At 72.1% G+C, this 55,620-nt stretch carries 53 protein-coding genes, 1 tRNA gene, 1 pseudogene and 1 riboswitch (2 of these 56 running past the window's edge); of the genes and pseudogenes, 24 read left to right on the top strand and 31 right to left on the bottom strand.

Going from position 1 to position 55,620, the window contains the following annotated elements; genetic code table 11:
* A protein-coding gene (locus ACFC51_RS26185; protein WP_376368847.1) for a DinB family protein crosses the window boundary here: on the bottom strand, window positions 1-348 show its 5' portion. The gene continues 162 nt to the left of window position 1, outside the view; only the first 348 of its 510 coding nucleotides appear in the window; the start codon lies at window positions 346-348; its stop codon lies off the left edge, out of view.
* Between the two features lie 174 nt (window positions 349-522).
* On the opposite strand from ACFC51_RS26185, the gene ACFC51_RS26180 reads away from it, so the two are divergent.
* Window positions 523-939, top strand: coding sequence for a hypothetical protein (locus tag ACFC51_RS26180; RefSeq protein ID WP_376531104.1), 417 nt, complete (start codon window positions 523-525; stop codon window positions 937-939).
* A 100-nt stretch (window positions 940-1,039) separates the two neighbouring features.
* Here ACFC51_RS26180 and groL read toward each other — a convergent pair whose 3' ends face one another.
* The 4 genes from groL to thrC form a co-directional block, all read right to left on the bottom strand.
* Window positions 1,040-2,662 carry a chaperonin GroEL gene (gene groL / locus ACFC51_RS26175; RefSeq protein ID WP_359465595.1) on the bottom strand — a complete coding sequence of 541 codons (1,623 nt, stop codon included), beginning with the start codon at window positions 2,660-2,662 and terminating at the stop codon, window positions 1,040-1,042.
* A 360-nt stretch (window positions 2,663-3,022) separates the two neighbouring features.
* On the bottom strand, window positions 3,023-3,229 hold the full coding sequence (locus tag ACFC51_RS26170; RefSeq protein WP_003967346.1) for a cold-shock protein: 207 nt from the start codon (window positions 3,227-3,229) through the stop codon (window positions 3,023-3,025).
* A 450-nt stretch (window positions 3,230-3,679) separates the two neighbouring features.
* Window positions 3,680-3,955 (bottom strand): MoaD/ThiS family protein, encoded by a 276-nt coding sequence (locus ACFC51_RS26165; protein WP_376368846.1) that lies wholly within the window; start codon window positions 3,953-3,955, stop codon window positions 3,680-3,682.
* A 28-nt stretch (window positions 3,956-3,983) separates the two neighbouring features.
* On the bottom strand, window positions 3,984-5,282 hold the full coding sequence (gene thrC, locus ACFC51_RS26160; RefSeq protein ID WP_376368845.1) for a threonine synthase: 1,299 nt from the start codon (window positions 5,280-5,282) through the stop codon (window positions 3,984-3,986).
* Between the two features lie 18 nt (window positions 5,283-5,300).
* Window positions 5,301-5,428: riboswitch (SAM riboswitch) on the bottom strand.
* 153 nt (window positions 5,429-5,581) lie between these two features.
* On the opposite strand from thrC, the gene ACFC51_RS26155 reads away from it, so the two are divergent.
* Together ACFC51_RS26155 and ACFC51_RS26150 are read left to right on the top strand one after the other, a co-directional pair.
* Complete coding sequence (locus tag ACFC51_RS26155; protein ID WP_376368859.1) at window positions 5,582-6,532, top strand: glucosyl-3-phosphoglycerate synthase; 951 nt, start codon at window positions 5,582-5,584, stop codon at window positions 6,530-6,532.
* A 72-nt stretch (window positions 6,533-6,604) separates the two neighbouring features.
* Window positions 6,605-7,981 (top strand): trehalose-6-phosphate synthase, encoded by a 1,377-nt coding sequence (locus ACFC51_RS26150; RefSeq protein ID WP_376368844.1) that lies wholly within the window; start codon window positions 6,605-6,607, stop codon window positions 7,979-7,981.
* Here the strand turns inward: ACFC51_RS26150 and otsB are convergent.
* From otsB to ACFC51_RS26135, 3 genes are all read right to left on the bottom strand, one after another.
* Complete coding sequence (gene otsB / locus ACFC51_RS26145) at window positions 7,978-8,835, bottom strand: trehalose-phosphatase (RefSeq protein WP_376368843.1); 858 nt, start codon at window positions 8,833-8,835, stop codon at window positions 7,978-7,980. The two genes, ACFC51_RS26150 and otsB, sit on opposite strands and share 4 nt — an antisense overlap.
* Before the next feature lie 109 nt (window positions 8,836-8,944).
* Window positions 8,945-9,205: a DUF3263 domain-containing protein gene (locus ACFC51_RS26140; RefSeq protein WP_376368842.1), complete on the bottom strand. Its 261-nt coding sequence runs from the start codon at window positions 9,203-9,205 to the stop codon at window positions 8,945-8,947.
* Window positions 9,206-9,219: 14 nt separating this feature from the next.
* Window positions 9,220-10,497, bottom strand: coding sequence for an ABC transporter substrate-binding protein (locus tag ACFC51_RS26135; protein WP_376531102.1), 1,278 nt, complete (start codon window positions 10,495-10,497; stop codon window positions 9,220-9,222).
* Between the two features lie 228 nt (window positions 10,498-10,725).
* Between ACFC51_RS26135 and ACFC51_RS26130 the strand changes: the two genes are divergently transcribed.
* The 3 genes from ACFC51_RS26130 (at window position 10,726) to ACFC51_RS26120 (ending at window position 13,856) form a co-directional block, all read left to right on the top strand.
* Window positions 10,726-11,619, top strand: coding sequence for an ROK family protein (locus ACFC51_RS26130; RefSeq protein WP_376368858.1), 894 nt, complete (start codon window positions 10,726-10,728; stop codon window positions 11,617-11,619).
* The gene (gene nagA, locus ACFC51_RS26125) at window positions 11,619-12,791 is read left to right on the top strand and encodes an N-acetylglucosamine-6-phosphate deacetylase (protein ID WP_376368840.1); all 1,173 of its coding nucleotides are present in this window, start codon (window positions 11,619-11,621) and stop codon (window positions 12,789-12,791) included. Before ACFC51_RS26130 ends, nagA begins: the two co-directional genes overlap by 1 nt.
* Window positions 12,792-12,923: 132 nt before the next feature.
* A complete protein-coding gene (locus ACFC51_RS26120) occupies window positions 12,924-13,856 on the top strand; it encodes a 1-phosphofructokinase family hexose kinase (protein ID WP_376368839.1) in 933 nt (310 codons plus the stop codon).
* A gap of 84 nt (window positions 13,857-13,940) precedes the next feature.
* Here the strand turns inward: ACFC51_RS26120 and ACFC51_RS26115 are convergent, their stop codons facing one another.
* Window positions 13,941-14,912, bottom strand: coding sequence for a carbohydrate-binding protein (locus ACFC51_RS26115; protein ID WP_376531100.1), 972 nt, complete (start codon window positions 14,910-14,912; stop codon window positions 13,941-13,943).
* Between the two features lie 132 nt (window positions 14,913-15,044).
* Complete coding sequence (gene cdgB / locus ACFC51_RS26110; protein ID WP_376368837.1) at window positions 15,045-16,697, bottom strand: diguanylate cyclase CdgB; 1,653 nt, start codon at window positions 16,695-16,697, stop codon at window positions 15,045-15,047.
* Between the two features lie 347 nt (window positions 16,698-17,044).
* On the opposite strand from cdgB, the gene ACFC51_RS26105 reads away from it, so the two are divergent.
* Complete coding sequence (locus tag ACFC51_RS26105) at window positions 17,045-17,551, top strand: flavin reductase family protein (protein ID WP_376368836.1); 507 nt, start codon at window positions 17,045-17,047, stop codon at window positions 17,549-17,551.
* Window positions 17,552-17,716: 165 nt separating this feature from the next.
* On the opposite strand, the gene arfB is transcribed toward ACFC51_RS26105, so the two are convergent.
* Window positions 17,717-18,151, bottom strand: a complete 435-nt coding sequence (gene arfB / locus ACFC51_RS26100; protein WP_073743675.1) for an alternative ribosome rescue aminoacyl-tRNA hydrolase ArfB — start codon at window positions 18,149-18,151, stop codon at window positions 17,717-17,719.
* Between the two features lie 172 nt (window positions 18,152-18,323).
* Here arfB and ACFC51_RS26095 point away from each other — a divergent pair, with 172 nt between their 5' ends.
* From ACFC51_RS26095 to ACFC51_RS26085, 3 genes are all read left to right on the top strand, one after another.
* Window positions 18,324-18,899 (top strand): TerD family protein, encoded by a 576-nt coding sequence (locus ACFC51_RS26095; protein WP_376368835.1) that lies wholly within the window; start codon window positions 18,324-18,326, stop codon window positions 18,897-18,899.
* A 177-nt stretch (window positions 18,900-19,076) separates the two neighbouring features.
* On the top strand, window positions 19,077-20,573 hold the full coding sequence (locus tag ACFC51_RS26090; protein ID WP_376531098.1) for a hypothetical protein: 1,497 nt from the start codon (window positions 19,077-19,079) through the stop codon (window positions 20,571-20,573).
* 210 nt (window positions 20,574-20,783) lie between these two features.
* On the top strand, window positions 20,784-22,373 hold the full coding sequence (locus ACFC51_RS26085; protein ID WP_376531096.1) for a M4 family metallopeptidase: 1,590 nt from the start codon (window positions 20,784-20,786) through the stop codon (window positions 22,371-22,373).
* Window positions 22,374-22,536: 163 nt separating this feature from the next.
* On the opposite strand, the pseudogene ACFC51_RS26080 reads toward ACFC51_RS26085, so the two are convergent.
* Window positions 22,537-23,959 (bottom strand): annotated as a pseudogene (locus tag ACFC51_RS26080) (M1 family metallopeptidase).
* 84 nt (window positions 23,960-24,043) lie between these two features.
* Entirely contained in the window at window positions 24,044-24,601 is a 558-nt protein-coding gene (locus ACFC51_RS26075) for a heme-binding protein (protein ID WP_376368831.1), read from the bottom strand.
* 443 nt (window positions 24,602-25,044) lie between these two features.
* On the opposite strand from ACFC51_RS26075, the gene ACFC51_RS26070 reads away from it, so the two are divergent.
* The 3 genes from ACFC51_RS26070 to ACFC51_RS26060 all read left to right on the top strand — a co-directional run bounded on the left by ACFC51_RS26070 (window position 25,045) and on the right by ACFC51_RS26060 (window position 27,527).
* Window positions 25,045-26,298, top strand: a complete 1,254-nt coding sequence (locus ACFC51_RS26070) for a sensor histidine kinase (RefSeq protein ID WP_376531202.1) — start codon at window positions 25,045-25,047, stop codon at window positions 26,296-26,298.
* Complete coding sequence (locus ACFC51_RS26065; protein WP_376368829.1) at window positions 26,295-26,927, top strand: response regulator; 633 nt, start codon at window positions 26,295-26,297, stop codon at window positions 26,925-26,927. Before ACFC51_RS26070 ends, ACFC51_RS26065 begins: the two co-directional genes overlap by 4 nt.
* 102 nt (window positions 26,928-27,029) lie before the next feature.
* On the top strand, window positions 27,030-27,527 hold the full coding sequence (locus tag ACFC51_RS26060; RefSeq protein ID WP_376368828.1) for a hypothetical protein: 498 nt from the start codon (window positions 27,030-27,032) through the stop codon (window positions 27,525-27,527).
* 50 nt (window positions 27,528-27,577) lie between these two features.
* Here the strand turns inward: ACFC51_RS26060 and ACFC51_RS26055 are convergent, their stop codons facing one another.
* Window positions 27,578-28,276, bottom strand: coding sequence for a pentapeptide repeat-containing protein (locus ACFC51_RS26055; RefSeq protein ID WP_376531094.1), 699 nt, complete (start codon window positions 28,274-28,276; stop codon window positions 27,578-27,580).
* A 107-nt stretch (window positions 28,277-28,383) separates the two neighbouring features.
* Between ACFC51_RS26055 and ACFC51_RS26050 the strand changes: the two genes are divergently transcribed.
* Both ACFC51_RS26050 and ACFC51_RS26045 read left to right on the top strand, forming a co-directional pair.
* On the top strand, window positions 28,384-29,580 hold the full coding sequence (locus ACFC51_RS26050; protein ID WP_376531092.1) for an FAD-dependent oxidoreductase: 1,197 nt from the start codon (window positions 28,384-28,386) through the stop codon (window positions 29,578-29,580).
* A 78-nt stretch (window positions 29,581-29,658) separates the two neighbouring features.
* Complete coding sequence (locus tag ACFC51_RS26045) at window positions 29,659-30,648, top strand: zinc-binding dehydrogenase (protein WP_376531090.1); 990 nt, start codon at window positions 29,659-29,661, stop codon at window positions 30,646-30,648.
* Window positions 30,649-30,858: 210 nt separating this feature from the next.
* Here ACFC51_RS26045 and ACFC51_RS26040 read toward each other — a convergent pair whose 3' ends face one another.
* Together ACFC51_RS26040 and ACFC51_RS26035 are read right to left on the bottom strand one after the other, a co-directional pair.
* Complete coding sequence (locus ACFC51_RS26040; RefSeq protein WP_376368824.1) at window positions 30,859-31,335, bottom strand: GNAT family N-acetyltransferase; 477 nt, start codon at window positions 31,333-31,335, stop codon at window positions 30,859-30,861.
* A gap of 37 nt (window positions 31,336-31,372) precedes the next feature.
* Window positions 31,373-32,281 (bottom strand): aminoglycoside phosphotransferase family protein, encoded by a 909-nt coding sequence (locus ACFC51_RS26035; RefSeq protein ID WP_376531087.1) that lies wholly within the window; start codon window positions 32,279-32,281, stop codon window positions 31,373-31,375.
* Window positions 32,282-32,344: 63 nt separating this feature from the next.
* Between ACFC51_RS26035 and ACFC51_RS26030 the strand changes: the two genes are divergently transcribed.
* The 3 genes from ACFC51_RS26030 (at window position 32,345) to ACFC51_RS26020 (ending at window position 35,094) form a co-directional block, all read left to right on the top strand.
* Window positions 32,345-33,736, top strand: a complete 1,392-nt coding sequence (locus ACFC51_RS26030) for an NAD(P)/FAD-dependent oxidoreductase (RefSeq protein WP_376368822.1) — start codon at window positions 32,345-32,347, stop codon at window positions 33,734-33,736.
* 221 nt (window positions 33,737-33,957) lie between these two features.
* Window positions 33,958-34,653: a TNT domain-containing protein gene (locus ACFC51_RS26025; protein WP_376368821.1), complete on the top strand. Its 696-nt coding sequence runs from the start codon at window positions 33,958-33,960 to the stop codon at window positions 34,651-34,653.
* 75 nt (window positions 34,654-34,728) lie between these two features.
* Window positions 34,729-35,094: a hypothetical protein gene (locus tag ACFC51_RS26020; RefSeq protein ID WP_376531085.1), complete on the top strand. Its 366-nt coding sequence runs from the start codon at window positions 34,729-34,731 to the stop codon at window positions 35,092-35,094.
* Window positions 35,095-35,464: 370 nt separating this feature from the next.
* On the opposite strand, the gene ACFC51_RS26015 is transcribed toward ACFC51_RS26020, so the two are convergent.
* Both ACFC51_RS26015 and ACFC51_RS26010 read right to left on the bottom strand, forming a co-directional pair.
* Window positions 35,465-35,722: a hypothetical protein gene (locus ACFC51_RS26015; RefSeq protein ID WP_376531083.1), complete on the bottom strand. Its 258-nt coding sequence runs from the start codon at window positions 35,720-35,722 to the stop codon at window positions 35,465-35,467.
* Window positions 35,723-35,784: 62 nt separating this feature from the next.
* A tRNA-Thr gene (locus ACFC51_RS26010) sits at window positions 35,785-35,859 on the bottom strand.
* A 177-nt stretch (window positions 35,860-36,036) separates the two neighbouring features.
* Between ACFC51_RS26010 and ACFC51_RS26005 the strand changes: the two genes are divergently transcribed.
* From ACFC51_RS26005 to ACFC51_RS25995, 3 genes are all read left to right on the top strand, one after another.
* Window positions 36,037-37,173 (top strand): ABC transporter ATP-binding protein, encoded by a 1,137-nt coding sequence (locus ACFC51_RS26005; RefSeq protein WP_099174120.1) that lies wholly within the window; start codon window positions 36,037-36,039, stop codon window positions 37,171-37,173.
* A 252-nt stretch (window positions 37,174-37,425) separates the two neighbouring features.
* The gene (locus ACFC51_RS26000; RefSeq protein WP_376368818.1) at window positions 37,426-37,839 is read left to right on the top strand and encodes a hypothetical protein; all 414 of its coding nucleotides are present in this window, start codon (window positions 37,426-37,428) and stop codon (window positions 37,837-37,839) included.
* A gap of 36 nt (window positions 37,840-37,875) precedes the next feature.
* Window positions 37,876-38,595, top strand: coding sequence for an NDP-sugar synthase (locus ACFC51_RS25995; RefSeq protein WP_376368817.1), 720 nt, complete (start codon window positions 37,876-37,878; stop codon window positions 38,593-38,595).
* Between the two features lie 127 nt (window positions 38,596-38,722).
* Here the strand turns inward: ACFC51_RS25995 and ACFC51_RS25990 are convergent, their stop codons facing one another.
* From ACFC51_RS25990 to ACFC51_RS25945, 10 genes are all read right to left on the bottom strand, one after another.
* A complete protein-coding gene (locus tag ACFC51_RS25990) occupies window positions 38,723-40,363 on the bottom strand; it encodes a DoxX family protein (RefSeq protein ID WP_376368816.1) in 1,641 nt (546 codons plus the stop codon).
* Window positions 40,364-41,062: 699 nt separating this feature from the next.
* Window positions 41,063-42,019, bottom strand: coding sequence for a 23S rRNA (guanosine(2251)-2'-O)-methyltransferase RlmB (rlmB, locus tag ACFC51_RS25985; RefSeq protein ID WP_376368815.1), 957 nt, complete (start codon window positions 42,017-42,019; stop codon window positions 41,063-41,065).
* A gap of 105 nt (window positions 42,020-42,124) precedes the next feature.
* Complete coding sequence (gene cysS / locus ACFC51_RS25980; RefSeq protein ID WP_376368814.1) at window positions 42,125-43,525, bottom strand: cysteine--tRNA ligase; 1,401 nt, start codon at window positions 43,523-43,525, stop codon at window positions 42,125-42,127.
* Between the two features lie 60 nt (window positions 43,526-43,585).
* A complete protein-coding gene (locus ACFC51_RS25975; protein WP_376531081.1) occupies window positions 43,586-44,842 on the bottom strand; it encodes an MFS transporter in 1,257 nt (418 codons plus the stop codon).
* Window positions 44,839-46,551 carry an ABC transporter permease subunit gene (locus ACFC51_RS25970; protein ID WP_376531079.1) on the bottom strand — a complete coding sequence of 571 codons (1,713 nt, stop codon included), beginning with the start codon at window positions 46,549-46,551 and terminating at the stop codon, window positions 44,839-44,841. The genes ACFC51_RS25975 and ACFC51_RS25970 overlap by 4 nt, the downstream gene beginning before the upstream one ends.
* Window positions 46,552-46,555: 4 nt before the next feature.
* Window positions 46,556-48,073: an ABC transporter substrate-binding protein gene (locus tag ACFC51_RS25965; protein WP_376368811.1), complete on the bottom strand. Its 1,518-nt coding sequence runs from the start codon at window positions 48,071-48,073 to the stop codon at window positions 46,556-46,558.
* Between the two features lie 26 nt (window positions 48,074-48,099).
* Window positions 48,100-48,684: a GNAT family N-acetyltransferase gene (locus ACFC51_RS25960; RefSeq protein ID WP_376531200.1), complete on the bottom strand. Its 585-nt coding sequence runs from the start codon at window positions 48,682-48,684 to the stop codon at window positions 48,100-48,102.
* A gap of 178 nt (window positions 48,685-48,862) precedes the next feature.
* Window positions 48,863-49,378 (bottom strand): 2-C-methyl-D-erythritol 2,4-cyclodiphosphate synthase, encoded by a 516-nt coding sequence (gene ispF, locus ACFC51_RS25955; RefSeq protein ID WP_376531077.1) that lies wholly within the window; start codon window positions 49,376-49,378, stop codon window positions 48,863-48,865.
* A complete protein-coding gene (gene ispD / locus ACFC51_RS25950; RefSeq protein WP_376531074.1) occupies window positions 49,368-50,132 on the bottom strand; it encodes a 2-C-methyl-D-erythritol 4-phosphate cytidylyltransferase in 765 nt (254 codons plus the stop codon). The genes ispF and ispD overlap by 11 nt, the downstream gene beginning before the upstream one ends.
* A 351-nt stretch (window positions 50,133-50,483) precedes the next feature.
* Window positions 50,484-50,966, bottom strand: a complete 483-nt coding sequence (locus tag ACFC51_RS25945; protein WP_006380568.1) for a CarD family transcriptional regulator — start codon at window positions 50,964-50,966, stop codon at window positions 50,484-50,486.
* 667 nt (window positions 50,967-51,633) lie between these two features.
* Between ACFC51_RS25945 and ACFC51_RS25940 the strand changes: the two genes are divergently transcribed.
* On the top strand, window positions 51,634-52,293 hold the full coding sequence (locus ACFC51_RS25940; RefSeq protein WP_376531071.1) for a DUF461 domain-containing protein: 660 nt from the start codon (window positions 51,634-51,636) through the stop codon (window positions 52,291-52,293).
* A gap of 61 nt (window positions 52,294-52,354) precedes the next feature.
* On the opposite strand, the gene ACFC51_RS25935 is transcribed toward ACFC51_RS25940, so the two are convergent.
* Entirely contained in the window at window positions 52,355-53,035 is a 681-nt protein-coding gene (locus ACFC51_RS25935) for a response regulator transcription factor (RefSeq protein WP_014047499.1), read from the bottom strand.
* Entirely contained in the window at window positions 53,032-54,300 is a 1,269-nt protein-coding gene (locus ACFC51_RS25930) for a sensor histidine kinase (RefSeq protein WP_376368807.1), read from the bottom strand. The genes ACFC51_RS25935 and ACFC51_RS25930 overlap by 4 nt, the downstream gene beginning before the upstream one ends.
* Before the next feature lie 198 nt (window positions 54,301-54,498).
* Between ACFC51_RS25930 and phoU the strand changes: the two genes are divergently transcribed.
* Together phoU and ACFC51_RS25920 are read left to right on the top strand one after the other, a co-directional pair.
* Window positions 54,499-55,176 (top strand): phosphate signaling complex protein PhoU, encoded by a 678-nt coding sequence (gene phoU / locus ACFC51_RS25925; RefSeq protein ID WP_329231298.1) that lies wholly within the window; start codon window positions 54,499-54,501, stop codon window positions 55,174-55,176.
* Window positions 55,177-55,359: 183 nt separating this feature from the next.
* Window positions 55,360-55,500 (top strand): hypothetical protein, encoded by a 141-nt coding sequence (locus ACFC51_RS25920; protein ID WP_376368806.1) that lies wholly within the window; start codon window positions 55,360-55,362, stop codon window positions 55,498-55,500.
* Between the two features lie 108 nt (window positions 55,501-55,608).
* Here the strand turns inward: ACFC51_RS25920 and ACFC51_RS25915 are convergent, their stop codons facing one another.
* A protein-coding gene (locus ACFC51_RS25915; RefSeq protein WP_376368805.1) for an MDR family MFS transporter crosses the window boundary here: on the bottom strand, window positions 55,609-55,620 show its final stretch. 1,266 nt of this gene lie beyond the right edge of the window; the window shows 12 of its 1,278 coding nt (coding positions 1,267-1,278); its start codon lies off the right edge, out of view; its stop codon occupies window positions 55,609-55,611.

Raw genomic sequence — 55,620 nt, 5'->3', positions numbered from 1 at the left:
CAGGCGGCGCGAGTGCTCCACCTCCGCCTCCCAGGCGCCGAACGCCTCGGACCGGGTCGACGTACGCGCGTCGTACGCGGCCTGGAAGTCGATGCGGTCGGACCAGACCATCGGGGCCTCGTTGTCGTCGAAGACCCGCCGGAACCAGGCCCGTTCCACCTCCGCCATGTGCCGCACCAGACCGAGCAGCGACAGCGTCGAGGGCGGCATCGACCGCTGACGGAGCTGCTCGTCGTCGAGACCCTCGCACTTCATGGCGAGGGTGGCCCGGTGGTAGTCGAGGAAGGCCCGCAGGGTCTCTCGCTCGTCACCCGCGGTGGGCGGTGCCGTACGGCGGTCGGTGGTCATGGTGGCGCTCCTTCGGGACATGGCCGGGGCGTGGCCGGGACGTCCAGTGTCCGCTCACCCCGGTGCGGGCGGAGGGAGCACCCCCCGGACGACCGGAGCTGCGCACCCTGCTCTACGCTCCTGCCGGCACGGACCGCCCGCGCCCGTGTCTCGCGCAAGGTCCCGAGGTGCCGTATGTCGCGTTCCCGTCGGTCATCGCTGGTGCTCGTCCCACTCGTGTTCGCTCTCGCGGGCTGCGGGAGGCTCTTCCCCCCACCGGTGCCCGAAGGCGAGCCGCTCGAACTGTCCATGCCCCAGGCCGCCGTGACATGGACCGACAAGTGGGGCGGCACACTGGAGCTCGAACCGGACGGAACGTACACCGCCGACCGCGCCTGCGGCGGCGACGGCCGGGAGTCGGGATCAGGAACCTGGGACCGGGGCCGGCCGAGCGGGGTGGACGAAGCGGACGGGAACGAGATCTCCGTGGAATACGAAAGCGATGCCACCACCTACGAGGCCCTGCGCAACGGCCGGACGCTCAAGCTCTGGTCGTACGTCGGCGACCCTGACAACGGCGATCTCTGCATCCTGACCGCGCCCGCGTGGTGAGACGCCCGCAGCGCGCACGACGCCGGCCCCCGGGAACGAATCCCGGGGGCCGGCGTCGCACGGATACTGCGGGTACTGCCTGGAGCTGCTGATCCGAGGATCAGAAGTCCATGTCACCGCCCGGCATGCCGCCCGGAGCGGCCGCGGAGGCCTTCTCCGGCTTGTCGGCGATGACGGCCTCGGTGGTGAGGAAGAGCGCGGCGATGGACGCGGCGTTCTGCAGGGCGGAGCGCGTGACCTTCGCCGGGTCGATGATGCCCTCGGCGATCATGTCGACGTACTCGCCGGTCGCGGCGTTGAGGCCGTGACCGATCGGCAGGTTGCGCACCTTCTCGACGATGACGCCGCCCTCGAGACCACCGTTGACGGCGATCTGCTTGAGCGGGGCCTCCAGCGCGAGCTTCACGGCGTTGGCGCCCGTGGCCTCGTCACCGGTCAGGTCGAGCTTCTCGAAGACGGCCGAGGCCTGGAGCAGAGCCACGCCACCACCGGCGACGATGCCCTCCTCGACGGCGGCCTTGGCGTTGCGCACCGCGTCCTCGATGCGGTGCTTGCGCTCCTTGAGCTCCACCTCGGTGGCGGCGCCGGCCTTGATGACGGCCACGCCGCCGGCCAGCTTCGCGAGGCGCTCCTGGAGCTTCTCGCGGTCGTAGTCCGAGTCGGAGTTCTCGATCTCGGCGCGGATCTGCTTGACGCGACCCTGGACCTGGTCGCTGTCGCCGCCGCCGTCGACGATCGTCGTCTCGTCCTTGGTGATGACGACCTTGCGGGCGGTGCCGAGCAGGTCCAGGCCGGCGTTCTCCAGCTTGAGACCGACCTCCTCGGAGATGACGGTGCCACCGGTGAGGATGGCGATGTCGCCGAGCATGGCCTTGCGGCGGTCACCGAAGCCCGGGGCCTTGACGGCGACGGACTTGAAGGTGCCACGGATCTTGTTGACGACCAGCGTCGACAGAGCCTCGCCCTCGACGTCCTCCGCGATGATCAGCAGGGGCTTGCCCGACTGCATGACCTTCTCGAGCAGCGGAAGGAGGTCCTTCACGTTGCTGATCTTGGAGTTGACGATCAGGATGTACGGGTCGTCGAACGACGACTCCATGCGCTCCATGTCGGTGGCGAAGTACGCCGAGATGTAGCCCTTGTCGAAGCGCATACCCTCGGTGAGCTCGAGCTCCAGACCGAAGGTCTGGGACTCCTCGACGGTGATGACGCCTTCCTTGCCGACCTTGTCCATCGCCTCGGCGATCTTGGCGCCGATCTCGGTGTCGGCGGCGGAGATGGAGGCCGTCGAAGCGATCTGCTCCTTGGTCTCCACGTCCTTCGCCTGCTCCAGCAGAGCGGCGGAGACGGCCTCGACGGCCTTCTCGATGCCACGCTTGAGAGCCATCGGGTTGGCACCCGCGGCGACGTTGCGCAGGCCCTCGCGGACGAGCGCCTGGGCGAGAACGGTGGCGGTGGTCGTACCGTCGCCGGCGACGTCGTCCGTCTTCTTGGCGACCTCCTTGACCAGCTCCGCACCGATCTTCTCGTACGGGTCCTCGAGCTCGATCTCCTTGGCGATGGAAACACCATCGTTGGTGATCGTGGGCGCGCCCCACTTCTTCTCGAGGACGACGTTACGGCCCTTGGGGCCGAGGGTGACCTTGACGGCGTCGGCGAGCTGGTTCATCCCGCGCTCGAGACCGCGCCGTGCCTCCTCGTCGAACGCGATGATCTTGGCCATGTGAAGTGGTCCTCCCGGACAGGGGTGGATTTCTCCGGACCGAGAGGCGCCCGCGACGGACGGCCAGCGTGCTCAGTGGTTCCTTGCCCCACTGGGCCTGCGGGCCTCACCGGCCCGGTCCAAGTTTCTGTCACTCTCACCTGGAGAGTGCTAACGCCAATGATTAGCACTCGACCCCTGCGAGTGCAAGCGTCCCCCTCGGGATGTGGACAACCGGGAGGGCTGCGGGTGGGGCGCGGGCACCCGCTCCGACATGCGTACGAGCGGCGGACCCGACAGAGACGCACGCGGGGCCCGTACCTCTCATGGAGGTACGGGCCCCGCGTGCGTGAGTAGTGTCGTTGGCCGACCGCGCCGAACTCAGCCGACGGCGAGCTTGACCATGTCCGCCTGCGGCCCCTTCTGGCCCTGCGAGATCTCGAATTCAACTCGCTGACCCTCTTCGAGGGTGCGGTACCCGTCCATCTGGATCGCGCTGTAGTGGACGAAAACATCCGCACCACCGTCGACCGCGATGAAGCCGTACCCCTTCTCCGCGTTGAACCACTTGACGGTGCCCTGAGCCATGCCTAACTCCCCTATTACTGGCCCTTGCACGAGCACCGCACTTCGCGGGCCCGGGTCAGAACTCACCCTCCGACAGGAGAGGGTGGCGTGCGCCGGAACGCGTCGACCGCGGCCGAATGTATCTGCCCAACTGCCCTCTGCAACAGGTCAATCGGACGAGAATTCTGGGCGCACGCGACCACACGGATAGGCGGAATTCATGGGATTCCAGGGCAAGTCGGGCCTGACAAAGGCCACTTATGCCTCAAGGGGTTCACGTACTTTGGCTGCTTCTTGTCGCGGCCAGGCGCATTCTCATATGCGGGCGGCGCGGGCAGCTGCGGGGACTTCCCCAACTGTACCGCGCTCAACCATGCAGAATGCCCCCCTCCGCTTCTCTCGCGGAGGGGGGCATTCTGCTCACTCTGTGGAATCGGGCGGCCGAGCCGGCCCGTGTCGCGCCTGCGGCGGTCAGCCTCCGGCGACGGCCGGGATGATGGAGACGCCGGCGCCGTCCGGGGTGGCGGCGTCCAGGCCGCCCTCGAAGCGCACGTCGTCGTCGTTGACGTACACGTTGACGAAGCGGCGCAGCTTGCCCTGGTCGTCGAGGACGCGGGCGCCGATGCCCGGGTGGTTCTGCTCCAGGGACGCGATGACCTCGGAGAGGACCGCGCCCTCCGCCGAGACCTCGGCCTGACCGTCCGTGTAGGTGCGGAGGATGGTGGGGATACGGACCTTGACGCTCATGTGGGTGCCTTCCTTCGGTCTCGGGTGGTCAGTTGGCGGCGGCGAGGCCCGCGTCGCGGAACGCGTCCAGGCTGGGCCGGATCGTCGCAGACAGGCCGGTCGTGGGGGCGACCGCGTCGAGCGTCTTGAGGCCGTCGCCGGTGTTCAGGACGACGGTGGTCAGGGACGGGTCGAGCAGGCCGGCGTCGATCAGCTTCTTCGTCACGCCGACCGTCACCCCGCCCGCGGTCTCCGCGAAGATGCCCTCGGTGCGGGCCAGCAGCTTGATCGCGTCGACGACCTGCTCGTCGTCGACGTCCTCGACGGCACCGCCGGTGCGCCGGGCGATGTCCAGGACGTACGGGCCGTCGGCCGGGTTGCCGATCGCCAGGGACTTGGCGATGGTGTTCGGCTTCTGGGGGCGCACGACGTCGTGACCGGCCTTGAAGGCGGTGGAGACCGGGGAGCAGCCCTCGGCCTGGGCGCCGAAGATCTTGTACGGCTTGTCCTCGACGAGGCCGAGCTTGATCAGCTCCTGCAGGCCCTTGTCGATCTTCGTGAGCTGCGAGCCGGACGCGATCGGGATGACGAGCTGGTCGGGCAGCTCCCAGCCGAGCTGCTCGCAGATCTCGTACGCCAGGGTCTTGGAGCCCTCGCCGTAGTACGGCCGCAGGTTGACGTTGACGAAGCCCCAGCCCTCGCCGAGCGGGTCGCCGATGAGCTCCGAGCAGAAGCGGTTGACGTCGTCGTAATTGCCCTCGATGCCGACCAGCTCACCGCCGTACACCGCGGCCATGACGACCTTGCCCTGCTCCAGGTCGTGCGGGATGAACACGCAGGAGCGGAAGCCGGCGCGGGCGGCGGCGGCACCCACGGCACCGGCGAGGTTGCCGGTGGAGGAGCAGGAGAGCGTGGTGAATCCGAAGGCGCGGGCGGCCTCGACGGCGATGGCGACGACACGGTCCTTGAAGGAGTGCGTCGGGTTCCCGGAGTCGTCCTTGACGTACAGGCCACCGGTCACGCCCAGCTCGCGGGCGAGGTTGTCGGCCTTGACCAGCTTCGTGAAGCCGGGGTTGATGTTGGGCTTGTCCGCGACGTCGGCGGGGACCGGCAGCAGCGGCGCGTAGCGCCAGATGTTGTTCGGACCCTCGGCGATGCGCTTCTTCAGCTCTTCGGGGGAGCCGCTCGGCAGGTCGTACGCCACTTCGAGCGGCCCGAAACAGGACGCACAGGCGAAAATGGGACCGAGCTCGAAACGCTCGCCGCATTCGCGGCAGGAAAGCGCCGCGGCGGGACCGAGGTCCACGGCGGAAGAATTGGTGTTCGCTGCAACTGTCTGCACGGCCATGATGGCGGAGGCCCTTTCTCCTCATCTTCCTTGCGACGTATTTCGCCACAAGACGGAATTGGCACCTTCCCCACCGTGACCTCGCGGTCGGCAGGAGGGTTGCCGGGACTTCAACGGGCCGTTCCCTCAGTCCCTCTGGATGAGCGCTGTGGCACCGGACCATGGATCCGGGCGTTTATTCGCCGACCGACCCCGACATGCGAGGGTCATCCGCGTTGTTCAAGACTGTAACCGAAGCACCGGACGGTTGAGATAGTCGTCCGAACCGCGAGATGGATCACATACAGGGAGTATCGACCGTGCTGGAAGAGGTGGAACGCTGGCTGACCAGGCGTTCCTGGTCGGCTGCCGACCGCCCGCTGGACCGCCTGACGGCCGCGCGGGCGAGGGATCCGCACCGTGCGCGGGTGAGCGTCGTCCTGCCCGCGCTCAACGAGGAGGCGACGGTCGGCGCGATCGTCGCGGAGATCCGGCGCGAGCTGATGGAGAAGGTCCTGCTCGTCGACGAACTGGTGGTGATCGACTCCGGATCCACCGACGCCACCGCCGAGGAGGCCCGCCGGGCGGGCGCCCGGGTCGTCCACCGGGACGCGATACTCCCCCGCATCCCCGCCCTGCCCGGCAAGGGCGAGGTCCTGTGGCGCTCGCTGCTGGTGACCAGCGGCGAGATCGTCTGCTTCGTCGACGCGGACCTCGAGGACTTCTCCGCGGACTTCGTCTCCGGGATCGTCGGACCGCTGCTGACCGACCCCTCGGTGCACTTCGTCAAGGCCATGTACGACCGGCCGCTCGACGGAGTGGCAGGCCAGGGCGGCCGGGTGACCGAGCTGGTGGCCCGCCCGCTGCTCAACCTGCACTGGCCGCCGCTGGCCGGCTTCGTACAGCCGCTGGGCGGCGAGTACGCGGTGCGGCGCTCCCTGCTGGAGCAGCTCCCCTTCCCCGTCGGTTACGGGGTGGAGCTCGGCCTGCTCGTCGACGCGCTGCACACGGTCGGCCTGGACGCGCTGGCCCAGGTCGACGTCGGCGTACGCAAGCACCGCCACCAGGACGGCCAGGCCCTCGGCCGGATGGCGGCGGCGATCTACCGCACGGCACAGCAGCGGCTGTCCCGCGGACCGCTCGTACGGCCCGAGCTCGTGCAGTTCGAGCGGGGGCCCGGCGGTTTCGTCCCGCGCACCCACGCGGTGGACACCGAGGAGCGGCCGCCGATGCGGGACATCGCCGAGTACGCGTCCCGCGACGCGGCGTGACGCCCCGCCTCCCGCCCGGCTCCACCCCCGCTTCACGTTTGGCGGCTTCCCGAACGGGCTAGGTTCGGGTACATGGTCTCCGAGCACGCTGCCCAGGTCCTCGTCGCGTCCAACCGCGGCCCGGTGTCGTACGCACGGCGGGAGGACGGCACGCTCGACTCGAAGCGGGGCGGCGGCGGGCTCGTCTCCGGCCTCAGCGCCGTCGACGACAAGCTGTGGGTGTGCGCCGCGCTCAGCGACGGCGACCGTGAGGCGGTCCGGCGCGGGGTGTCCGAGCCCGGCGTCCGGATGCTCGACATCGACGCCGGGGTCCACGCCGACGCGTACAACGGCATCGCGAACTCGGTGCTCTGGTTCGTGCACCACATGATCTACCAGACGCCGGTGGAGCCCGTCTTCGACGCGGAGTTCCGCCGGCAGTGGGCCTCCTACGAGACCTACAACCGGGCCTTCGCCGAGGCGCTCGCCGAGGAGGCCGCCGAGGGCGCCGCCGTCCTCGTGCAGGACTACCACCTCTCCCTGGTCCCCGGCATACTGCGCGAGCTCCGCCCCGACCTGCGCATCGGGCACTTCTCACACACCCCCTGGGCGCCCGTCGACTACTTCCGGCTGCTGCCCGACGACATCGGCGAGCAGCTGCTCAAGGGCATCCTGGGCGCCGACCGCGCCGCGTTCCTGACCCGCCGCTGGGCGGACGCCTTCATCGGCTGCTGCACGGAGATCTTCGGCGGCACCGGCCACACGCGGATCGGGGTGCACGGCCTGGGCGCCGACGCGGACTTCCTGCGCCGCCGCTCCCGCGAGGACGACGTGGACGAGCGCATGGAGATCCTCCGGGACCAGGTCGGCGCGGACCGTCGCACGATCGTGCGGGTGGACCGCACCGAGCTCTCCAAGAACATCGTCCGCGGCCTGCACGCCTACCGGGCCCTCCTGGAGGAGCGCCCCGAGTGGCGCGAGCGGGTGGTCCACGTGGCCTTCGCCTACCCCTCGCGGCAGGACCTCGCGGTCTACCGCGACTACACGGCCGAGGTCCAGCGGGTCGCCGACGGCATCAACGCGGAGTACGGCACGGAGGGCTGGACCCCGGTCCTGCTCCACGTCGACGACGACTTCGCCCGCTCCCTGGCGGCGTACCGGCTGGCGGACGTGGCGCTGGTCAACCCGATCCGCGACGGCATGAACCTCGTCGCCAAGGAGGTCCCGGTCGTCTCCGACCACGGCTGCGCGCTGGTGCTCTCCCGGGAGGCGGGCGCCTACGAGGAGCTGGGCGAGGACGCGATCGTGGTCAACCCGTACGACGTGTCGGCCACGGCGGCGGCGCTGCACGAGGCACTGACCATGGACGCCGACGAGCGGGGAGCCCGCACGAAGCGCCTGGCCGCCGCCGCGACGGCGCTCCCGCCCCAGCAGTGGTTCCTGGACCAGCTGGACGCGCTGCGGGGTTAGGGCCGCGCAGGTGCGGCCTGCTGGGCGAGAGCCGCGAGCAGGTCCGCCACCGCTGCCGGACCCGGCAGCACCAGGTCGGCGCGCTCGGTCAGTTCGGGGACCTCGGTGCCGCTGCAGACCAGCAGGCCGGCGACGCCCTCGGTGCGGAGCTTGGCGACGGCGGCGTACGCGGCGAGGTCGCCGAGGTCGTCGCCGGCGTACAGCACGGTCTCGGCGCCGACCGCCTTCACGTACTCCTCCAGCGCCACGCCCTTGTCCATGCCCGGCGGTCGCAACTCCAGGACCAGGCGGCCCGGTTCGACGATCAGGCCGTGGCGCGCGGCCAGTCCGGCGAGCGGGGTGCGCAGGGCCTCGAAGACGGCCTGGGGGTCGGCGGCGCGGCGGGTGTGGACGGCGACCGCCCGGCCGCCCTTCTCCTCGATCCAGGTGCCGTCGTCGGCGCCGGCCTCCGCCAGGACGGCGGGGAGCTCCGCCCGCACGGCCTCGACCCCGGGGTCCGGGTCCGGGGCGCGGACGGTGGCGGTGGCGGCGTCCCAGCGTTCGGCGCCGTAGTGCCCGAGGACGACGAGGTGGTCCAGGCCGGGTGCTCCGGCGAAGCCCCCGTACCGGACGGCGGTGCCGGCCGGGCGGCCGGTGATCACGGCGACGGCGGCGACCCGGGGCGCGAGCGCGGAGAGGGCCGGGACCACGCGGGGGTGGGCGCGGGACCGCTCCGGGTCCGGGACGATGTCGGCCAGCGTGCCGTCGAAGTCCAGTGCGACCACCGCGCGGTCGGGGCGGGCGAGGAGTGCGGCGAGGCCTTCGCGGCCGGCCTGGGTGGACGGGGTCGGGAGGGGGTGTGCCGGGTTGCCCATGCGGGTGAGCGTAGCGGGCGGGCCGCCCCGCCGCGCGGCTTCCCGCCCCGGGGCCCAGGCCCGCCACCACCCGGCTTCCGTTCCCGGGGAGCCGGCCGCGGACACGGCCTCAGCGGCGGCCGCGCCTCGCCTCGCGGACCCGGCGCAGGCGGTTGACCGTGACCGGGTCCTCCTCCAGCGCGCGGCGGTCGTCCAGGAGCGCGTTGAGCAGCTGGTAGTAGCGGACCGGTGAGATGCCCAGCTCCTCCCGGATCGCCCGCTCCTTGGCACCGGGGCCCGCCCAGGAGCGCCGCTCCAGGGCCAGGACCGCACGGGCCTGGCCGGAGAGCGGGGCGGCGGGGTCAGCGGGGTCGGGAGCGCCGGCGGTCATGCCGACCAACCTACCTATTCCGCGCTCTCCGCCTGCCGGGCCATGGCCGCGATCTCCACGAGCACGCTCTCCGGGTTGGCGCCGGGCTCGACCGCGGAGCCGATCTTCTCCTTGACCGTCTCGCTGACCTGCGCCCACGACGTCTTGCCGAAGGGGGGCAGCTGCGAGTTCGGCAGCGCCGACAGGAACGCGTGGAGCGACTTGTGCTTGCTGTCGGCCTCCATCGCGGCGGAGGCGCTGCTGGTGACGGGGAGCAGGTCGTACTGGTCGGCGAAGGCCATCACGTTGTCGTCGTCGTAGGCGAAGTCGAGGAACTTGCCGATCTGCGTCCGGTGGCCGTTCTGCTTGAAGCCCATCATCCAGTCGGCCACGCCCATGGAGCCCTTGGTCGGCCCCTCGATCCCGGGCAGCGGGACCATGCCCACGTCGACGCCCTTCTTCTCGGCCTCCTGCATGAGCGTCGGGTGGCCGTTGAGCATGCCCACCTCGCCCTTGGTGAAGGCGTCGAAGGCCTTCGCCCGGTCGAGCTTCCCGGGGGCGACGGGGCCGGTGAGGCCCTTGCCGACGAGGTTGTCCGTCAGCCAGCGGAAGGTCGCGATGTTGGCCGGGGAGTCGATGTCGTAGTTGCCGACCTCGTCCGTGTAGCCGCCGCCCCCGCTGAGCAGCCACATCAGGGTCTCGGCCTGGGACTCCTCCGGGCCGAGCGGCAGGGCGAAGGGGTACGTGACGCCGCGCTGCTTCAGCGCGGTGGCGTCCTCCTGGATGTCGTCCCAGGTCTGCGGGGCGCCGAGGCCCGCCTTGGCGAAGAGGCCCTTGTTGTAGAAGAGGAGCCGGGTGCTGGCCACGAACGGCAGGCCGTACAGATTGCCGTCGACCTGGCCCGCGTCGGTGAGGGAGGGAAGGAAGTTGGACCCGGTGCGGATGGCTATCATCTCGTCGGCCGTGTAGAGCTTGCCCGCCTCGGCGTAGTCGGCGTACGCCCCGATCTGCGCGATGTCGGGGGCGTTGCCGGCCTTCACCATCTCGGCGACCTTGCGGTCGACGTCCTTCCAGGAGTAGACGCTGACCTCGACCGTGATCCCGGGGTTGTCCTTCTCGAACTTCCCTGCGACGTCGTCCCAGTACTTCTGGGAGCTGTTCTCCGCACCGGTGCCGTAGTCGGCCGCGACCATGCGCAGGGTGACGTCGCCGGAACCGGTGTCCGAACCACACCCCGACAAGGCCGCCGTCATACCGAGTGCGGCCACCACCGCGGTCAGACCCACAAAGCGCCGCTGCACAGCCCTGTCCATCCCTACATTGTCCGACGTGGATGTCACCGCTCCGGCGATGAACCCGCGATCCTGCCTCACGTCCGCACGGAGGTCTACACCACCCGGTGTATCGATTCGGCAATCTAGCAGGACCGTTTTGTATGGGTGCTCAACAAACCTCGATAGTGGACTAGACCTTTTAGGGGTCGTCGGGCGAAACTGTCTCCCGTGAGACACGTCATCGCCCTCGATGTGGGCGGCACAGGAATGAAGGCCGCTCTGGTCGGGGCCGACGGCACCCTGCTCCACGAGGCGCGCCGGGCCACCGGCAGGGAACGCGGACCCGAGGCCGTCGTGGAGACGATCCTGGGCTTCGCCGCGGATCTGCACGCCTACGGCGAGGAGCACCTCGGCGAGGGCGCCGTGGCCGCCGGTGTCGCCGTGCCCGGCATCATCGACGCGGAACGCGGGATCGCCGTCTACGCCGCCAACCTGGGGTGGAGCGACGTGCCCCTGCGGAAGCTGCTCGGCGAGCGGCTCGGCGGCATCCCCGTCGCGCTCGGCCACGACGTCAGGACCGGCGGGCTCGCCGAGGGACGGATCGGGGCCGGCCGGGGCGCGGACCGCTTCCTCTTCGTGCCGCTGGGCACCGGGATCGCCGGCGCCATAGGCATCGGGGGCACCATCGAGGCCGGCGCCCACGGCTACGCGGGCGAGATCGGCCACGTCGTGGTGCGGCCCGACGGCCCCGAGTGCGGCTGCGGGCAGCGCGGCTGCCTGGAGACCCTCGCCTCGGCCTCCGCCGTCTCCCGGGCCTGGGCCGCCGCATCCGGCGACCCCGACGCGGACGCCGCGGACTGCGCGAAGGCCGTCGCCTCGGGCGATCCGGCCGCCCTGCGCGTCTGGGAGGACGCCGTCGACGCGCTCGCCGCCGGACTCGTCACCGCCCTCACTCTGCTGGACCCCCGCACGCTCATCATCGGTGGCGGTCTGGCCGAGGCAGGGGAAACCTTGTTCACACCACTGCGTGCGGCCGTCGAGGAACGGGTCACGTTCCAGAAGCTGCCTCACATCGTCCCGGCGGCCCTCGGGGACACCGCCGGATGCCTGGGCGCAGGGCTGCTCGCCTGGGATCTACTCTCCACGGAGGTATCCGCCTGATGGCCGGACGCGCAGACAGCACGGTTCTCGCAGGTGCCCGGGTGGTGCTTCCCACCGGGACCGTGGAGAACGGCCGGGTGATCGTCGAGGGCACCCGGATCGCCGGCAGCACGTCGGAGGACGCCCGGACCGTCGACCTCTCCGGCCACTGGGTGGTCCCGGGATTCGTGGACATCCACAACCACGGCGGCGGTGGCGCGTCCTTCGCCACCGGCACCGCCGAGGACGTCCTGGCCGGAGCACGGGCGCACCGCGAGCACGGCACGACGACCGTCGTCGCCTCCACCGTCACCGGCGAGATGGACTTCCTGGCCAGGCAGGCCGGACTCCTCTCCGAGCTGGTCGAACAGGGTGAGCTCGCCGGAATCCACTTCGAAGGCCCCTTCATCTCCCCGTGCCGCAAGGGCGCCCACAGCGAGGGCCTGCTCCGCGACCCCGACCCCTCCGAGGTCCGCAAGCTGCTCGACGCGGCGCGCGGCAGCGCCAGGATGGTCACCCTCGCCACCGAACTCCCGGGCGGCATCGAGTCCGTACGGCTGCTCGCCGAGCACGGCGTGATCGCCGCCGTCGGGCACACGGACGCGACGTACGAGCAGACCGTCGAGGCGATCGACGCGGGCGCCACCGTCGCCACGCACCTCTTCAACGCGATGCCCGCCCTCGGCCATCGCTCTCCGGGCCCGATCGCGGCGCTCCTGGAGGACGAACGCGTCACCGTCGAGCTGATCAACGACGGCACACACCTGCACCCCGCCGCGCTGGAGCTCGCCTACCACCGCGCGGGTGCCGACCGGGTCGCGCTGATCACCGACGCCATGGACGCGGCCGGTGCGGGCGACGGCCGCTACGAGCTCGGACCGCTCGCGGTCGAGGTCAAGGACGGCGTCGCGCGCCTGGTCGAGGGCGGCTCGATCGCCGGCTCCACCCTCACCCTGGACACCGCGTTCCGCAGGGCCGTGACGGTCGACAGGATCCCCGTCGACGACGTCGTACGGTCCATCTCCGCCAACCCGGCCCGGCTCCTCGGCCTGTACGACAGGGTCGGTTCGCTCGACCCGGGCAAGGACGCCGACCTGGTCGTCCTGGACGCGGACTTCGCGCTCAAGGGCGTCATGCGCCGGGGCGAGTGGATCGTGAAGCCCGCTGCCGTCCGACCGGTGGCGCGCGCGTGAACACGTAACGAAGAGACGGCGGTTGTCCCGGGCACCTGGGACGGCCGCCGCCTCTTTGGCATGATCACCGGGGACGGCGCCGCAGGGAGACGGCGCGGGAGCGGACTACGAAGGAACCGGGGGCCGGTACAGGTGATACTGACCGTCACACTGAACACGGCACTCGACCTGACCTATGCCGTACCCGCCCTCGTCCCGCACCGCAGCCACCGCGTCGACGAGGTGACCGAACGCCCCGGCGGCAAGGGCGTCAACGTGGCCCGGGTGCTCTCCGCGCTCGGCCACGACACCGTGGTCACCGGCTTCGCCGGCGGATCCAACGGGGCCGTCCTGCGCGAACTCCTCGGCGCACTCCCCCACCGCCCCACCGACGCCCTGGTGACCGTCGCGGGGAACACCCGCCGCACCCTCGCCGTCGTCGACCGCTCCACCGGCGACACCACCCAGCTCAACGAACCGGGTCCGCACATAGGCAAGGACGAATGGGCGGCCTTCCTCGGGACGTTCGGCGAACTGCTCCCCGGCGCCGCGGCCGTCGCCCTCTGCGGCAGCCTGCCGCCCGGCATCCACGTCGGCGCGTACGCGGAACTGGTCCGCCTCGCCCGTTCCGCGGGCGTGCCCGTGCTCCTGGACACCGCCGGCGAACCCCTGCGCCGCGGCATCGCCGCCCGCCCCGACCTCGTCAAGCCGAACGCCGACGAACTCGCCCGGCTCACCGGGGCCCGCGAACCCCTGCGCGCCACCCGCGACGCGCGCCGCCGGGGCGCCCGCAGCGTCGTCGCGTCGCTCGGCGCCGACGGCCTCCTCGCCGTCACGCCCGACGGCACCTGGCGGGCCGCTCCGCCCACTCCCGTGCGCGGCAACCCGACGGGAGCGGGCGACTCCGCCGTGGCGGGGCTGCTCTCCGCCCTGGCCGAGGGACTGGACTGGCACGACCGGCTCACGCGGGCCGTGGCCCTGTCGACGGCGACCGTACTGGCCGCGGCAGCCGGGGAGTTCGACCGCGCAGCCTACGAGGACCTGCTGGGACGCGTCACCGTCGAGGAGCACGCACCGGCCGCATGAGCCGCCGGAACGTCCGGAGAAACACCGCGTCCCGGGCCTCCGTGCGGAGGACCGGGACGACGGTGGTGGACCACTGGGCGCGGACTAGCCCTTGACGTGCCCCGACTTCAGCGACAGCTGGTCGAGGTTGGCGTCGCACGAGTCGCCCTCGTTGCACGAGAGCATCAGCGTGTTCGACCCCTTCTTCAGCTGGACCCAGGCGTACGTCTTCGTCCAGCCCTTCTCCAGGTCACCCTCCGCCGCCTGCGCGAAGTTCTTCATGTTGATGGACCGGGGGGCCTCGTCGTTGACCGTCAGGGACGTCTTCGCGTCCTTGCCCGGCACGCCGTAGGTCACGAACAGCGTGTACTCGCCGTCCTCGGGCACATCGACCGTCCAGGTGGCCGACCGGCCGACCTCGTTGAGGCTGATGTACTGGCCGTTGGCGCTCTTGGCACCCTTGACCGTGTTGTCCAGCGAGGCCGTACCGCCGAGCGTCAGCGTCGCCGCGTCCTGCTCGGGCAGATCGACGGGCTCCTGGGACGCCTTGCCGGACTTCTCCGGCTTCGGGGACTCCTTGACCTCGTCGGCAGGACCCGCCGACGAACCGGCCTCGTCCTTCTTGCCGTCGCTGTCGTCACCCGTCATCAGGGCGGCGCCGATGCCGATGAGCACGACCGCGACCACGGCGACCGCCGCGATCAGCAGCGCCTTGGTGTTGGGTCCGCCACGGCCGGGACCACCGTTCCGGCCGCCACCACCCGCCACCGACCCGTGCTGCGCGGTCACCGCACCGCCGGGGTAGGTCTCCGGCGCCGCGTACTGCGGGTTCGGCTGGCCGTACTGCTGGGCCTGCTGGCCGTAGGCCTGCTGCGGGACCTGCCCGTACTGACGCTCGCCGACCGTCCGCACCTGGTTGTACGACGTTCTGGGCACGCCGGGCTGCGCGGCCGGACCGGGGTAGCCGTAGCCGCCCTGCCCGGGAGGCTGTGCGCCTGCCGCCTGCCCGTCCGCGTACAGATAGCCGAACGGATCGTCGTCCTCGGGCTTGCTCGCGCCGTTGTTTCCGGCCGTCATCCCTGGGTCACTCCTCACCATGTCGCCAGCCGTCGCCGACCGGCCGAGCCTACCCCGAACGGAGCACGCGTCGAATTGCCCTCGGTCCCCCGGAAAACCGGGCGGTGCACGGGAACAGCCAGGGCGTGAACGTCAGCCGGCTCTGCGGTGAACCTTCGACCGGGACCGCTTTTCCACGTACATCCGCTGGTCGGCGGAGTGCAGGACCTCTTCCTCGGTCATGCCGCACTCGGCCCAGCCGATACCGAAACTCGCCCCGACCCTGACTGCCCGGCCGTCCACCCGGATGGGCGGAATGATGGCGTTACGCAAGCGTACGGCCAGATCCGCGGCATCTGCCGCCCCGAGGCCGTCCGCGAGGACGACGAATTCGTCACCCCCGAGCCGCGCGACCGTGTCACCGTCCCGTACGCAGGTCGTGAGCCGCCTGGCGACCTCGATGAGAACTGCGTCACCCGCGTGGTGCCCGAAGCGGTCGTTGATGGACTTGAAGCCGTCGAGGTCGCAGAAGAGCACCGCGAGCCCCTTCGTCCCGTCGTCGCGGTCCGGGTCGGGCGCCACGATGTGCACGTGGTGGTCGTAGGGGCCGACACCCGGCGCGACCTCGCCCTCGTAGCCGTCCGCCCGGTAGCCGTGCGCCGCGCTCTCGACGTCCCCGTAGGCAGCGTCCAGCGCCTCGATCGCCGAGGAGGTGACGGAGTGAGGCCTCTCACACAGCCGCGCGCCGAGCCGGGAGCGCAGCTCGGCGCTGTTGGGCAGACCGGTGAGCGCGTCGTGCGAGGCGCGGTGCGCGAGATTCAGCTCGTTGCGCTTGCGCTCCTCGATGTCCTCGACGTGGGTGAGCAGGAAGCGGGGGCCGTCGGTGGTGTCGGCGACGACGGAGTTGCGCAGCGAGACCCAGAGGTAGGTGCCGTCCCGGCGCCCGAGCCGCAGCTCCGCGCGTCCCCCCTCGGCGGAGGTGCGGAGCAGGGTGCCGATGTCCTCGGGGTGGACGAGGTCGGCGAAGGAGTAGCGGCGCAGGACGGAGGCGGGGCGCCCCAGGAGCCGGCAGAGCGCGTCGTTGGTGCGCAGCAGCCTGCCGTGCTGGTCGCCGCCCATCTCGGCGATGGCCATGCCGCTGGGGGCGTACTCGAACGCCTGGCGGAAGGATTCCTCACTGGCCCGCAGCGCCTGCTGTTCGCGCTCCAGCCTGACCAGTGCGCGCTGCATGTTTGCTCGGAGACGAGCGTTACTGATCGCAATGGCCGCCTGGGAGGCGTACATCTGGAGGGCCTCACGGCCCCAGGCGCCGGGGCGGCGGCCGTTGCGGGGCCTGTCGACCGATATGACCCCCAGGAGGTCCAGACCTCCTCCGGAGGCGTACATGGGGGCGTAGAGGCGGTCCAGAGGGTGCCATTCGTCCTCGAAGCGGGGCTCCGGGCCCTCGGTGTGCCACTGGGGGACGTCGTCGTCGAGGAGCACCCAGCCCTCGGTGTGGGGTATGAACCGGAGCTCGTCCCAGGCCTCGCCCATCGAGAGCCTGCGCTCCCAGGACCCCCGGGAGCCGATACGACCCGTGATCAGGGATTCCGCGGCGCTGTTGCCGGCGAAGGCGGCGACGACGAGATCGCCGTCGGGACGGACGATGTTGACGCAGCCCAGCTCGTAACCGAGGCCGGTGACGATGCCGTCGGCCACGGACTGCAGCGTGTCCGCCAGGCTCCGTGCCGTGTTGAGATCAGCGACGGCCTGGTGCAGCTGCCGCATGGTCGCAAGGCGGACGTACGGCTCCGACTCGGCCTCCATTGCTCGCACTCCCTGAGACCTCGACAGCAACTCCAGGTTTCATATCGACGTACTTGTTGCAGTGTCACCGCCACTGAATCACAGTGAGCTGTGCACCCGGTACACAGGGTCAACAAATATTGCTCTCTGTGACTCAAGTCACAACAGATGGTAAAGACATCCAGGGAGGCCTCCAGGGGCTGCCGTGGTTTGCCGAACGCAAACCGGGACGCCTGGTTCCCGGGTCCTAGGACCCGGCTGGTCCCCTGGCCCGATGCGACGGCCCGTCCCGCGGCACTAGCGTGCCCGGTGTGCTGCAGAAGACTCCCTCCACCCCGCGCCCCGATGCCGTCCCCCATGCTGAAGGGGTGAGCAACGACGAATTCCGCGCCGCCCTGTCCCGCCTGGCCGCGGGCGTGGTGCTGATCACCGCCCAGGAGCCTCCGCTCGACGAGCACGGGCGGGGCGAGGACGTCGGGATGACGGCGACCGCCTTCATGTCGGTCTCGCTGGACCCGCCGCTCGTCATGGTGAGCCTGCGCAACGACTCCCGGATGGACGACCTGCTGGCCGAGCAGCCGCTGTGGGCGGTCTCGGTGCTGACGGAGAGTCAGCGTCAGATCGCCGGACGGTTCGCCATGAAGGGCCGGATCAGCGACCGGCTGCTGTTCGAGGACATTCCGTACATACGGGGCGAGATGACCGGAGCGCCCCTGGTGGGCGGCGCGCTGACCACGCTGGAGTGCCGGACCGAGCAGCGCGTCCAGGCCGGCGACCACACGCTGGTGATCGGCCGGGTTCTGACGGCGACGCTGCCCAGTGCGGACGGCGAGCCGCTGACGTACTTCAAGGGGCGCTACCGGCAGCTGGGCTGACCTGGAGGCAGCCTGCGCACCGACGCGGGTCACCGCCGGCGGGCGGCCTCACCCGGCGCCGGGGCATCACCCCGTGCCCCGCGCGGGGGCCTCACCTCGCGCCCCGGGTGGGCCTGACCTGTACCGAGGAGGGTGCCTGGCCCTGTGGCCGGGCGGGGCGCTCCGCTACCAGTCGCGGCCCGAGCGCCCGCGCTTCGTGTCGCCGCGCTGCTTCTTCTCCCGCAGGCGCCGCTCGTTGATCCCGCGCGGAATCTTCTTCTTCAGGCGCGGCTTGGGCGGCGGCGCCGTGGCCTCAGCCAGCAGTGCGGCGAGCCGCACGGCGGCCGTCTCGCGGTTGCGCCACTGCGAGCGGTGCTCCGACGCGCGCACGGACACCACCCCGCCGACCAGCCGGCCCGCCAGCCGTTCGAGGGCCCTGGCCTTCCACACCTCGGGCAGGGAGTCGGTCGCCGCGAGGTCGAAGCGGAGCTCCACCTGGGAGTCGCTCGTGTTGACGTGCTGCCCGCCGGGCCCGGAGGACCGCGAGAAACGCCACATGAGCTCGGCCTCCGGCAGGGAGACCGAACCGCGGATGACATAGGGCCCGGACATGACACCCATGTTCCCTGCCGTACGACCGGTTCGTCACCTTGTTTTGAGAGCGTTCGCCCAGAAGTTCGGCAAAGAAAGTAAAGCGGGCAGGAACCTCGTGGTCTCTTGTCTGCGTTAGGACGGGTGACGGTAGCTTTCGTGATGGCACGAAGCCCGCACACGACGAGGAAAGGGACTTCCCATGGCTGTAAGCCTGTCCAAGGGCGGCAACGTCTCGCTCACCAAGGAGGCCCCGGGCCTGACCGCCGTCACGGTCGGCCTCGGCTGGGACGTCCGCACCACCACCGGCACCGACTTCGACCTCGACGCCTCGGCGATCGCGGTCAACAACGCCGGCAAGGTCTACTCCGACGGCCACTTCGTCTTCTTCAACAACAAGGCGACGCCGGACCAGTCCATCGTCCACACCGGTGACAACGTCACCGGCCAGGGCGAGGGCGACGACGAGCAGATCAACGTCAACCTCGCGGCGCTCCCGGCGGACATCGACAAGATCGTCTTCCCGGTCTCCATCTACGACGCCGAGGCCCGCAGCCAGAACTTCGGCCAGGTGCGGAACGCCTTCATCCGCATCATCAACCAGGCCGGCGGCACGGAGATCGCCCGCTACGACCTGAGCGAGGACGCCGCCACCGAGACCGCCATGGTCTTCGGCGAGCTCTACCGCAACGGCGCCGAGTGGAAGTTCCGCGCGGTCGGCCAGGGCTACGCCTCGGGCCTGCGCGGCATCGCCCAGGACTTCGGCGTCAACCTCTGACGTCAGGTTTTCCCACGGGAGCCCCCGTCCGACACCGGTCGGGCGGGGGCTCCCGCGCGTCCGCTCCACCCGCGCAGCCCACTCCACGGCCGGGCCGGGTCCGCGGAAGGACGAGGCCGATAAGGTCATGGCCCGGCCGGCCCGAGGGGGCCGGCCGACACACAGGGGATGTGACCCATGCCTACGCCTGAAGACATCTGGGCGGACGCCGATCTGCCCACGCGTCGCCTCGCCGGCCTGGCCCTGAATCCGTCCGTGTCCGAGGACGTCCTGCTGCGGCTGCTCGCCGAGGGGCCGCCGGCGGTGCGGATGGTGCTGTGCCGGGACCGGATCCTTCCCGACGCCGTCGTCGAGGCCGTGCTCGAGCACCCCGACACCCGGACCCGCTCGTTCTTCGCCCGCAACCCCCACGTCGACCCCGCACAACGGGCGCGGCTGGTGGACGATCCGGAATGGTTCGTCCGCGCGCATCTCGCCGAGGCTCCCCGGCTGCCCTTCGGCGGTGCGCACCGGCCGCTGCCCGACGAGACCGTCGTCCACATGATCAGTACGTACGACGACGACACCCTCAGCGAGAGCCTCTACCGGCAGATCTCCCCGGCGTTGCGCCGGGCCATGCCCACTCATCCGGTCGCGAAGGTCCGCGCCCTGGGGGTCGGCGAGTGGAGTCTGCTGACCGCCGGAACACGGGCCGCACTGCTGGCGGATCCCGACGACGGGGTCAGGGGCCGTGCGGAGAGGCACGCACGACTCGAGGACCCGGCGTGGGTGGAGCGCGAACTGCCCGACCGGTCGTGCCACGCGCGCTGGGACCTGTTGATGCACCGAGCCCTCAGCAGAACCGTCGTGGACGGCGTCCTCACCGCTCCGGTCGCCGAGGAGGAGCGGGCGGCGATCGCCGGCAACCCCAGCCTGCCGGCCGACGTGGTGGTCCTCCTGGCCACCGACCCGGACCCGAAGGTGCGCGCGACTGTCGCCCACCGCGCGGACCTCGGACCCGCCGAGCGGCGCACGCTCGCCGCGGACCCCGACCCGGGGGTCCGGCTGGCCCTGTCCGTGCACCCCGGGCTGACCGACGAGGAACGGGCCGGGATCGACTACACGATCCCGCCGGACGACTGCTTCGACGCGCTGCCCGGGCGCCCCTCCGTGCCCCGGGACCCGCAGGACGTCCGCCGGAACGCGACCTCCCGTCACCCCCTTCTGCGCCGAAGGGCGACCCTCGACGAGTTCCTGCCGCCCGACCTCGTGGAACGCCTGGCCGCCGACGACGATCTCGGCGTACGCGTCCTGCTGGCCCAGCACCATCCGGACCCGCCTGCCTCCCTGCTGCTGCGCAGCTTCCTGGAGTACGAGGGCCCCGGGCGGGCGCACCTCACCAGCCGTCCCGGCTTCCCCACCACGGGGCTGTCCGCCTTCGCCGGTCACGACGACCCCGCGGTCCGCGCCCTGGCCGCACGCGACCCCGACACCGCGCCGTCGACCGTGGAGCGGCTCACGCGGGACCCGGACCCGGCCGTGCGCGCCGCGTTCGCACGCCACCCGCATCTGCCGCAGCCCCGGCTGGCGGAGCTCCTCGGCGACGGGGAACTGGCCCACGCGGCCGCGGCGAACCCGGCGTTGGCCCCCGAGGTGGTCCACCGACTGGTGGCGACGGGCGGGCAACGGATGTGACGGCCGCGGCGGGGCGGGAGTCGTGTTTCCTCCGCCCGCACCCGGCCGCCCGGAACACGTGACCCGCCATCAGGCGGAGGACTCCGAAGATCCGTCTGACAAGAACTGGTCAAAAACTTGTGAGGCAATTGTCGGCGTTCCGTCAAACTCGTTCATTCGATGGCACGCTCTCCGCTCGTACCCCCCACAGGAACGAGCAACGGAGAAGGCATGACCCCCCACATGAACACCCGTCGCGCCGCCGCCCTGGCCGCAGTCGCCGCGATGGTGGTCGCAGGTGTCCAGACCGGAACGGCCGCGGCAGGTCCCCACACCGCCGACGACACCGCTTCGTCCTCCCGCTCCACCACCGGCGCCTCGGCCCTCGGTGTGAACACCTCGGCCGTCCGCGCCACCGCCCTGCGGACCGCGCAGGCCGACGCCCCGGCCGCCGCCGAGTCCCTCGGGCTCGGCAGCAAGGAGAAACTGATCGCCCGTGACGTGATCAAGGACGCCCACGGCACCGTGCACACCCGCTACGAGCGCACCTACGCCGGGCTTCCCGTCCTCGGTGGAGACCTCGTCACCCACACCGCCGCCGACGGCACGTCGAAGGGTGTGGACAGGGCCACCGACGCCCGCATCTCCGTGCCCTCCACACAGCCGAAGCTGAAGGCCGCCGCGAACGCGCGCACCGTCGTCTGGGCGGGGAGCGGGAAGCCCGCGCTCGCCTTCGAGACCGTCACGTCCGGTGTCCGGAAGGACGGCACGCCCAGCAGGATGCACACCCTCACCGACGCCACGACCGGCAAGCGGCTGCACAGCTTCGAGGCCGTGGAGACCGGCACCGGGAACAGCCAGTACAGCGGAGAGGTCACGCTGTCGACCACCAAGGGCGGTTCGGGCTTCGAGCTGACCGACGGCGACCGGGGCGGCCACAAGACGTACGACCTGAACCAGGGCCAGACCGGCACCGGCACCCTCGTCACCGACGCCGACGACACCTGGGGCGACGGCACCGGCGACGACCGCCAGACCGCCGCCGTCGACGCCCACTACGGCGCCGCGAAGACCTGGGACTTCTACAAGTCCGAGCTGGGCCGGGACGGCATAGCCGGCGACGGCAAGGCCGCGTACTCCCGCGTCCACTTCGGCACCGGCTACGTCAACGCCTTCTGGGACGACAGCTGCTTCTGCATGACCTACGGCGACGGGGCCGACGACAAGAGCGCGCTCACCGCGATCGACGTCGCCGGCCACGAGATGAGCCACGGCCTGACCGCGGCCACCGCCGACCTCGACTACGCGGGCGAGTCCGGCGGCCTCAACGAGGCGACCAGCGACATCTTCGGCTCCTCGGTCGAGTTCTTCGCCGGCAGCAAGGCCGACCCCGGCGACTACCTCATCGGCGAGAAGATCGACATCAACGGCGACGGCACCCCGCTGCGCTACATGGACAAGCCGAGCAAGGACGGCGGCTCGGCGGACTACTGGGACTCCAACGTCGGCGACCTCGATGTGCACTACTCCTCCGGCGTCGCCAACCACTTCTTCTACCTGCTGGCCGAGGGCAGCGGCGCCAAGACGATCGACGGCGTCGACTACGACTCCCCGACCGCCGACGGCTCCACGGTCACCGGCATCGGCCGTCAGAAGGCCTACCAGATCTGGTACAAGGCGCTCTCCGTCTACATGACGTCGACCACCGACTACGCGGGCGCGCGCGTCGCGACCGAGAAGGCGGCTACCGACCTGTTCGGCGCGGGCAGTACCGAACTGGCCGCCGTCGACGCCGCCTGGACCGGGGTCAACGTCAAGTAACCGCCGGACGAGGCACGTCACGCGTGTTCCCACGCGCGTCGCGTCACTGCACACGCGCGTCACGGCACCGCACACGCGTGTCACGGCACCGCACACGCGCCTCGCGTCACTGCACACGCGCGTCACTACTGCACGCGCGTCGCGTCACTGCACAGGGAGCCGGTCAGCCCATGGGCGGCCGGCTCCCGCCGTCGAGCCAGGTGTCCCACAGCTCCGTCAGATCCAGGCCGGACTCCTCCTCGACGTAGGCGGTGAAGTCCGCCGTCGAGGCGTTGCCGTGCCGGTGCGCCGACAGCCACCCCCGGACGATGCCGAAGAAGACCTCGTCGTCGTCCACCTCCTGCCGGATCCGGTGGACGACCATCGCGCCCCGGCCGTACACCGGCGGCCGGGAGAGGTCGGCCGGGCCCGGCGGCCGGGACGCGGGAAAGGCCCAGTTCGCGTCGTCGGCGTACGCTCGTCCGGAAGCGCTCCTCCGCGGTTGCGCCGTGGTGGTCCTCGCTCCAGAGCCACTCCGCATACGTCGCGAAGCCCTCGTTGAGCCACATGTCCCGCCAGCTCGCGGGCGTGACCGAGTCGCCGAACCACTGGTGGGACAGCTCGTGGACGAGCAGCCCGGTGTCCGGGGGGCCGGGGAAGAACGGCCGGTTCTGCGTCTCCAGCGCGTAACCGGCGTCGCCCCGCCTGCCCACGACCGCCCCGGCCGAGGAGAAGGGGTACGGGCCGAACCGCTTCTCGCCCCACGCGACGATCCCGGCGATCCGGTCCGGCACCCCGGCGCTCGCCCCGGCCACCGCAGGGTCGACGGCGGTGATCACCGGCAGGCCGTCCTCCGTCGCCGTCTCCCGGACCACGTAGCGCCCGACCGCGACGGTCACGAGGTAGCTCGCCATCGATTCACGGGTGCGCCAGTGGAAGGTGGTGCGCCCGGCGGTCGTACGCCGGGACACCAGCTCACCGTTGGAGACGGCGCTGCGCCCCGCGGGCACGGTGATCCGGACGTCGTAGGGGGCCTTGTCGCCCGGATGGTGGTTGCCGGGGAACCAGGTCATGGAACCGGCCGGCTCCCCCAGCGCCACCGCCCCGTCCGCGGTCCGCAGCCAGCCCTCCTCCGAACCGTCCGCGTCGGTCACCGTCAGAGGGGAGCCGGCGTAGCGCACGACGGTGCGGAAGGTGCGGCCCGTGCGGAGGTGGCCGGCGACCGCGCGTTCCGGGCGCAGCGTCAGCTCCGTACCCGCCCGGCTCACCGCGGCCGGCCGGCCCTCGACGGTCACCGACCGGACCTCCAGTCCGGCGAGATCCAGGTGGAACGCGCTGAGGTCCTGGGTCGCCCGGGCGGTGATCACGGCTGTCGCGCTCAGCCGCCCGGCCCCGGCATCGACGTCGAGCGTCAGGTCGTAGTGCGTGACGTCGTAGCCGCCGTTGCCCAGCCGGGGGAAGTACGGGTCGCGCACCCCGGCCGCGCCCGGGGTGCCGATGCTCCCGCCGAGGCCGGGCGCGCAGCCCGCGACCAAGGCGAGCACGGCCGGCAGCAGGACGGCGGCGTGAGCGGTGCGGCGTGCCGCCGCCGCTGTCGGGTGATCCACGCCGTCGATCCTAAGGACGCTCCGGTGGCCGGGCGTCGTCCGCCGTGCCCGGCGGGGGTGCGACCCGCGCCCGGGCCCGTGCGGCTACCGGGTGACGGCCGCGACGCCCGCAGCGGCGAACTTCTCGTCGAGGTCGCCGCTCGGGGCCCCCGCGACGCCGATGCCCGCCACCGGCGCGCCCTTGACCTGCACCGGCGAACCGCCGGCCAGGAACAGGGTGCCGGGGATGTCCTTCAGGTTCGGGGCCTGCTCCAGGCGCTTGACCAGCTCGGAGGTGGGCGCGTTCCAGGAGACGGCGGTGTACGCCTTCTTCACGGCGGACTCGGGGGACTGCGGGCCCGCGCCGTCACCGCGCAGGGTGACGACGGTGTTGCCGTTGCGGTCGACGACGGCGACCGAGACGCGCTGGTTCTCCTTCTTCGCGGCGTCCAGAGCGGCCTGCGCGGCCTTGGTCGCGGCGGCGACGGTCAGATGGGTGGACTGCTGGAGGTTCCGGTCCGCGGCGTCGGCCTTCACGGCCGCGGCGGGCGCGGCAGCCGGGGCGGTCGCGTTCGCGGACACCGCGCCGAAGGTTCCGGCGCCCAGGGCTGCGGCGGCGACGGCACCGGTCAGGACACGGGTGCGCAGCGACATCTTCTTCATGGTGGCTCCTCGGGTGATTGCGGCTCGGCCTCGAACCGGGTGGCTTCCGCTATCGATCCTCCGGCCGGATCCGGGCCCGTACCGTCGGCGTACCGGATGGAAGCCGCAGCCACGTCGGCCGACGGCACCGTCAGCCGATCGGTTGATGCGGAGGTGGCCCCGAGGGGTGACCATGGGGGTGTCCGCGCAGGTCAGCAACGGCCCGGTGGTGCGGCGGCAACACAGGCCGGCGGGGCCCCCGGGGCCCGCAGGTCAACGGGGCCCGCAGGTCAACGGGGCCGTCAGGTCAACGGGGCCATCAGCGACCAGCAGCGAGCAACGGTCGAGGGAGCGCGGGGTACGAGGTGCGGCGGAACGGAACCGGACCGGGCGCGGAGCAGCCGCCACCGGAGGGCGGTCCCGAGCAGCCGCCACCGGAGGGCGGTCCGGAGCAGCCGCCACCGGTGGGCGGTCCCGACCCGGTGGCCGGCGATCCGGACGCCCGGTGGCTGGCCCTCCTGATGCACGCCGCCTTCTTCCTGCTGCTCGGTGCCTCGCTCGCGCGCTTCCTGATGCGCCACCCCGGCGAGACCCGCACCCCCTGGATCATCGCGCTGTCGGCCGTGCTCGCCGTCCTCTACCTCCTCGGTCCGGTGCTCGGCTCCCGGCCGACACCACGCCGGCTCACCTGGCTCGGCGTCCTCGTCGTGGTCTGGATGGTCCTGGTCGTCCTCGCGCCGAGCTTCGCGTGGTGCGCCGTCCCGCTCTTCTACACGGGACTGCGGATCCTGCCGCCGCGCGCCGCCCTGGCGCTCGTCGCCCTGCTCACCCTGTTCGTCGTCGCCGCACAGCTGCGGCTCGCCTCGGGCTTCGACCCGAATCTCGTCCTGGCCCCGCCGGCGGTCGCCGCCGTCGCCACCGCCGTGTTCGTCCACATGCAGCGTCAGGCCGTACGCCAGCGGGACCTCGCCGTACGGCAGCGCGAACTGATCGACGACCTGCTGCGCACCCGGCGGGAACTGGCCGCCACCGAACGCCGCGAAGGCACCCTCGCCGAACGCCAGCGGCTGTCGATGGAGATCCACGACACCCTCGCCCAGGGCCTCTCCAGCCAGCAGATGCTCCTCCAGGCGGCCGACCGCTCCTGGGACTCCGACCCGGCCACCGCCCGACGCCACGTCCTGACGGCGACCGGCATCGCGGAGCGGAACCTCGCCGAGGCCCGCCGCTTCGTGCACGACCTGGCCCCCGCCGACCTGGCGGAGGGCGGCGGGCTGGAGGCGGCGCTGGACGCGCTCGCCGCCCGTGAGACCGCCCAGGCGCGCGGCGGCCTCACCGTCCGCTGCCATGTGGAGGGCGCCCCCGCCGCGCCCCTTCCCGACCGGGTCCAGTCGGCGCTGCTTCGAATCGCCCAGGGCGCCCTCGCGAACGTCACCGAGCACGCGGAGGCGACCGTCGCCGCGCTGACCCTGACCCACCTCGACGACCGGGTCGTCCTCGACATCGCCGACAACGGCCGGGGTTTCGGCGCCGACCACCCCGCACCCCGCCCGTCCGACGGCGTACGCGGCCACGGACTGCCGGCGATGCGTGCCCGGCTCCAGCAGCTCGGCGGCACCCTGACCGTCGAATCCGCACCGGGCGAGGGCACCGTGCTCTCCGCCGCCGTCCCCCTGTCCCACACCGCCGCACCGGCCTCCCCGGAGGAACGCACATGACTCCGCCCGTACGGATCCTGCTCTGCGACGACCACGCCGTCGTACGGGCCGGGCTGCTCGCCCTCCTCGGCGGCGAGCCCGACATCGAGGTCGTGGGCGAGGCCGGCAGCGGAGAGGAGGCCGTCGCCCTCGCCGCCCGGCTCTCCCCGGACGTCGTCCTCATGGACCTCCAGCTGGGCCCCGGGATCGACGGCGTCGAAGCCACCCGCCGTATCACCGCCGCCGGGACCGGCACCGTCAACGTGCTCGTCCTCACCACGTACGACACCGACGCCGACATCACCCGTGCCATCGAGGCGGGTGCCACCGGCTACCTCCTGAAGGCCGAACGCCCCGAGGAGCTCTTCGCCGCGATCCGTGCCGCCGCCCAGGGACGCACCACGCTCTCCCCGCCGGTCGCCAGCCGTGTCATGGCCCGGATGCGCAGCCCCCGGCCCACCCTGACCGAGCGCGAACTCGACATCCTGGGTCAGCTGTCACAAGGGCTCGGCAACCGTGACATCGCCCGTGCCCTCTTCATCAGCGAGGCCACGGTCAAGACCCATCTGGGCCGGATCTACGAGAAGCTCGACGTGGACACCCGGGCGGGAGCGGTCGCCGTCGCCAAGGAACAACGGCTCCTTCCCTGAGCGACGCCGGCGGCCGTGCGCCGCAGCCGCACGTCGTGGCCGTGGGCCCGCGGCCGCCGCCGCCCGGCGCGGGACGCTCTCGGGGCATGACACCATCGAACCGTGCTCGACATCGGCTACTCCCTCTCCCGGCGCTTCCCGGACCCCCCGCAGACCGACTACCGCCGCGCGGATGTCCGCGCCCTGCGGCACGACCTGTTCTCCGGGGACGTCTACCTCGCCGACACCAAGGCCGACCGCGAAGTGTCCACAGCCTGGGGATGGGTCCCCGTCCTCGACTTCGCCTGGGCGCTCTGCGACATCGTCGAGCAGATCGACCTCGACCCCCGGGGCAGCCGCTCGCACCGCCGGCAGTACGCCGAGCTCGACTTCACCGAATCGTCGGACCGGATGCTCTTCGAGCGCCGCTTCGGCTGGGTGGACGTCGAGGCCGACTGGATGCCGGGCGAGGAGCCCCCGCTCACCTTCAGCCACTCCCTGCTGCGCCGCGAAGCCCGCGATTTCCTGCACGACCTGATCGCCGACCTGGCGGACATGCACGAAGGCCTCGCCGACAACCCGGTCGTCTGGGACCTCCAGGCCCGCTTCCCCCGGCTCTGACGGCACCCGCAGCCCCGGCCACGCTCGGCACGTTCACCACCGCGCCGAGGTCATGCCTCCACCCGCACCCCGATCTGCGCCGCGAAGGCCGGGGCCAGCTCCATCAGCTGCGCCGGGCTGATCACCGCGCCCGCCAGCCGCTCCACCCCCCGAGCGATGTCGAGCTCCGCGACCGTCCGGAGATCCACGGAGTCCATCCGCACGGCGCTGAAGTCGGCACGCTTCAGCACGCAGTCACGGAACTCCACCCGGACCAGCTGCGCCTCCCCGAAATCCGGCTCCGAGAGCACACAGCCCTCGAACACGACGTCCTTCAGCCGTGCCTTGCGGAGATTCAGGTAATCGATCTTCCCGCCCCGCACGAGCACCCGCTCCAGCACCGCACCGTGCAGCTGCACCCCGCCCAGCCGCGCGTCCACGACCTCCACGTCCCGCAGCGACGCCCCCGCGAGATCCGTGCCCACACCGCGCACGCCCGTCAGCACCGAGTCGATGAACCTGGCCCGCACCAGCTCCGTGCGGTCCAGTGCGCACCCCCGCAGCTCGCAGTCCATGAAGCGCGCGCCGGGGCCCGACGCGTCGGCGAGGTCCGTCCCCTCGAACCGCACACCGTCGTAGTCCCCGTCCGGCTCAAGTCCCTCCCCGTCGTACTCCGCCAGCGGCGGAAGCCGGACCTCCGGACGCCGTGCCTCGGCCACCCCGCCGCCCGCGCCCCTGCCGCTCTTGTTGCCTGTACGTGCCATACCCATACCCCCCATCGTGACGCACACCACTGACATCGCCCCGGACCGGTGCCACGGAACCGGCCGCTCCACCGTTCCCCGTGCAGAAGCGCCCACTGCGAGGAGCCCCAGCCATGCAGCGCATCCACGTCGTCGGCGGCGGCCTGGCCGGTCTGACCGCCGCCGTCACCGCCGCCGAGTCCCACGTCCCGGTCACCCTCCACGAGGCCCACCACACCCTGGGCGGACGGGCCAGGACCGCGGACGGCCCCTACCTCACCAACGAAGGTCCGCACGCCCTGTACCACCGCGGTCCGCACCGGACCTGGCTCGAACAGCGGGGGCTCCTCGGCCCGTTGGCCTCCGTGCCGCCCCGTGAAGGCACCCGCTTCCTCTTCCACCGCGACGGCGCCCTGCGCAGGATCCCGCCCCTCGCCCTGCTGCGCCTCGCCCGACGCGGTCCGCGCCCGGCCCCCGTCGACAGCGACTTCCACAGCTGGGCGACCGGGCGGGTGGGCGAGGAGGGCGCCCGCGCGGCAGCGCACTTCATGGGCGTCGCCCTCTTCCATCACGACCCCGGCGCGCTCTCCGCGGCCTTCGTCCAGGAAAGGCTGCGCCGCGCGACCGCGCTGCCGCCGGAGGCCCGCTACCCCGTCGGCGGCTGGGCGCGGCTCGTCGAGCGGATGGCCTCCCACGCACGGCGCCTCGGTGTGCGCATCGAGACCGGCGGACGCGTCGGCCCCGGCGACCTGGCCGGCCTCCGACGGGACGGGCCGGTGATCGTGGCCACCCAACTGGACTCCGCCCGCACCCTCCTGGGGGACCCGTCCCTGATCTGGGACAGCGGGAGGACCGCCCTGCTCGACCTGGCCCTGCGGACCCGGCGCGGCGACCCGTTCATCGTCTCCGACCTCGACGCACCCGGCTGGATCGAACGCTTCACCGCCCAGGACCCGACCCTCGCCCCCTCGGGCGAGCAGCTCGTCCAGGCCCAGATCCCCCTCGCCCCCGAAGCCCCTCGTGCCGACGCCGTACGCCGCGCCGAGCACCTGCTCGACCTCGGCTTCCCCGGCTGGCGCGACCGCACCACCTGGCGCCGCGAAGCCCTCGCCTCCGGCCGGACCGGCGCCGTCGACAAGCCCGGTACGACGTGGCGCGACCGGCCCGCCGTCGACCGCGGCGACGGATTCCTGCTCGCGGGCGACCAGGTCGCCGCCCCCGGACTCCTCAGCGAGGTCTCGTTCGCGAGCGGCATCGAAGCGGCGGTCCTGGCGGTGGGGCTTCTCGGCGGAAGCACGCCCGGCACCCCGCGCGCGGCAGGAGGCTCTTGACCTCAACCGCACCTGAGGTCGGAGGGTGGGGAGCACCGGCCGCCGGCCGGCTCCTCACCACCCCTCGGGAGACCCGCCATGCTCGCCATCCGCCTCCATGCCTTCGGCCCCGCGGAGAACCTCGTCCACGAACGGACCGAGGACCCCGTGCCCGCTCCCGGCCAGGTCCGTGTCGCCGTGGCCGCGGCCGGGGTGCACCTCCTCGACACCCACCTGCGCGAAGGCAGGCCCGGCCCCTACGGATCCACCGCCGCCCGGCTGCCGACCGTCCCCGGCCGTGAGATCGCGGGCACCGTCGAGTCGCTCGGCGAGGGCACCGATCCCGGCTGGCTCGGCCGCGAGGTCGTCGCGCACCTCGGCGCGGCACCCGGCGGCTACGCCGAACTGGCCGTCGTCGACGCCGAGAAGCTCCACCCGCTCCCCGAGGGACTCGACGCCGCCGAGGCCGTCGCCATGATCGGCACGGGCCGCACCACCCTGGGCATCCTGGGGTTCACCGACCTCGGCCCCGGTTCCGTCGCCGTCGTCACCGCCGCGGCCGGCGGCATCGGCACCCTCCTCGTCCAGGCCGCGGGAAACGCCGGAGCCGATGTCATCGGCCTGGCGGGCGGCCCCGCGAAGGTCGCCCGCGTCGCGGCGAACGGAGCCGGCCTCGCCGTCGACTACACCCTCCCCGACTGGCCGCGCCGCGTCCGCTCGCACCTCGAAGCCCTCGGCCGCCCGGCCGGCGTCGTCTTCGACTCGGTCGGAGGGATCACCGCCCGCGCCGCCGTCGACCTCCTGGGCAAGGGCGGCCAGCACCTCGTGTACGGCAGCTCCGGCGGCCGGGCTCTCTCCTTCGGCGCGGAGGAGCTCGCCGAGCGCGGCATCACGTCCCGGAGCGTCCTGGGCCCGGCCATGATCGAGAAGGGCGGCGGGATGAGGACCCTGGAGACGCGTTCCCTCGCCGAGGCCGCCGCAGGCCGCCTCCGGCCCGCCGTCCAGCTCTTCCCGCTGGCCGAGGCGGCGGCCGCCCACCGCGCCCTGGAGACCCGGGGCACGATGGGGAAGGTCGTCCTCGTACCGTGAAGCCGCGCCCGTCCCGGGGCCTCCTGAGCGCCACCGACCGGGCGGCGTCCGGGCAGCGCCCCAGGCGTGAGCGCCACCGACCGGGCGGCGTCCCCCCGCGTGGGCAACCCCCGGCCCCGCCCCGGGACGCCCGCAGGTGTGGTGCCCGGCCTCGGGTAGCGACGGCTCGGACCGCGACGGCTCAGGTCCTGACGGCCCGGACCGCGCGGCTCAGGCCGCGCCGAGCTCCGCCAGCGCCCCGTCCGTGAGCCGGTACACCGTCCACTCGTCCTGAGGGCGCGCGCCCAACGACTCGTAGAACGCGATGGACGGGGCGTTCCAGTTCAGCACCGACCACTCCAGGCGCCCGTAACCGCGCTCCACGCAGATCCGTGCCAGCTCCCTCAGCAGCGCCTTCCCATGACCACCGCCGCGCCGCTCCGGGCGCACGTAGAGGTCCTCCAGATACACGCCGTGCACCCCGCGCCACGTCGAGAAGTTGAGGAACCACAGTGCGAACCCGACCACTTCGCCGTCGTCGTCCGACACCGCGATGTGCGCGTAGGCGGCCGGCCGCTCGCCGAACAGGGCCTCGTGCAACTGCTCCTCGGTGGCGTTCGCCTCGTCGAGCGCCTTCTCGTAATCGGCGAGCTCCCGGACCATGGCGTGGAGGGCGGGGACGTCTTCGGGTGTGGCTGTGCGAATCATGAGGGCAGCCTAAACAGGCGGGCCGGCCTCGTGCCCCTCAATTGCGCCCCAGCAGCCGCCGGGCGATCTCCGCATGGTGCGGCGCCATCCGCCACCCGCCCCGGGCCCCCCACAGCCCGTTCTGCAGCACCCGCCCCAGCGTCCAGGCCCTCGCCCGCTCACGGTCCAGACCCAGCGCCCCGGACAGCAGGTCGAACCTCCACAGCACCTCGGACGCGTCGAACCTGTTGTCCAGGGCGGGGAACAGCTCGAACCCCGGGTCTCCGCCCAGCGGCTTCGGGTCCAGCACCACCCACTCCCCCGCCCGGCCGTCCTCCGCGCGCCCGGCCAGGATGTTGTCGTAGTGCAGGTCCCAGTGCAGCAGGCGGTCGCCCGGCTCCCCCGCCACCTCCCGCACCGCCGCCGCGCAGTCCAGCAGCAGCCGCCGCTCGCCCGCGTCCGCCGCGTCCGCCACTGCCCCCCGCGCCGCCTCCAGCATCCGCGCGGCGACCTCCTCCAGCCTCCGCATCCCCACCGGTGCCGGCACCCCCGCCAGCCGGACCAGCGAATCCGCGAGCACGCGCACCGCCGCCCGGGCATCCGCGACGCCCGTCAGCGGACGCCGCTCGTCGAGCCGTTCCAGCAGCATCGTCCCGGTCGCGGCTTCGTGCTCCAGCAGGGCCACCGTCCCGGCACCGGCCGCACCCCAGATCCGCAGCGCGACGGGCTCCCCCGCCGTCTCCTCGTCCAGCATCTGGAGCTTCAGCGCCGCCCGGCGGCCGTCCGCCTCCCGCACCACCGGCAGCACCAGCGCACACATCCCGGACATCGCGGCCCCGTCGGGCCGCAGCCCCCACTCCTCCAGGAACCTCCCGGCGAGCCCGGGCAGCGCAGCGGCGAACGCCTCACCCGCCCCACCGCCGTGAGTCCGCAGATTCACCGTCAGGTCATCCGGCACCTCGATCACACCGCGAGCCTAGAGGTACCGTCCCTCCAGCGACTGGGCTGCACACGGACAAACAGGGGACACATGAACACCGTCAACGGCGGCATCTCGTTCTGGTACGCGCACGAGGGCACCCCCTCTCCACGCGAGCCCCTGCCCGGCGACAGCTCGGCCGACGTCTGCATCGTCGGCGGCGGCTACACCGGGCTCTGGACGGCGTACTACCTCAAGAAGGCCGTCCCCTTCCTCAACATCACCGTCCTGGAAGCCAAGTTCTGCGGTTACGGCGCCTCCGGCCGCAACGGCGGCTGGCTGTACAACGGCATCGCGGGCCGCGCCCGCTACGCCCGACTCCACGGCCATGACGCCGCCGTACGCCTCCAGCAGGCCATGAACGACACCGTCGGCGAGGTCATCCGCATCGCCGGCGAGGAGAACATCGACGCCGACATCCACCACGGCGGCGTCCTCGAAGTCGCCCACACCCCCTCGCAGCTCGCCCGGCTCAAGGACTTCCACTCCGTGGAGATCGCCTTCGGCGAGACCGACCGCGTCCTGCGCGGCGCCCGCGAGACGGCGGAACGCGTCCGCGTCAGCGGAGCCGTCGGCTCCAGCTGGACCCCGCACGGCGCACGCCTGCACCCGGCCAAGCTCGTCAAGGGCCTCGCCGACGCCGTCGAAGCCCTCGGCGTCACGATCCACGAGTCGACCCCCGTCACCGAGATCAAGCCCAAGCACGCCGTCACCCCCTACGGCACGGTCCGCGCCCCGTACGTGCTGCGCTGCACCGAGGGCTTCACCGCGGGCCTCAAGGGGCACCGCCGCACCTGGCTCCCGATGAACTCCTCCATGATCGTCACCGAGCCGCTGCCCAAGGCCCTCTGGGACACCATCGGCTGGGACGGCCGCGAGACGCTCGGCGACATGGCCCACGCCTACATGTACGCGCAGCGCACCGCCGACGACCGCATCGCCCTCGGCGGCCGGGGCGTCCCCTACCGCTACGGCTCGGCGACCGACAACGACGGGCGCACCCGGCCCGAGACCGTCGAGGCCCTGCGCGACCTGCTGGTCCGCTTCTTCCCCACCACCGCGGGCACCCGCATCGACCACGCCTGGTCCGGGGTGCTCGGCGTCCCCCGCGACTGGTGCGCCACCGTCACCCTGGACCGCAGCACCGGCCTCGGCTGGGCGGGCGGCTACGTCGGCTCGGGCGTCGCCACCGCCAACCTCGCGGCCCGCACCCTGCGCGACCTGATCCAGCAGGACTCCGGCCAGGGCGGCGCCACGGACCTGACCGCGCTCCCGTGGGTCAACCACCGGGTCCGCCGCTGGGAGCCCGAACCCTTCCGCTGGCTGGGGGTCCACACCCTCTACGCCGCCTACCGCGCCGCCGACCGCCGCGAGGCCGCGTCACCGCACCTCGGCACCGACCGCCTCGCGAAGGCGGCGGACCGCATCGCGGGACGCCACTGACCGGCCGCGAACCGGACGTCCGGCCCGTCCTAGGCCAATCAGGAGAACATGCGACTCCGTGCGGGTGACGGCGCGCATCCTTCGCCCCGCGCGTGCTTCCGGGCCCCCTTGACTGATGGTCACCACATCACGGCGGCCCTCTCGCGGGGCGCCCTGGCGCGACCTCGACGCCCGCGTGCCGGTCCCCGGTCCGCGCGGGCCATGAGAAGGGACCGGATTCCATGCGGGTGCTGCGGAACATCGCCTGGAGCGCGATCGCCTCGCTCCTCCTCCTCGTCGGCCCGGTGCCGGCGGCCCATGCCGACACAGGCACCGGGACCGGCACCGCCGCCCGCCCCCGAGCCCACTGCCCGACCGACGGCCGGACGCGGGGCACGGCCGGAGCGCCCAACCCGGCGCTGGAGCAGTACTACCTCGACGACTGGCGGCTCGGCCCCCGTGTCCTGCCGAGGACCGGCGCCATCGGGGCGATGCTGCGGGGCTACGACCGTACGGGCCCGACCTCGGCGTACTGGTTCCTCGGGTGCTACTGGCAGACCAACCCGGTGACGGGCGAGTCCGGTTGGTGGTACCCGGACAACGACGGCTTCGTCCTCGACCGGTCCGGCGACCCCGTGAAGAAGACCCTGACGCTGCGCGTCGGGCAGCTGGTCGACCTGTTCGGCAGCGGGCGCGGCAACTTCCTCGCCCCCGCCGGGACTCCGTACGCCAAGCGCGCCATCCCGCCGAGCAACCTCGACCGCTACACCAACGACTACCCGTACAGCTACCACCTGTACCGGGTGGAGGAGGCGTTCACCGTGGAAGCGGGGCGCATCCGGCCCTGGTTCGGGCAGCCCGGTCTGGGCATCCAGTACAAGACGAGCCAGCGGGTCTCGGAGCTGGTCACCGCGGAGAAGCTCGAAGCCCTGAACTGATCACGACCGCACTCTCCTGGGCGGGTCCCGGCACAGCCGGGGCCCGCCCAGGCGCGTAGGAGGGGAACCCACGAGTTGAACAGGACCGAGCTCACCGCCCGTCTGCGCCGCGAGGGGGTCCCGGACGCGCTGTACGAGATCCCGGGCGTCCACCCCGTGGCGCTCCAACTGGACGCCTACTACGTCCTGCGCCCGGAGGGGACCACATGGCCGGTGCTCCTCCGCCAGCGCGGCGCGGACGAGGTGATCGCGCGCTTCGGCACCGAGGCGGAGGCCTGCACCTACCTGTACGACACCCTCACCGACGTCCCGCCCCCGGTCCCGGGCGGCCCCGAACGCGTCGACCGCCTTCTGGCCGACGCCGACGAGATCCAGCGCCGCGCCGAGGAGGACTTCGAACGGGCCCCCGGCCGGAACACCGGGGAACCACCCCGCTCCTGACCCTGCACACCGCCCTCCCGGCGATGTCGGGGACGCGGCTGAGGAGGGTGCCCCGGACACCGGTGGCCCCCGGGTGTCAGCGGGCGGCGGGCAATCCGGGCGCACGGTCACCGGGCGCAAGGCCGTCGGACGTGTGGCCGTACGGCGGGCGGTTCACCCGAGGCGGTCACCCCCGGCTCACCGGACCGGCGGGAGCGCAGTCCGAAAGCGCTGACGAGCGTCGCGAGCAGAGCCGCGGCGAGCGGCACCCGGAGCGCCGCCCGGTATCCGTCGAGCAGCGCGCCGGGTGATCCGGAGCGCAGCCCGCGACGTCGCGCCCCTGGGAGCGCGCCGGATCCTGTGAGGGCTGTGTACCCACCCGTACGCCGTGTCAGATCACCCAGAGCGGCCCGTTGCCGCCCAGGAGGGTGCTGCTTTGCTGGGTGAGGCCGACGGAGGACGCGGTGAACAAACGGCTTCCCGCGGCTGTCGGTCCGGAGGTTCCGCCAGGGAGGACCCAAACGGCGCCCGTGGAGTTGTTCTCGCCGGCTGCTCCGACGAACAACTCCGCTTTGCCGTCGCCCCGGAACCGGCGCCGGAGAGCACGACCGAGACCAGGACGCGGCCAGGCAGCCGCCGGACCACTCACGCAGGCGCGTTCGCTGAACAGAAAACCCCAGGTCAGATGCTGTCTGACCTGGGGTTTCTCGGAGCCCCCTGTCGGATTCGAACCGACGACCTACGCATTACAAGTGCGTTGCTCTGGCCGGACTGAGCTAAGGAGGCGTGCGGGAGCAGTGTAACCAACGTCGAGGGCGGAACCTGCTCGATATTCGGGACCTCGGACTACTGACAGATCCGAAAACGCCAGGTAGCGTCACCTCAGGTTCACTCCAGTGGACCACACCACTCCCTTACTCGGATCGTCCGGCACGTTCCTGCCGGTGGAGGAGAAGAATCGCCATGGCCAGTGTCACGTTCGACAAGGCGTCCCGCGTCTACCCCGGCTCCACGAAGCCGGCTGTGGACCAGCTCGAGATCGACATCGAGGACGGCGAGTTCCTCGTCCTCGTCGGTCCTTCCGGTTGTGGCAAGTCGACCTCCCTGCGCATGCTCGCGGGTCTCGAGGACGTCAACGGCGGCGCGATCCGCATCGGTGACCGCGACGTCACGCACCTGCCCCCGAAGGACCGGGACATCGCCATGGTGTTCCAGAACTACGCGCTCTACCCGCACATGTCCGTCGCGGACAACATGGGCTTCGCCCTGAAGATCGCCGGTGTGAACAAGACCGAGATCCGGGCGAAGGTCGAAGAGGCCGCCAAGATGCTGGACCTCACCGACTACCTGGACCGCAAGCCGAAGGCGCTCTCCGGTGGTCAGCGCCAGCGTGTGGCGATGGGCCGCGCCATCGTGCGTGAGCCGCAGGTCTTCCTCATGGACGAGCCGCTGTCGAACCTCGACGCCAAGCTCCGCGTGTCGACGCGTACGCAGATCGCCTCGCTGCAGCGCCGCCTCGGCATCACCACCGTGTACGTCACCCACGACCAGGTCGAGGCCCTCACCATGGGTGACCGCGTCGCGGTCCTCAAGGACGGTCTGCTCCAGCAGGTCGACTCGCCGCGCAACATGTACGACCGCCCGGCGAACCTCTTCGTCGCCGGCTTCATCGGCTCGCCGGCGATGAACCTCGTCGAGGTCCCGATCACCGACGGTGGCGTGAAGTTCGGCAACAGCGTCGTCCCGGTCTCCCGCGAGGCGCTCACCGCCGCCGCGAACCGCGGTGACACCACCGTCACGGTCGGCATCCGCCCGGAGCACTTCGACATCGTCGAGCACGGTGGCGCCGCCGCGACCGGCCTCTCCAAGGCCTCGTCCGACGCCCCGGCCGGCCTGGCCGTCTCCGTCAACGTCGTCGAGGAGCTCGGCGCCGACGGCTTCGTCTACGGTGCCGCGCAGGTCGGTGGCGAGCACAAGGACCTGGTCGTCCGCGTCGGCGGCCGCGCCGTCCCGGAGAAGGGCACCGAGCTGCACGTCGTACCCCGCCCGGACGAGCTGCACGTCTTCGCCACGTCGACCGGTGAGCGTCTGACCGACTGATCCGCGTCGGGTCCCACACGACCCGTCGGATCCACCCGATCAAGCCGCAACGGCCCCGCGTCCCCCGGACGCGGGGCCGTTCGCGTGTCGCCCGCAGGATCGGGTTTCGGATGCCGCGGACGCCAAATACCCTGGCACTCCGGTCAATTCACCCCGACTCGTCAACGCTTGATTCGAAAAGGCCACTCGAACCATCCCCCGCAAGGGTGACGAAATGTCGCCGAGTCATCACTGCCCGCTACGCTCGCCTGCGTGACCCACACCGCGCGCCGCATCGGCCGAACCCTCGCCCTCGTACTGCCCGTCGTCATGGTGCTGTCCGGGACCCTCGCGGTCACCCGTGTGCAGTGGTCGGGGCAGGACACCGAGACCCAGTTGCTGACCGCCGCCTCGGAGACCGTCTCCAAGCAGGCGAAGGCCCGGGCCCCTCAGGACATCCTGCGGGACAAGCTCCTGCTGGAGCTCCGTGAGAAGGACCCGGGTGTCGCACTGACCAGCCTCCAGCGCACCGTCGAGGGACGTCCCTCGCTGGCGAAGCACTGCATGTCGATCGCCAGGGCGCTCGGCAAGGCCGCCGTCGACCAGTACGGTCCGACGCGCGCCCACCGCTTCTCCCGGCCGGTCTGCGACACCTCCTTCGCCTCGGGCGTCGCACAGTTCAGCTGAGCCGGGCCCGTCCGGGCACGGCATATCGTGCCTGGCATGCATACGTATCCGACGCAGGCCGTGATCCTGGCGGGTGGTCAGGGCTCGCGGCTGCGCCCGTACACCGATGACCGCCCCAAGCCGATGGTCGAGATCCCGGGGACCGGGACCCCGATCATCGGCCATCAGCTGTCCTGGCTGGCCGCCGAGGGCGTCACCGACGCCGTGATCTCGTGCGGCCATCTCGCCGATGTCCTGCGGGAGTGGCTGGACTCGGCCGATCTTCCGTTGCGCGTCACGACCGTCGTCGAGACCGAGCCTCTGGGCCGGGGCGGCGGTCTCAAGCATGCCGCGACGCGGCTGCCGGATCCGTCGGAGCCCTGGTACGCGACCAACGGTGACATCTGGACCCGTTTCTCCCTGCGGGAGATGGCGGCCTTCCACGCCGAGCGCGACGCCACCGCGACGCTCGCGCTCGCCCGCCCGCGGATCCCGTGGGGCGCGGTGGAGACGGACGCGTTCGGGCACATCACCGACTTCATCGAGTCGCCGCCGTCGCCGTATCTGATCAACGCCGGCGTGTACGTCTTCGCGCCCGCCTTCACGGAGATGCTGCCGGACCGCGGCGACCATGAGCGGACCACGTTCCCCCGGCTCGCCCGCGAGCGCCGGCTCGCAGGGTTCCCGCTGCCGCACGGGGCGTACTGGCGGGCCATCGACACCGCGAAGGACCTCACCGAGGCGGCGAAGGAGCTGGGCGCCCACACGGGCGGCTGAGCCCCGCCCGCGTACGTACGGGGGCCGACCCGCCGCTCCCTGCACGCGCTGCCACCCGTCCCCCGTACGTACGCGAGGGCGGCCACCGGATGTCCGGTGGCCGCCCTCGTGGTGTGCGGGGGAGGTGTCAGCCCAGCAGGCCGCCGATGGGGTTCTGTCCGGCTCCTCCGCCGGAGGAGGAACCACCGTCGGAGCCGCCGCCGGTCCCGCCGCCGTCCGAGCCGCCGGTGGTGCCGCCCGAGCTCGCGGATCCGGACGAGCTGGGACCGCTGTCCCCGGTCGGGGGCTCCTGCGGAGCCGGCTCCTGCGGGGGTGCCTGGCCGGTGCCCTGGGTCTGGCTGGGCTGGCCCGTGCTCGCCCCGGCCGTCGGTCCGGAGTCACGCGAGGACTCGGAGCCCGGCGTGGACTCCTCGGCCGACGGGGTACCGGGTGCGCTGGAGGGGGACGTCTCGGGCGTGCGGTTCTCCGGGGTCATGGAGGGCTTGCGCTTCTTGCCCTTGTTCTCGCCGGGGAGCGGGGAGCCGGGCAGCTGGTTGGTCGGGTAGCTGTCCGGGCCAGGCACGGTGACGACCTCGGTGGAGCGCACGGCCCCGCCGAGCATCGAGCCGACCAGCAGGGTGAGACCGACGACGACCGTGGCGACCACCGAGCCGCGACGCAGCACCCGGCGGCGGAGGTCCCAGATCTCGGAGCGCGGCCCGAGCGTGCGCCAGGCCTCGCCCGCGAGGCGTCCGTCGAGGGAGTAGACGGGTGCACCCGCGATGACGAGGGGGCTCCACGCCGCCAGCAGGATGATGTCCGGTGTGTTGTAGGCGGCGGCGGTGCGCCAGCTGACCGTCACCAGGATGGCGGCGGAGAGCAGGACGCCGAAGGCCGCGGCGACCCGCTGCCAGAGTCCGAGGACGGTGAGGACACCGACGACGATCTGGAGGAAGGCGACGGAGAGCCCTGCTGCGACGGGGTGGGAGAGAGCGAAGTCGCGGAGGGGTTCGGCCGCGGCCCAGGGGTGCAGCGAGGTCAGCCACTTGACCATCGAGCCGCGGTCGCCGCCGTCGAAGTAGGCGGGGTCGCAGAGCTTGCCCATGCCGGCGTAGATGGAGAGGAATCCGAGGATGACGCGCAGCGGCAGGAGGACGACGCCCAGGTTCATCCGGCGGCCCGGGTAGTAGGCGTGCCGGACGGTGTCGCCCGCGTGGCGTCGTTCCCCGGAACTGCCGCTTCGTCCCTCGGCGCCGGAGTCGTCGTCGTAGGTGAGGTCGTACGCGTCGCGGGCCGGCGGCTCGGCGGAGTCGTAGGCTCCGACCGCCTGCCGCATGGGCGGCAGCAGCGGCCCGGTGCGCCCGCCGCCCGGCCGATGCGGTGCGAGGAGCACGGGGTTGGGCTGGGTCTCGTCCAGGCGCGGGATGACCTGGGTGCCGCCGCCCCCGTCGTCGTAGCCCGCTCCGAAGTCGCCGCCCGTCCGGGTGTCGAGGTGGCCGGCGGTGGAGTTCCGTACGGCCTGCAGGAGCCCGGTCGCTCCGGGGTCGCCCGGCTCGGACCTGCCGCTCCAGACGACGGGAGCCCGCCTTCGGCTCCCGGCCCCGCCCATGGCGGGGATCCTGACCGGCCCGGCGGAGCCCACGGGGCGCAGACGGGTGCGCTGACCCGGGGCGAGCTGCACCCGGAAGCTGGCGTGGCTGACGATGACCTGCGCGGGGTCGCTGTCCACCTTCGTCATGCTCAGGGCGGGTTGGTCGTCGAACCGAGGCGTTCTGGTGTCCACACTCATCTAACCGAGTGATGTGTGATTAGGACACTGCCTTGACGCGTCCTGTGTCCGAGACCCGTCAACACCCCTCCGCACCGGACGGGTCCACGCGCTCCGTACGCGTGGGTCGCGGGCGGATCTCCGGCGGACCGCGGGCGGATCTCCGGCGGGTCGCAGGCTCTTCGGCCCGGGAGTCGTGCGGCCGGGGCACCGGCCTCCGGGCGCCCCTCCAGGCCCGCGGGCCGGTCCGACACCGCCAGGTGTCCCCTGCGGGGGCGTGCGGCTGCGGGGGCCGGGTGCCGTACGGCGTCCGGCGCCGTGCGGACAGGTGACGTACGCCGCCCGGCCCGAGGGGGCGAACCGGCGGACACGTTCCGGGTGGGGTGGGCGAACGCGCGGGGGACACGTTCCAGGCAGGGTGGGCCAACGCGCGGCGGCCACGTTCCGGGCGGGGCCGCCTCCACGAGGACGCGGCCCGAACGGGTGTCGCCCCCGCGAACACAACCAGTACGGGCGCCGCCCCCGCAGGGGGCACGGTCCCGAGCCCCCGCAGGGGCACGGTACCGACGACGCACCGCGTCACCCGACGAGGCGCCCGTCACCCGCCGACGCACCGCGCCAGGGTGCGCCTCCCGGACGGACGCCCGGCGGAACCACCGCCGCTCCGCTGCAACCGCCGCCGGGACCCGGGGCCCGGATCCCGGCGGCGCAGCACGGGGCTCAGGCCCTGCGGCGGGCCACCTCGTAGAGCACGATGCCGGCGGCGACACCGGCGTTCAGGGACTCGGCACCGCCCGGCATGGAGATCCGGACCCGGTAGTCGCAGGTCTCGCCGACGAGACGGCCCAGCCCCTTGCCCTCGCTGCCGATGACGATGACGACGGGGCCCTCCAGCTCCTGCAGGTCCTCGACGGTGTGCTCGCCGTCGGCGGCGAGACCGACCACGGTGAGGCCGGCCTTCTGGTAGCCCTCCAGGGCCCGGGTCAGGTTGGTGACACGGGAGACGGGCGTACGCGCGGCGGTGCCCGCCGAGGACTTCCACGCTCCGGCGGTCATACCGGCCGCGCGGCGCTCGGGCACGACGACGCCGTGGCCGCCGAAGGCGGAGACGGAGCGGACGATCGCGCCGAGGTTGCGGGGGTCCGTGACGCCGTCGAGGGCGACGATCAGCGGGTCCTCGTTGTTGTCGTACGCAGCGGCGGTGAGGTCCTCCGGGTGCGCGTACTCGTACGGCGGGACCTGGAGGACGAGGCCCTGGTGGTTCAGGCCGTTCGTCATCCGGTCGAGCTCGGGGCGCGGCGCCTCCATGAGGTGGATGTTGCCGCGCTCACCGGCGAGCTGGAGGGCCTCGCGGACCCGCTCGTCGTTGTCGATGTACTGCTGGACGTAGAGGGTGGTCGCGGGCACGCCGTCACGCAGTGCCTCGAAGACCGGGTTGCGGCCGACCACCATCTCCGACGTGCCCTTGGCGCCACCACGGCGCGGGGCGGGACGGCGTGCCGCGGCCTGCTTGGCCTGGGCGTTCGCCACCCTGTTCTTCTTGTGTCCCTTGCGGGCGGAGGCGGGCGGCGTCGGTCCCTTGCCTTCGAGAGCACGGCGTCGGTTACCGCCGCTGCCGACCTGCATGCCCTTCTTGTTGGACGTGCGGCGGTTCCTGCGCTGGCTGTTCCCGGCCATGACCTACCTGTTTCGTTGCTTCAGAAAAACGTCGTCAAGTGAAAGTGTGCCGCCCGGACGGCCGGGCGGCACATTTGCGCTGCTCACGCAGGGTGCGAGGGCCGCTCAGCGCGGTCCGAGCGTCCACCGGGGTCCGGTGGGGCTGTCCTCGATGACGAGGCCGGACTGGTTGAGCTGGTCGCGGATGGCGTCGGCGGCGGGCCAGTCCTTGCGCGCCCTGGCCGACTGGCGCTGGTCGAGCACGAGCCGTACGAGGGTGTCGACGACGCCGTGCAGATCCTCGCCGCGGTCGCTCTCGCCCGCCCAGTGCGGGTCGAGCGGGTCCAGGCCGAGGACGCCGAGCATCGCACGGACCTCGGCGAGGCGGGCGACGGCGGCTTCCTTGTCGTCGGCGGCGAGGGCGGAATTGCCCTGCCGGACCGTGGTGTGGACGATCGCCAGCGCCTGAGGGACACCGAGGTCGTCGTCCATGGCCTCGGCGAAGGCCGGCGGCACCTCGGGGGCGGCCTCGACCGGTCCCCCGGCCTTCTCCACGACGCGCTGGACGAAGCCCTCGATCCGCGCGAACGCGGACTCGGCCTCGCGCAGGGCCTCCTCGCTGTACTCGATCATGGACCGGTAGTGCGGGGTGCCCAGGTAGTAGCGCAGGACGATCGGGCGCCATGCCTTGATCATCTCGCTGACCAGCACGGAGTTGCCGAGGGACTTCGACATCTTCTCGCCGGACATGGTGACCCAGCCGTTGTGCACCCAGTACTTCGCGAACTCGTCACCGAAGGCCTTGGCCTGGGCGATCTCGTTCTCGTGGTGCGGGAAGATCAGGTCGATGCCGCCGCCGTGGATGTCGAAGGCGGTGCCGAGGTACTTGTGCGCCATCGCGGAGCACTCCAGGTGCCAGCCGGGACGGCCGCGGCCCCACGGGGTCTCCCAGCTGGGCTCACCGGGCTTCGCCGACTTCCACATGGCGAAGTCGCGCTTGTCGCGCTTGCCGGTCTCGTTGTCGCCGGAGGGCTGACGCAGGTCGTCGAGGTCCTGGTTGGAGAGCTCCAGGTATCCCTCGTACGAGCGCACGTCGAAGTAGACGTTGCCGTCGGCCTCGTAGGCGTGGCCGCGCTCGATGAGGCCGCGCATCATCTCGACCATCTCGGTGATGTGGCCGGTGGCCCGCGGTTCGTACGTGGGCGGGAGGCATCCCAGGGCGTCGTAGCCCGCGTTGAACGCGCGCTCGTTCTCGTAGCCGATGGCCCACCAGGGGCGGCCCTGCTCGGCGGACTTCTTGATGATCTTGTCGTCGATGTCGGTGACATTCCGGATGAACGTCACGTCGTAGCCGCGGTATTCGAACCAGCGGCGCATGATGTCGAAGTTCAGCCCGGACCTGATGTGCCCGATGTGCGGGGCGGCCTGGACAGTCGCGCCGCAGAGGTAGATCGAGACACAACCCGCTGTGAGCGGGACGAAGTCACGGATCTGCCGGGCGTCGGTGTCGTACAGGCGAATAGTCACCCCTCAAGGGTAGTGGGCCCGCACCAGTGCCCAGCGCCCCCTGTGGAAAACGTGTCACAACTAATCGGTGACGTCGGCGACGGCGGCCGTCGCGCGCCGGCCGCCGGCCAGGGTGAGGGCGAGCGCCGCACCGGTGAGAGGGACGGCGGCGAGCACCGCCCACAGGACCGGACCGGGCGTGTCGAGGAGGGTTCCGGTGGCGGCGCTGCCCCCGAGGACGGCCAGGCCGGAGACGGAGGACAGCGCACCGGTGGCGAGTCCGAGCCGGGCGTCGTCCACCAGGTCGGGAACGAGTCCCCGGACGGCCGGGACCAGCAGCATCTGGCCGAGCGTGAGCAGCACGACGAGCGACGCCGCCGGGAGCAGCCCGGCGGGCCCGTCCGGCGCGAGGGGCACCGCGGCGAATCCGGCGGAGACGACGGCCAGACCTGCGGTGACGGCGGTCCGGGGTGCGAGGCGGCGGGCGGACCAGCGGCTCAGCGGCAGCTGGGCGACGACGACGAGCAGGGAGGAGAGCGCGAAGAGCCACCCGAGCGCGCCCTGTGAGCCGGTGGCCCGCTCGACCTCCTCCGGGAGGGCGAGATAGAGCTGGTTGTAGGAGACGAGGTAGGTGCTGAAGACGAGGCAGAGCACGAGGAAGGGTCCGTCGGTGAAGACGTGCCGGACCGCAGCGGCGCCCTCTCCGGCGGTACGGACCCGGCGGGGCCGGCGGGGCATGAGGCGGGCGTGTCCGGCGAGCACGCCGACGAAGACCACGGCCCCGGCGAGGCACGCCGTCCGGAATCCGCCGCCCAGGAGGAGCAGCAGACTGCCGAGCAGCGGCCCGAGGAAGGCGCCGGCCTGGCCGGCGGCGGAGAACACGGCGAGCACCTGGGCGCGCGGCGTCCCCGTCGCGCTCTCGTGGGCGACGGCGGCCCTGGCGGTCTCGGACTCGACGGCCGGTGAGAACAGGGCGGCGGCGAAGCCGATGAGGAGCACGGCGCCGATGACGGTGACGGTGGAGCCCGCCCCGGCGAGCCAGCAGAAGCCGGCGATGCGCAGGACGCAGCCGGCGAGGACGACCGGCCTGGGACCGTAGCGGTCGGTGAGGGCGCCGCCGACGACGAAGAGGCCCTGCTGGCTGAAGGTGCGCAGGCCGAGCACGAGCCCGACGAGCCACCCCGCCATGCCGAGCCCGTCGCCGAGGTGGACCGCGAGGTAGGGCAGGACCGCGTAGAAGCCGGTGTTGAAGGCGAACTGGGTGGCGGTCAGGAGCCGGAGGTAGGGCGTGAGGCCCGGCAGCACACCCGGCCTCGGACCCGCCGGGGCCGTCGTCACCCGCGTCCCCGTCCGCGTACGGCGGCCGAGGTGAGCACCGCGAGGACGCCGAGGGCCGCGAGCGCGGCGGCGGGGGCCAGGACGGCCCAGGGGGCCCGCTCCGCGTAGGACATGTTCTCCGACAGCATGCGGCCCCACTCCGGTGCGGGCGCGGGCGTCCCGAGTCCGAGGAAACCGAGGGACGCGAGCGCCAGGGCGATGGCGGGCACGCGCAGGACGGCATGGCGTACGACCGGCGGCAGGACGCCCGGCAGGATGTGGCGGCGCAGCCGGTGCCAGGGCCCGGCGCCGAGGGCGCGGGCGACGGCGACGTGCGGAGCGGCTCGTTCCTGTGCGTACAGCGCGGAGGTGTGGGCGGCGAGCGGGGCCCAGGCGACGGCGGCGACGGCCGCCGCCGCGCCCCAGGGGCCGGGGCCCACGGCACCCGCGACGACGAGGCCGGCCAGGACGGCGGGCAGCGCGTTGGCCGTCTCGGTGAGGGCCCCGGCGCGGGCCGCCCCCGCGAGCAGCCCGAGGACCAGGGTGACGGCGCCGACGCAGACCGCCATGAGGACGGTGGTCGCCGCCCCGTGGCCGAGCCGGGCGAGGATGTCGCGGCCCAGCGAGTCGGTGCCGAGTGGATGGGCCGCCGAGGGTGACGCGAGGCGGGCGGCGGCGTCGGTGTTCAGGGGGTCGCGCAGCAGCCCCGCGACGGTGACGGCCAGGAGCGACGCCGCCACGAGCACCGCGGCGACGGGCACCGCGCGCCGGACGGGAAGGGACGGTGCGACGAGAGGGGGGAGCGCGCCGTCGGTGCGGGCGGGGCCGAGCAGCGTCCTGGAGGCGAGCCGGGCCGCCAGCCCGGCGGCGACGCCGAGGAGGAGCAGGAGCAGCACGCAGGCCTGGAGGACGGGCAGGTCCTGGGCCAGGGCGGCGGCCAGGGCCGTGCCGCCGAGTCCGGGAACGGCGTAGAGCGTCTCCACGGCGACCGCGCCCCCGGTGAGCCCGACGACCACGAGGCCGAGCTGCGGCAGCAGTGCGGGCAGGACGCGGCGAAGGGCATGGGCCGCGATCCGGCGGGCGGGCATGCCGTGGGCGGTGGCGGCTCGCGCCCAGGGTTCGGCGAACGCGGCGGGCAGCGCGTCGTCCAGCAGCCGCCCGAGCAGCGCACCGGCGGGGAGGCCCATGGCGAGCGCGGGCAGGACCGCCTGACCGGCTCCGCCCCAGCCGAGTGCGGGGAACCAGCCCAGCTGTACGGAGAGGACGGTGGCCAGGACGGCAGCGAGGAGGAATTCGGGCAGCGCGGCGAGCGCGGCGGCGCCGACGCCCGCCCGGGTGGTGACGAGCCGCCGTCGGGCGCCCCGCCTCAGTGTTCCGGCCGCGAGCGCGAGAGCCAGGAGGACGGCGACGGCGAGCGAGGCGCCCATCAGGGAGAGGGAGACCCCGAGCGCGGACGTCACGTCGGGGCCGACCGGCTGCCCGGAGACCCAGGACTCCCCCAGGTCGCCGCGGAGCACCCCGGAGGCCCAGCCGCCGAGGACGTGCACCGGTCCGCCGTCGAGCCCGGTCTCCGCGCGGATCGCGTCGAGCACGGCCGGTGTGGGCGGACGGTCGGCGTAGCGGGCGTGCAGGATCGTCAGCGCCGGATCGGTGCGGGTCAGCCAGGGCAGCAGGCCGATGGCGGCGACGACGGCCAGGAGCGCGCCGAGCCGTCCGGCCACGTACGTCACGCGGTCACCCGATGCGCGTGTCGGCGGTGATGAGGGTGCGCTCCATCGGGTCGAGTGCGACGCCTTCGACGCGGGCGTCGTCGTACCCCTGGACGAAGCGCTCGTGGACGAGCGGCACGAGGGCGTCGGCGCCCAGGACCGCGGCCTCGGCGGTCATCTCGGCCGCGTGGCGGGCGTCGGCGCCGGTCAGCGAGCCGGCCTTGTCCACCGCGGCGTCGACCCGCTCGTCGCACAGCTGGGAGATGTTGAAGCTTCCGTCGCAGGTGAAGTCGGAGGCGAGGTAGGAGAGGGGATCGGCGGTGTCGAGCAGGGTGTTGCGGGCCTGGATGAACGCGTCGTACTTCCCGGCGAGCGCGTCGGCCTCCATCTGCGCGTAGTCGCGGACGACCTGCTTGACGGTGAAGCCGCGCTTCTCCAGCTGCTGCTGGACGAGGGTCGCGACCTCGGGGAGCTCCGGCCGGTTGGTGTAGGTGGCGAGGACGATCTCCTTCGTTCCGGCGACCTCCGCGCGGCTCGCCGCCCCGGTGCGGCCCGTGGGCGCGGTGCGCTTGCCCTCGGCCCAGGGGATGCCGGGGCCGAGGAGCCCGCGAGCGGTGTCGGCCCGGCCCTCGTACACCCCGTCGACCAGGGCCTTCGAGTCGATGGCTTCGCGGGCCGCGGCGCGCATCGCCGGGTCGGCGAAGACGCCGTGCCCGGTGTTGAGGGAGAGGCCGTTGGTCCGGGCGGACGGGAACTCGTGGACGTACGAGTCGCCGAGGAGCGAGGCCTGGGAGATCGGTACGTACTCCGCGACGTCGACGGCCTTCGTGCGCAGCGCGTTGGCGCGGGCGGTGCCGTCCGCCGCGAAGGTGACGTCGACGCCCGGGGCCTTCGCCTTGCCGCCCCAGTAGTCGGCGTTCCGTTCCAGGGTCGCGGCCACCGCGCCCTTGACGTCGGTCAGGGTGAACGGTCCTGTGGCGTGCCCGGCGGGGTTCACCTTGCCGTTCTCGTAGGCGCCGGCGGACAGGATCGTGAGCGAGGGGTTGGCGAGCCGCTGCGGCAGCAGCGGGTCCGCCTCCCCGGTGACGATCCGTACGGTGTTCCCGCCGGTGGCCGTGGCCTTCAGGGTGGTGTCGGACAGGACCCTGGGCAGCGGGGACGCCTTGCCCGCAGCGGTGAGGGAGCGCACGACCGCGTCGGCGTCGACCTTCGCGCCGTCCTGGAACACGGCGTCACGGAGGGTGAACGTCCAGGTGGTGGGGTTCTCCTGCCTCCAGGACGCGGCGAGTGCGGGCCGGGCGGCGCCGTTCCCGTCCAGGGTGGTGAGGCCCTCGACGACGGCGAGCCTGCTCAGGGTGACGGCGTCGTCCCCGTACGGGGACATGGCCTGGGCGGGCGGGAAGGCCATGACGACCCGGAGCCGCTGCGCGTCGCCGGACGCTCCGGAACCGCTCGACGAGGAACAGGCGGCGAGCGGGATCAGCAGGGCGGCAGTGGCGGCGATGACCGGCAGCGGAGAGCGGCGGCTTCGGGACGTAGGCATGAGGAAACCCTATATGAAAACGATTATCATCTGATGTTCGGGGCGGCTGCACCCCGGGCGGAGGCCGGGACGGCGGGCATCGGCAGCTCGAAGTGGACGATGCCCTGCCCCCCGCCCGGCAGCGCACGTTCGTCGCAGACCTCGTGGGCGAGCGACCGCCAGAAGGGCTCGGCGCCCGGCACGGCCGGATCGGTGTGCAGGTAGAGCGAGGAGTAGCCGCCCGCTCGCGCGGCGAAGTCCCCCAACTCCCGTACGAGCCGACGGGCCAGGCCGTGCCGGCGGTGCTCGGGACGTACGTAGATGCGGCACAGCTGGGCCGTCGAGCCGGAGGGGAAACGGTCCGCGACCCACTGCGGATTGGGCGGGGCCTGCGGGCCCCGGTCCCGGACCGCACCCGTCGCCACGACCTCGCCGCCGTGGACGACGACCAGGAGCGTGCAGCGCGCGGGGCGCAGATAGGCGCCCTCGACGTCGATGATGTCGGCGTGCCAGCGGGGCACGTAGCCCGAGCGCAGGTCACGGTAGACGGTGTCCAGCATGACGGCCCGGGCGCCGCCGACGTCCTCGGCGGTGGCGGTCCGCAGGACGTACCCGTCGGCGCCGGCCGGCATGTCCGGCGCCCTCGTCGCCCCCGCGGTCGCGCTCACCACTGACACTCACCCTCACCTTCGGCCCCTACGGCAGACCACCTGCCTGACCAGCGTACGTGCGAAGGATGTGCAATAAGGCGGCAGGGCCCCGCGCCGCCGGGGACGGCGCGGCCGCCCCGGGCGCGCGGACCCGCCGTCGTCAGCCGGCGGCGCGGTAGACCAGTGCGGTCGCGATGCCCGCGATGCCCTCGCCCCGGCCGGTGAAGCCGAGGCCGTCCGAGGTCGCTGCGGAGAGCGAGACCGGTGCGCCGACCGCCTCGGACAGCACCTTCTGCGCCTCCTCGCGCCGCTTGCCGATCTTCGGCCGGAGACCGACGACCTGGACCGCCACATTGCCGATGCCGAAGCCCTCGGCCCGTACGATCCGGGCGGCCTCGGTCAGCAGGGTCACTCCGGAAGCCCCCGACCACTCCGGGCGGCCGGTACCGAAGTGCTGCCCCAGGTCACCGAGCCCGGCTGCCGAGAACAGCGCGTTGCAGGCGGCGTGCGCCACGACGTCCGCGTCGGAGTGCCCGGCCAGACCGGGCCCCTCGCCCTCCCAGAGCAGCCCGGCGCACCAGAGCTCCCGGCCCTCCTCGAAGGCGTGGATGTCGGTCCCGATGCCGACCAGCGGAATCACGGGGGCCGGCTGCCCCTTCACTGCCTCAGAACCCATCGTTCGCCCTCCGGCGTGCGAGAACGGCCTCCGCCAGGACCAGGTCCAGGGGCCGGGTCACCTTGAACGCCTCCTCGTGCCCGGGCACGACGACGACCGGCGAGCCCAGCCGCTCGACCATGCCCGCGTCGTCGGTCGCACCCTCACCGTCGACGGCGACACTCCCGTGCGCCCGCACGAGCGTGTCCCGGTCGAAGCCCTGCGGGGTCTGCACCGCGCGCAGCCGTGCCCGCTCGGGGGTCGAGAGGACCGGTTCGGGCGCCCCCGGTCGACCCGGCTCGACCTCCTTGACGGTGTCGGCGAGAGGAAGCGCGGGGACGACGGCCGGAGCACCGTCCCGTACGGCCTCGATGACGGCGTCCACGGTGTCGACCGGCACGAGCGGCCGGGCCGCGTCGTGGACGAGCACGACGGAGACGTCGTCCGGCAGGGCGTCGAGGCCGAGACCCACGGACTCCTGGCGTGTCGCACCACCGGGGACGACGACGTAGTCGGTGCGCTCCGGCAGCGCGTGCCCGTCGATGAGGTTCTTGACCTCGGGCGCACCGTCCGGGGGCGCGACCACGACGACGAGGGAGACGGCGCGGGACGCGGCCATCGCCCGTACGGCGTGGATCAGCATGGGGGTACCGCCGAGCGCACGCAGCGCCTTCGGGGTACCGGGGCCGAGCCGGACACCGCGCCCCGCTGCGGGGATCACCGCCGCGGTACGGGAAGGGCTCGGTTCAGCAGGCGTCGGTGACATCGATGACATCCGTAGCACTCCGAAGCTTCGGCAGGTTTGTTTCCACGGCGGACATGGGTATGGCCTGGGCGTGCCCCCGACCGTAGGCCGGGGGAGCCGGGCGCGACGCCTTGACCTGACCGGGACCCCTTCCGTGACCCCTGGTCGGCCAAGCCGCAGGGCTCGGTGGAGAGATCGTCGAAGGAGACGGCACAGGGGCGCGTCGGATCACTTTCCCGGGTGGATCCATGCGCGGATCCGAACATGCCGCAGCGCCCGACGACTCGCCGTCAAGACGGCTGGTCAGCGGGCACCGCGGCATATGTCGTGCGACCGGATTCAGTTCGCCGGCGTCATCCGGTCAACCGGTGTGATCCGGTTTCAGGACGCGAGAACCTCGTCGAGCAGGGCCTCGGCCTTGTCCTCGTTCGTGTTCTCCGCGAGAGCGAGCTCGCTCACCAGGATCTGGCGGGCCTTGGCGAGCATGCGCTTCTCACCTGCGGAGAGTCCGCGCTCGCGCTCGCGACGCCACAGGTCACGCACCACTTCGGCGACCTTGATGACATCGCCGGAGGCGAGCTTCTCGAGATTTGCCTTGTAGCGTCGGGACCAGTTCGTCGGCTCTTCGGCGTACGGCGCGCGCAGCACCTCGAAGACCCGGTCCAGCCCTTCCTGCCCGACTACGTCACGCACACCGACGAACTCCGCATTGTCCGCCGGCACACGAACCGTCAAGTCGCCCTGGGCGACCTTGAGCACCAAGTAGGTCTTGTCCACGCCTTTGATCTGGCGAGTTTCGATAGCCTCGATCAGCGCGGCCCCGTGATGGGGATAGACCACGGTGTCGCCAACCTTGAACGTCATGTGACAGGTACCCCTTCCGTGGCTATCCAGAGTAACACGAGAACGGCATCTCCTGAATGGCGTTTTCGCAGGTCAGGGCATATCTCGGGGCTTGACAACTACAACACGAACGTGCTGCGGGAGCCTTCCGGAAGGCGATATTCGCAGGTCGGAGCAGGCGTACGGCCGAGCCGAAACGCGTGCGTCACACATGCCGGAAGCCCTCCAGAAGGGGCCGAACGTCCCGTTTTGCCGGATTCCGGATGGTGAACTTTCCGTACTCCGTTCGGACCTCGATCACCCGTACGGCTCTTAGTGTCCGTGGTCATTGAAATTGATCAACGGCCCGGGACCGGGTGGATTATGCGGGGGAAATGCGCCGCTGCCCGGAAATCGATCATCGGCCGATCAACGGCACAGCTCACACCCTGTTTTGTGAACACCGTGCGAATCATGAGGGCCGCGGGGACGGCCGCGGCGCGGCCCGGGGGCATCGGCGCCCCGGGCCGCGGACCCGCCGGCTCACAGGTCGCCCGGCCGGAGGGGCGGGTCGGGTGCGGGCCCGGGACGACGGCTCGGTAACCTGAGGCCGCTGACACACACTTAGGGCGGCTTTACGGCCGCTCGGGCCTTCCTGTCCGCAGAGTCCGAAGTCCGCAGTCCGATCGTTCAAGGAGTTGCCGCCGCCGTGAGCCGCAGCCTTCGACACGGCGCCCTCGCCGCCACTGCCCTCGTGTTCTCGATCGCCGCTCTGTCCGCGTGCAGCGCCGGCAACGACGCGCAGACGCTTCAGGTCAGGCCGGACAACGCAGCCACCGCTGTCGACTCCATCAAGATCCAGAACCTGAACATCATCACCCAGCCCGAGGCGGACGCGGAGGGCCCGGCGGTCATCGCCGCCACCCTGTTCAACGACGGCACGAAGCGCGAGATCGTCGAGAAGGTCACCCTGCCGGGCACTTCCGCGACCGTGGAGCTGAAGCCCGCCAAGGGCAAGGGACCGCTCGTGGTCCCGGCCGGCGGACGGGTCGTCATCGGCGGGAAGAACAACGCCTCGGCCGTGATCGAGAACGGCCGCGAGGCGGGCCGCAACGGCAACGTGCAGACCGTGGCCTTCACGTTCAGCGAGACGGGCGACATCGAGCTCGGCGCCGCCATCGTCCCGGCGACCAGCTTCTTCAAGGACTTCGGCCCGAGCGCCCTGCCGTCCCCGAAACCCACGCCCTCGGCCTCCGCGTCCGGGACGCCCGGGTCCGCCTCCGAGACGCCGGGCGAGCAGTCGTCGAGCCCGTCGGCCACGCCGGACGACTCGGCCTCGCCCGCGGACGGCGCGGCCGCCGGGCACTGAGCACACGCGTGGGGGGTGTCTCCGGACGGAGACACCCCCCACGCGGTCAGCAGCCCTCGGTCTACGGCTCGAACTTGTAGCCCAGGCCCCGCACCGTCACCAGGTAGCGCGGCGCCCCGGGGTCGGGCTCGATCTTCGCCCGGAGCCGCTTGACGTGGACGTCCAGGGTCTTGGTGTCGCCGACGTAGTCCGCGCCCCAGACACGGTCGATCAGCTGCATGCGCGTCAGTACGCGCCCCGCGTTGCGCAGGAGCATCTCCAGGAGGTCGAACTCCTTCAGCGGGAGGTCGACCTTGCCGCCCGAGACCGTGACGACGTGGCGGTCCACGTCCATCCTCACCGGGCCGGCCTCCAGGGCCGCCGGCGTGACCTCCTCCGGCTCACCGCGACGGCGCAGGACCGCGCGGATTCGGGCCACCAGCTCCCGCGAGGAGAAGGGCTTGGTCACATAGTCGTCGGCTCCTATTTCCAGGCCCACGACCTTGTCGATCTCGCTGTCCTTGGCGGTGACCATGATCACCGGGACGTTGGACCGGACGCGCAGCTGACGGCAGACCTCGGTCCCGGGCAGGCCCGGGAGCATCAGGTCGAGCAGCACGAGGTCGGCGCCGTTGCGCTCGAACTCGTCGAGGCCGTCGGGGCCGGTGGCAGCGATGGCCACCTCGAAGCCTTCCTTGCGGAGCATGTAGGACAGGGCGTCGCTGAAGGATTCCTCATCCTCGACGACAAGCACTCGGGTCACGGAAGGGCCTCCGGGGCAGGAAATGGTTCAAAAGAATCGGTCCCGTAGGGCCCGTCGTCGTCAACAGCACCGTTGACGACGAGAGGTCCGCCGGTGGTACGACCCCGTACGACGCCCGACTCGGGCAGTCGCAGGGTGAACGTGGAGCCCTGTCCCTCTGAGCTCCATACGGTGACCTCCCCGCCGTGCGAGGCGGCCACATGCTTGACGATGGCGAGGCCGAGGCCGGTGCCACCGGTGGCCCGCGAGCGGGCCGGGTCGACGCGGTAGAACCGCTCGAAGACGCGCTCGCGGTCCTTCTCGGAGATGCCGAAGCCCTGGTCGGTCACGGCTATCTCGATCAGGTCCCCGCCGGGCGCGGCCATCTTCCGGGCGGCGATGCCGACACGGGTACGGGCGGGGCTGTAGTTGACGGCGTTCTCCACGAGATTGCCGAGGGCGGCGGCGAGCTGGCTGCGGTTCCCCCAGACGAAGAGGTCCGCGGTGCCGCCCGAGGCCATGGTGATCTGCTTCGATCCGGCCTGCTGACGGCAGCGGTCGATGGCCTCGGCGACCAGTTCCTCCACCCGCACGGGCTCGGCGTCCTCGAGCGGGTCGTCGTTCTGCACCCGGGAGAGGTCGATGAGCTCCTGGACGAGGTTGGTCAGCCGGGTCGCCTCGATCTCCATGCGTCCGGCGAACCGCTGCACCGCCTCAGGGTCGTCGGAGGCATCCATGACGGCCTCGGAGAGCAGGGAGAGCGCGCCGACCGGGGTCTTGAGCTCATGGCTGACGTTGGCGACGAAGTCGCGACGGACCGCTTCTATGCGGCGGGCCTCCGTGAGGTCCTCGACGAGCAGCAGGACCAGGCGGGAGCCCAGCGGGGCGACCCGGGCGGAGACGGCCAGCGCCTCTCCCCGGCCGGTGCCACGCCTCGGGAGATCCAGCTCGACCTGCCGTATCTCACCGTCGCGCCGGGTGTCCCTGGCCATGTGGAGCATCGGCTCGACCGACAGGCGGCCGCCCCTGACCAGGCCCAGCGCGTAGGCGGCCGAGCTGGCCTTGACGACGCTGTCGCTCTCGTCGAGGACGACGGCCGACGAGCTGAGCACGGAGAGGACCGTGTCCACACCCGGGGGGAGCGCCGCGTTGCCGTCGGGCCGCAGGGACGTACGCGTGGGGCGCTTCTGCTCGCGTTCGCTCCAGCGGAACGCCAGCATGGCGATCACACCGGTGCAGAGCCCGGCGATCGCGGCAGCTGCGGCAACCGCCGCGTTCACGTCCATGCCTCAAGGTTAAGCGGGCGCGCCGAGGCCCTCACAGCCGTCCGGGTGCCATCTCGAACACTCGTCGCCCAGAGTTCACCAAGGGGATGGTGACGGTTCACTTAGGGGGACGGAACCCGACGCGTTGGGACCGCACCGTGGCAGCGTGGGGGTCGGCATCGGACCCCGGCCTCAGTAAGGATCTGGAGAGGGACTTCCATGCGCGACGCTTATCACGAGGAACTCGACTCGATCGGCGAAGGCCTGGTCGAGATGGCCAGGCTGGTCGGTTCGGCGATCGGCCGGGCCACGACCTCCATGCTCGACGCCGATCTCAAGCTCGCCGAGAGCGTGATCGCCGCGGACCAGAAGGTCGACGACCTCCAGCACGACCTGGAGGCCCGCGCCATCGCGCTGCTGGCCCGCCAGCAGCCGGTCGCCACCGATCTGCGGATCGTGGTCACCTCGCTCCGGATGAGCGCCGACCTGGAGCGCTCGGGCGACCTCGCCCAGCACGTCGCCAAGCTGGCGCGGCTGCGCTTCCCCCAGTCGGCGGTGCCTCACGACCTGCACGCCACCATCCTGGAGATGGGACAGCTCGCCCAGCGGCTCATGGCGAAGGCCGCGGAGGTGATCATCACGAAGGACGTCGACCTCGCTCTCCAGCTGGAGCAGGACGACGACGAGATGGACCTGCTGCACCGCACGCTGTTCCAGCACCTGATGGACGACCGCTGGAAGCACGGCATCGAGACCGCCGTCGACGTCACCCTGCTCGGCCGCTACTACGAGCGCTTCGCCGACCACGCCGTGTCGGTCGCCAAGCGCGTCGTCTACCTGGTCACGGGTGAGCACGCGGACGAGATCCAGGCGGCGGCATCGGTGGAAGGGGCGTAGGGGGGCGCGACCGTCTCGACGGCCGCACATCCGTTCCCGCACTCGTGCGCCGTTGATGCGCCCTCCCCGCTGGGCATGCAATGGGTGCGGGGGCGCCACGTCATGCCCGTACGCCCCCGCCGTCGGCCGCGCGCTCCACGCATGTGCCGTACGCCGTCGAGTCGTACCCCCTGAGGAGGGACCATGGCCGATTCCCCCGTGATCGAACCCCAGCAGGAGACCCCGACCGAAGTCGTGCATCTGACCGTGCTGGGGGCCTGCGGCTGCGGCTCGGGCTGCGGGTGCGGCTGCCAGTCCGGTGCGCCCTGCCAGTGCGGTGGCTGAACGGGACCGACTGCCGTCTCACCGACTGCCGCCTCGGGGGGTGCCGCACGACTGTCCGTCGTGCGGCACCCCCCGAGGCGTGTTCCCCCGAGCACCGGGGCGCCCTCCTCAGAGCGCGGG

The sequence above is a fragment of the Streptomyces sp. NPDC055962 genome, from assembly GCF_042270185.1.
Lineage (GTDB): Bacteria > Actinomycetota > Actinomycetes > Streptomycetales > Streptomycetaceae > Streptomyces.
Note: the sequence above shows the minus strand (reverse complement) of the source record. Positions and strands in the feature narration are given on the sequence as shown.

Coding starts and splice junctions, on each gene's coding strand:
- ACFC51_RS26115 (WP_376531100.1), bottom strand. CDS start 14,912: ATGACGGCCGGAAACAACGGCGCGAGCAAGCCCGAGGACGACGATCCG.
- ACFC51_RS25965 (WP_376368811.1), bottom strand. CDS start 48,073: ATGCCTACGTCCCGAAGCCGCCGCTCTCCGCTGCCGGTCATCGCCGCC.
- cdgB (WP_376368837.1), bottom strand. CDS start 16,697: ATGGAGGCCGAGTCGGAGCCGTACGTCCGCCTTGCGACCATGCGGCAG.
- ACFC51_RS26045 (WP_376531090.1), top strand. CDS start 29,659: ATGCTCGCCATCCGCCTCCATGCCTTCGGCCCCGCGGAGAACCTCGTC.
- ACFC51_RS25995 (WP_376368817.1), top strand. CDS start 37,876: ATGCATACGTATCCGACGCAGGCCGTGATCCTGGCGGGTGGTCAGGGC.
- ACFC51_RS25990 (WP_376368816.1), bottom strand. CDS start 40,363: ATGAGTGTGGACACCAGAACGCCTCGGTTCGACGACCAACCCGCCCTG.
- ispF (WP_376531077.1), bottom strand. CDS start 49,378: ATGGGTTCTGAGGCAGTGAAGGGGCAGCCGGCCCCCGTGATTCCGCTG.
- ACFC51_RS26170 (WP_003967346.1), bottom strand. CDS start 3,229: ATGGCTCAGGGCACCGTCAAGTGGTTCAACGCGGAGAAGGGGTACGGC.
- ACFC51_RS26065 (WP_376368829.1), top strand. CDS start 26,295: ATGACTCCGCCCGTACGGATCCTGCTCTGCGACGACCACGCCGTCGTA.
- ACFC51_RS26130 (WP_376368858.1), top strand. CDS start 10,726: ATGAAGGCCGCTCTGGTCGGGGCCGACGGCACCCTGCTCCACGAGGCG.
- ACFC51_RS26055 (WP_376531094.1), bottom strand. CDS start 28,276: ATGGGTATGGCACGTACAGGCAACAAGAGCGGCAGGGGCGCGGGCGGC.
- ACFC51_RS26165 (WP_376368846.1), bottom strand. CDS start 3,955: ATGAGCGTCAAGGTCCGTATCCCCACCATCCTCCGCACCTACACGGAC.
- ACFC51_RS25945 (WP_006380568.1), bottom strand. CDS start 50,966: ATGACGTTCAAGGTTGGCGACACCGTGGTCTATCCCCATCACGGGGCC.
- ACFC51_RS26025 (WP_376368821.1), top strand. CDS start 33,958: ATGCGGGTGCTGCGGAACATCGCCTGGAGCGCGATCGCCTCGCTCCTC.
- rlmB (WP_376368815.1), bottom strand. CDS start 42,019: ATGGCCGGGAACAGCCAGCGCAGGAACCGCCGCACGTCCAACAAGAAG.
- nagA (WP_376368840.1), top strand. CDS start 11,619: ATGGCCGGACGCGCAGACAGCACGGTTCTCGCAGGTGCCCGGGTGGTG.
- ACFC51_RS26095 (WP_376368835.1), top strand. CDS start 18,324: ATGGCTGTAAGCCTGTCCAAGGGCGGCAACGTCTCGCTCACCAAGGAG.
- ACFC51_RS25960 (WP_376531200.1), bottom strand. CDS start 48,684: ATGCCGGCCGGCGCCGACGGGTACGTCCTGCGGACCGCCACCGCCGAG.
- ACFC51_RS26050 (WP_376531092.1), top strand. CDS start 28,384: ATGCAGCGCATCCACGTCGTCGGCGGCGGCCTGGCCGGTCTGACCGCC.
- ACFC51_RS26135 (WP_376531102.1), bottom strand. CDS start 10,497: ATGGACAGGGCTGTGCAGCGGCGCTTTGTGGGTCTGACCGCGGTGGTG.
- groL (WP_359465595.1), bottom strand. CDS start 2,662: ATGGCCAAGATCATCGCGTTCGACGAGGAGGCACGGCGCGGTCTCGAG.
- arfB (WP_073743675.1), bottom strand. CDS start 18,151: ATGGGTGTCATGTCCGGGCCCTATGTCATCCGCGGTTCGGTCTCCCTG.
- thrC (WP_376368845.1), bottom strand. CDS start 5,282: ATGGCCGTGCAGACAGTTGCAGCGAACACCAATTCTTCCGCCGTGGAC.
- ACFC51_RS26005 (WP_099174120.1), top strand. CDS start 36,037: ATGGCCAGTGTCACGTTCGACAAGGCGTCCCGCGTCTACCCCGGCTCC.
- ACFC51_RS25920 (WP_376368806.1), top strand. CDS start 55,360: ATGGCCGATTCCCCCGTGATCGAACCCCAGCAGGAGACCCCGACCGAA.
- otsB (WP_376368843.1), bottom strand. CDS start 8,835: ATGGGCAACCCGGCACACCCCCTCCCGACCCCGTCCACCCAGGCCGGC.
- ACFC51_RS26075 (WP_376368831.1), bottom strand. CDS start 24,601: ATGAAGAAGATGTCGCTGCGCACCCGTGTCCTGACCGGTGCCGTCGCC.
- ACFC51_RS26140 (WP_376368842.1), bottom strand. CDS start 9,205: ATGACCGCCGGCGCTCCCGACCCCGCTGACCCCGCCGCCCCGCTCTCC.
- ACFC51_RS26040 (WP_376368824.1), bottom strand. CDS start 31,335: ATGATTCGCACAGCCACACCCGAAGACGTCCCCGCCCTCCACGCCATG.
- ACFC51_RS26180 (WP_376531104.1), top strand. CDS start 523: ATGTCGCGTTCCCGTCGGTCATCGCTGGTGCTCGTCCCACTCGTGTTC.
- ispD (WP_376531074.1), bottom strand. CDS start 50,132: ATGTCATCGATGTCACCGACGCCTGCTGAACCGAGCCCTTCCCGTACC.
- ACFC51_RS26085 (WP_376531096.1), top strand. CDS start 20,784: ATGACCCCCCACATGAACACCCGTCGCGCCGCCGCCCTGGCCGCAGTC.
- phoU (WP_329231298.1), top strand. CDS start 54,499: ATGCGCGACGCTTATCACGAGGAACTCGACTCGATCGGCGAAGGCCTG.
- ACFC51_RS25930 (WP_376368807.1), bottom strand. CDS start 54,300: ATGGACGTGAACGCGGCGGTTGCCGCAGCTGCCGCGATCGCCGGGCTC.
- ACFC51_RS26090 (WP_376531098.1), top strand. CDS start 19,077: ATGCCTACGCCTGAAGACATCTGGGCGGACGCCGATCTGCCCACGCGT.
- ACFC51_RS26150 (WP_376368844.1), top strand. CDS start 6,605: ATGGTCTCCGAGCACGCTGCCCAGGTCCTCGTCGCGTCCAACCGCGGC.
- ACFC51_RS26030 (WP_376368822.1), top strand. CDS start 32,345: ATGAACACCGTCAACGGCGGCATCTCGTTCTGGTACGCGCACGAGGGC.